Below are 57,671 nucleotides of genomic sequence, written 5' to 3'. Positions count from 1 at the left end.
ACGTATTCAAAACAGATAAAGACATAATTTCGTTTTTTTGATTTTTAATAATTTTCTACACTTAGATGATTGCAATAATGGTTTATAAATAACCAACAACTGTCAACCATCAACCGTTACGCCCACTCCTTTGGCATTTTTTGTTCTCTTAAAGACACAAATTCAATATTGTTATCCGTTTCTTCAGAATTTACAAAGTGTGTATAGCGCTCTCTTATTTCTGGAGTTTCTACCGCTTCTTTCCATTCACATACATAAGAATCTACCAAGGCTTGCATTTCAGCATCCAATTCATCAACAATGCCCAAAGAGTCGTTGACAACAACGTTTTGTAAATAGGTAATACCACCTTCTAATTTCTCTAACCAAGGTGCGGTTCTTTGTAAAGGTTGTGCTGTTTTTATGTAGAACATTATAAAACGATCTACGTATTTGATGGCGGTTTCCTTGTCAACTTTTTCAGCAAGTAAAAGGGCATGTTTAGGCGTAGCACCACCATTACCACCTACATAAACGTTCCAACCACCTTCAACGGCAATGAATCCGAAGTCTTTGCCCCTTGCTTCTGCACATTCACGAATACAACCCGAAACGCCACCTTTAAATTTATGAGGAGATCGTATGCCTTTGTACCGGTGTTCTATTTCAATAGCGAAACTTACGCTTTCATCCATACCATAGCGGCACCATGTAGATCCCACACAACTTTTCACCGTACGTAAAGATTTTCCATAAGCTTGGCCCGTTTCAAATCCTTCGGCAATCAATTCTTCCCAAATAGGAGGTAATTCGTGTAGTTTTGCTCCAAACATATCTATGCGCTGGCCACCGGTAATTTTGGTGTAGAGGTCATATTTTTGAGCTATTCTTCCAATTGCCATTAATTGTTTAGGTGTAATCTCTCCGCCAGCAACCCTTGGTACAACAGAGTAGGTACCGTTACGTTGTATATTGGCCAAATAACGGTCATTACTATCCTGTATGGTTTCTTGCCTGTTGGCGGTTTCATTATATAGACTAGCAAATATTGCGGCAACTGCCGGCTTACATACCTCGCAACCATGCCCGGTACCTACTTCATCTAATAGGGTATCATAATCAGTAATTCCCTTTAATTTGGCAAGATCAAAAAGCTCTTGGCGGGAATAATCAAAATGTTCGCACAAGCGCTCTTTTACCGTTTTCCCTAAAGTCTTTAAGCTCTCCTTGATTAAATCTGCCACCATAGGTTTACACCCGCCACAACCTGTTGTTGCCTTTGTGGCTTTGGCTACATCTTTCATGGTTTCATTGCTATCTTCTAATACAGAACAGCAAACTTGGCCTTTGGTAACCGCTTCACAAGAACAAATAACTGCGGTATCGGGCAGGTCCATGGCACTACCAAAAGCAGAGCCGCCTTCACCTCTAGAACCAACGATTAGTTCTTCAGCGTTATCGGGCAGTGGCATATTGTTCAAGTACATTTGGTGTAAAATGCTATAATCTTCGGCATCACCCACCATAATTCCCCCTAAAAGGGTTTTACCGTCATGGCTTACGTTTATTCTTTTATAGATACCCTTTGTTTTGTTCTCGTAGATAATGGAAAGTCCCTTTTCCGCAGGCATGTAAGGAATACCGAAACTGGCAACATCAACACCTATTAATTTCAGTTTGGTAGACATATCTATTTCCGGTTTCATGACAACCTCGTTTTGATCAAGAATTTGATTTACGGCCACCTCGGCCATTTCATAGCCCGGTGCCACTAAACCGTAGATCATTTGGTTGTATAGCGCTACTTCACCAATGGCAAATATAGTTGGGTCAGAGGTTTGCATTTTATCGTTGACCACAATACCGCCTCGCACGCCCATTTCTAGATTACAGGTTTTGCCCAATTCATCTCTTGGACGTATACCGGCGGAAATGACCAACATATCTACATCTAGTTTATCATCTTCGCCAAAGTCCATACCTGTAATGGCGCCGTTGCCCATAATACTATTGGTAGCTTTTCCTGTATGTATGGCAATACCTATGGATTCCAATGTTAATTGTAGTACGTTACTACTTCTGGAATCTAGTTGTCTAGGCATTAATTTTGGAGCAAATTCAACCACATGCGGTTCTAGCCCCATGTCCATGACAGCTTTTCCTGCCTCTAGACCAAGTAGTCCGCCACCAAGAATAGCCGCTTTACTGTTAGGTTTAGTTTTTTTAATTTCTTCGGCATATGCTAGCATTGCCTCTAGGTCTTCTATGGTTCTATAAACAAAGACACCTTTTTTCTCTACGCCTTGTATTGGAGGAACAAATGGAGCAGAACCCGTAGCCAATACCAGGTAGTCATATTTAAATTCTTTTTCACTGGCGGTAGTAATGGTCTTTTTACTTCTGTGAATATCGGTGACCCTTTCATTGACCACTAATTCTATATCATTATCCGCGTACCATTCCAAGGGCGCCATTTCTAGAGCTTTGGCATCTCTATTTTCAAAGAATTCGCTTAAGTGAACCCTATCATAGGCTGCGCGTGGTTCTTCACCAAAAACAATTAGTTTAAAATGTTTACTTTCTTCCCTTGCGGCAAATTTTTCACAGAATTTGTATCCTACCATTCCGTTACCGACAACAATTATTGTTTTCATACCCATATTGTTTAGCTACTTAGCAATATTACGTATAAATACGTATATAAATACTGATTTTATGAAAATAATTACGTATTCTTGTTGAAGAATCGATAATTAATAATGCTAAATACTATGAAGATGGAATTAGAAAAAACGGCAAAAGTAAGTTTAGTAGGTGCGGGTCCAGGAGCTAAAGACCTAATAACTATAAGGGGTTTGAGGGTTTTGAACCAAGCCGATATTATTTTGTACGATGCATTGATCAGTGATGATCTATTATCTGAAATACGTACTGATATACCTAAGATATTTACGGGTAAAAGATGTGGTCAACATTCGCATTCCCAAGATGAAATCAATGAATTAATAGTAAAATATGCCTTTGAATACGGTCATGTGGTACGTTTAAAAGGTGGTGATCCTTTTGTGTTTGGCAGGGCAAATGAAGAAATAGAATATGTAGAGTCATTTGGCATACCTGTTAGTGTAGTTCCTGGAATTTCCAGTGCTATAGCTGTACCATCTAGTCAAGGTATACCGATGACCAAAAGAGGAATAAGTAGTAGTTTTTGGGTGATGACGGCAACAAAAAGAGATGGTACGTTTTCGCAAGATTTGCAATATGCAGCAAAATCTTCTGCCACTATGGTTGTTTTAATGGGCATTAGAAAACTTAATGAAATAGTGAAAGAAGTTAGTAAATATAGGGGTTCAATGACGCCTATTGCGGTAATTCAAAACGGAACTACCCAACATGAAAAATGTTATGTAGCTACTTTAGATACATTGAACAATAGTATAGGGGAGGTTGATGTTACCAAACCGGGCATTATTGTCATTGGAGACGTGGTAGCTGATCATCCATCATTTTTTGAAGAAGAAGTACAGCGTATTCTACACCATGCTATTTAATCAAATAAAGGAGATTTCACCTTTATAGTAGTCTAATAAAAGGTAAACGGCAAGGCATTTTAGTGGTAGAAATTACACTATTTCAATTTTTTTGAGCATTTAATTTAGAATCGAATAATTGTAACAGGCTCATTTCCTTAATTCCTCAAAAATACGTAGTAATTTAAAATTATATTAAAAACTACGTATAATTACGTATTATTTATAGTAGGTTTGTATGCATTCAATAACGCAATCTGCTATATTATGGAAAATCAATCTAAAAAGTCCACCACCTTAAATTTAACGAATATAAAGAGTTTACCCATTCGTACTTTTTGGATAACTTCAATTGCATTTTTCATTTGCTTTTTTGCATGGTTCGGTATTGTACCCTTCATGCCAGATGTTGTTAAAGATTTAGGGTTGACTCCAGATCAAAAATGGAACTCAATAATATTGGCGGTTACAGGAACCGTTTTCGCTAGACTATTAATAGGAAAGCTTTGTGATAAATATGGTCCTAGGTTATGTTATACCTATTTATTGATACTAGGTGCCATTCCCGTAATTCTTATCGGTTTTGTGCAAACGCCGCTTCAATTTTTAATTTGCAGATTGTTTATTGGTTTTATAGGTGCTTCATTCGTAATCACCCAGTTTCATACATCTATCATGTTTGCACCCAATATTGTTGGTACCGCAAATGCAACTTCTGCCGGATGGGGTAATTTGGGTGGTGGTGCCAACCGTTTAGGTATGCCATTAATCGCTGCTGCAGTGGTAAGCTTTGGGGTTGCCGATGAAATTGCATGGAGATATTCAATGATCATTGCAGGTATCATTGCTATGCTAATGGGACTTGTATATTATTTCTTTACCCAAGACACACCAGAAGGTAATTTTAAGGAATTAAAGGAGGCAGGTAAAATGCCGAAGCTAAAAAAAGATGAGGAATCGTTTTTAAGTGTTTTAAAAGATTATAGGGTGTGGATTCTTTTCATTGTATACGCAGCATCTTTTGGAATGGAACTTACGGTGTATGGTACCATGGATGATTATTTGCAAAACACGTTTGGGTTAACACGGTCCACTGCGGGTAACTTGGTACTTTCTTTTGCCCTGATGAATATATTTGCCCGAACCTTGGGCGGCTTTTTCGGAGATCGTTTCGGTAGATTAAAAGGCTTGCGCGGTAGGGTACTTTTCTTAACGGTCATATTGGCTTTAGAAGGAGTTATGCTCTCCGTTTTTTCAATGGCAACAAGCTTTGCCATGGGAATTGTATTTTTAATTGCCTTTAGTTTAACGGTACAAATGGCAGAAGGGGCAACGTTTTCGGTAGTGCCTTTTATAAATAAAAAAGCTATTGGTTCTATCTCTGGTATTGTTGGTGCAGGTGGTAATGTAGGTGCTTTTTTGGCGGCATTATTATTAAAATCAAAATCCGCTTTGGCAGAAACCAATGCCTTGGCTGCTAACGCTAATTTAGGTGAAGAAGCAATGAAGGCCGCTCAATCTGCTGCGGCATCGGGGGCTGTTTCAAGTGGGTATTTACTTATAGGTGGCTTTGTTATAGTCACGGCACTTGTTACGCTGGCCATTAAATTCTCCGTCGAAGATGAAAAACTAGTTAAGGAAGAATTACAAAAGGCAGATAAGTCCGTTATCAATTTATCGCCAAGTAGTATCTAAATTCATGTAGCTATGCGAGCAGGTGCTAATCATATATCAACGCGTATTTCCGATTCATCGGAGCTGCTAGATAGTGCCTGTGGATTATGCTCCAATGAAAATTGTCTTATTCAAAAGAACATTCATACTTCTAGTATTGGCAAACTTGTAAAGGCAAGAAAAGAAATAAAGTGTAAAAAAGGACAGCAATTTATTATGGAAGGAGCTTCGGTAACCGGACTCTTCTTTCTTTTAAGTGGTAAGGTCAAAGTTTTAAGGACCGGTCTACATGGTAAAGAACAAATTGTTCGTTTTGCATCTCCAGGTGAAATCATTGGGCATAGAGGTTTTGGCACAGAAGAGACTTATCCAATTAGTGCCATTGCTTTGGTAGATTGCACCTTATGTTATTTCTCAAAAGAGTTACTTCAAGAATCATTAAGGGAAACACCTGGTCTTACGTATGATTTTATGTTGTTTTATGCCAATGAACTTAATCGTAGTGAAATAAGGGTAAAATCCTTATCTCAAATGACGGTTCGTGAACGGGTTATAGACACACTATTATATATTGACCGCAAATTTGGACAGGTAAATGGGTATTCTTCACTTTTATTAAGCAGGAGAGAATATGCAGATTATGCGGGTACTACCGAGGAGCAGGTCATAAGAATGTTATCTATTCTTAAAAAAGAGGGCTTATTGATTACCAAAGGCAAAAGAATTGGTATTGCTGATATAGCATTGCTTAAAAAAGAAATCTCAGAGCACAATTTCTATTTGGATAGTTAATAGTACGTACTATCTAATCACACATACTTACGTAGTTATTCTCAATGTTCTCAGTATTTATATACTGCTGATAAAGAGGTTTTTATTTGATAAAAACTGCTTTTTCGCAGTAAATGATATGTGTTTTACAGGGTTAATTATATGGTGTAAAAAGAGGTTTAAACATACCTAATAGCATTAACAAAAGTATAGGATACGTATATATTTGCTTCAATAAGTATTAATACGTAGAAAACTAAATGATATGATTATGAAAAACATTTTTACTTCATCTATTTTAACCCTTTCCCTCGCTTTGGTGTTTACCGCTTGTGGAGATACAAAAAGTAAGAAAACCGAAGCGGTTACTGAAGAAGCTGTAACCTCAAAAACAAAAATGCTGGATATTGAAAAGCCACAGTTAACTTTTGGTTTTATAAAATTGACCGATATGGCACCATTGGCAATTGCAAAAGAAAAGGGCTTTTTTGAAGAGGAAGGACTTTTTGTTTCTGTCGAGGCACAATCTAACTGGAAAAATGTATTGGACCGTGTTATTGACGGTCAGTTAGACGGATCACATATGTTGGCAGGCCAACCAATTGCTGCAGGAGCAGGTTTTGGTAGACAAGCAGAATTGGTTACTCCGTTCTCTATGGATTTAAATGGAAATGGAATTACGGTATCTAATGATGTTTGGTCAAAAATGAAACCAAATGTACCGGCAGATTCAGATGGTAAGCCAATTCATCCTATTAAGGCAGATGCATTAAAACCTGTAATTACCTCTTATAAAAATGAAGGGAAACCTTTTAAAATGGGAATGGTTTTCCCGGTATCTACCCATAATTACGAATTGCGTTATTGGTTGGCTGCAGCAGGTATTCACCCAGGTATGTATACTGCGGATAATGTACAAGGGCAAATAGATGCCGAGGTTTTACTTTCTGTTACACCTCCGCCGCAAATGCCTGCTACATTGGAGTCCGGTACTATTTACGGATACTGTGTAGGTGAGCCTTGGAACCAACAAGCGGTATTTAAAGGAATAGGTGTTCCGGTTACTACCAACTATGACATTTGGAAGAATAATCCTGAGAAAGTATTTGTAATGACCAAGCAGTTTGTAGAGCAGAACCCTAACACGGCAATTGCGGTTACAAAAGCATTGATCAGAGCCGGTAAATGGTTAGATGAGCCTTCTAATAGAGCAGAAGCGGTTGAGATTCTTTCTATGTCTCAATATGTAGGCGCGCCAAAAGAAGTATTGGCAAATTCTATGACCGGTACTTTTGAATTCGAAAAAGGAGACAAACGAGAAATGCCAGATTTCAATGTATTCTATAAGTACAACGCAACATATCCTTTCTATTCTGACGGAATTTGGTTCTTAACTCAAATGCGTAGATGGGGACAAATTCCAGAAGCTAAAACTACAGACTGGTATGCTAGAACCATTAAGGATATCTACAGACCTGATATTTGGAAAAAGGCTGCGGATCTTTTGGTTGCCGAAGGTCAAATACCTGCAACGGATATACCTGCAACAGATGGCTACAAAGCACCTACGGCAGATTTTATAGACGGTACCACCTATGATGCCAAAGATCCAATTGGGTATATCAATAGTTTTTCTATAGGTAACAAAGACAAAAAGTAAGCACATTTATTCATTGACTTTAAACAAATTATTATGGAGCAAGAAATGGTCTTAAAAAACGAAAAAAGCATGTCTGCAAGTTTTAAGCAGGTACTTTTAAAACTTACACCAAGTGTAAAAAAGGATGGCATTATAAAATCTATGAAGAATGCTGGGATAACACTTCTATCCATCTTATTGTTTATAGGTTTATGGCATATGGGATCTAAAGCCCTTTACAACAAAGAGGCAGATTACAAGGTAGAAAAAGCGTTGCAAGAACGGGGTGAAGAAGCTGCAGCGGCAGAACGAGCTTGTATAGAGTCTGGTGACAGTAGTTGCCAGCCCAACACCCTACCATCACCTACACAGGTTTGGGCATCTTTAAAATCTTTGGTCGCAGATCACCAAGTTATAAAAGCGGACAAGGCTGCCTTTGCGGAAAAATTGTCGGCTACCAATGAAAAATTAATTGCTCAGGGCAAAGATCCTATTGTTTATACGGGTAGGGCGTCATTTATAGATATAGTACTTACAAGTATTAAAACGGTATTTGCAGGTTTTCTATTGGCATTGTTGATTGCTGTGCCCATAGGTATCATAATAGGTCTTAGTCCGTCTTTACGTAGTGCGTTCAACTGGTTTATCCAAGTTTTTAAACCAGTATCGCCCGTGGTATGGTACTTATTGGTTTTTATGATCGTAAAAACGTTGTACATAGGCGATAGTTCAGATAATGCCTTTGTTATTTCTTTTATCAGTGTTGGGTTATGTGCCATGTGGGCAACTTTGGTCAATACGGCAATGGGGGTATCATCGGTAGATAAAGATTATATCAATGTAGCCAAAGTATTGAAGTTAGGCACGTTTCAAAAAGTATTCAAAGTAATACTGCCATCTTCGTTACCCTTAATTTTTACAGGTCTAAGAATAACGCTTTCTGTTGCTTGGATGGTTTTGATCGCTATTGAATTGCTTGCACAAAGTCAAGGTTTAGGTCTTTTCGTTTGGGAGGAATTCCAGAATGGTGCCAACGACTCCAATTCAAAAATCATTGTGGCCATGTTTGTCATAGGTATCATTGGGTTTTTATTGGATAGGTTGATGTTGACCGTACAGAACATGGTTTCTTTCAACAAAAACGAGATGGCATAATTTATAAAAAGAAGAGCATGGCATACTTAGAACTAAATAATATATACAAAACCTATGGTGAAGGAGATGGAAGTACAGAAGTTCTGTCAAACATTAACCTTACCATGGATGAAGGAGAATTTGTTGCCATTGTAGGGTTTACGGGTAGCGGTAAGACCACCTTGGTAAATTTGATCAACGGTTTATTGCAGCCAACAAGCGGCGAAGTACTTTTTAAAGGAAAACCCGTAACCGATACCAGCCATGAACGTGGAGTTATTTTTCAAAACTATTCGCTATTGCCATGGTTAACTGTTGGGCAAAATATTTACATGGCGGTAAAAGAAGCTTTTCCAAAAGAAAGTAAAGCAGATTTAATGAAAAGGGTAAAGGAGTATGTGGCAATGGTAAGTCTTAGTCCCGCAATCAATAAAAGACCCAAAGAACTTTCTGGAGGAATGCGCCAAAGGGTGGCGGTTGCACGTGCCTTGGCCATGAACCCTGAGATGATCATTATGGATGAACCCTTAGGAGCTTTAGATGCTTTGACCAGAGGTAATCTGCAAGATGAAATCTTGAATATTTGGAGCCAGGACAAGCGTACTGCATTATTGATTACCAATGATGTTGATGAAGGTATTTACATGGCAGATAGAATAATACCTCTTAAGCCGGGACCAAACGCAACTTTGGGTCCGGAGTTTAAAATAGATATAGAAAGGCCAAGGGATAAAACGGCCATGAATGACAATCCTGTTTACAAGAAAACCAGAAATGCCATTATAGAATATCTAATGGATATAGGCGAAGAGAGAAAAACGGTATCTAATGTAGAATATAAATTGCCAGAGCTTACACCAAAAAGTTTTGTCGCTTAAAGAATTGGAAAATGAATACAATAGAACAATCTAACGAAGTATATTCAGAGAACGGCATTATCTACCCATCCAAGGTAATGCTAGATTTGGCCGACTTAAAAAAAGTATACCCTACGCCAAAAGGGGACTACGTAGTTCTTGAAGATTTGAATTTACAGATCTTAAAAGAAGAATTCGTAACCATTATTGGGCATTCAGGATGTGGTAAAACAACCATGCTTTCCATGATAGCAGGTCTTAATCCTATCTCTGGCGGTAATATTTCAGTTCTGGGAAATCCGGTAAAAGGTCCAGGTCCAGATAGGGGGGTTATTTTTCAATCTCCAAGCTTAATGCCTTGGATGACCGCACTTCAGAATGTCTTGTTAGGGGTAAACCAGGTTTTTCCTCAAGCCACTAAAGGACAGCGAGAAGATATTGCTAAATACTATTTGCACAAAGTAGGTCTTGAGAATGCCTTTCATAAAAAAGCATCAGAACTTTCTCAAGGAATGCAACAACGTGTAGGTATTGCAAGAGCCTTTGCCATTAAACCAAAAGTATTGTTGTTAGATGAACCTTTTGGAATGCTAGACTCGTTGACCAGGGGAGAGTTGCAAGATATTCTCATAGAAATTTGGAACAAGGAGAAAATTACGGCGGTCATGATTACCCATGATGTGGATGAGGCCATTTTTTTAGCAGATCGTGTTATTATGATGACCAGTGGGCCTAGGGCAAAAATTGGGGATATACTCTCCATTGACTTTGAAAGGCCACGAACTCGCAAATCTGTCTTGGAAAGCGACGATTATTATACCTACAGAAAACACTTAATAGATTTTCTTGAACACTAACCATTAACTAACTCAAAATTTTAATTATAAAGATTATGAAAAAACAATACCTAATCATCACCCTATTGTTTCTAACGGCTAATGCCATATATGCACAATTTACTTTAGACGGTCAGTTTAGGCCAAGAACGGAATACAGACATGGCTTTGGTAGTTTAATACCAGATGCGGCAGATGCCGGATTCGCCATTTCTACACGTGCACGTTTAAATGCTAAGTATGAATCTGAGTCGTATCAGTTTTATCTTAGCCTACAAGATGTAATGGTTTGGGGTGAGAACAGACAAATTCTACCAGATGATCAAAACGATTCTTTTGCCGTATTTGAAGCATGGGCAAATATTAATTTAGGAAAAGGGTGGTCCACTAAATTGGGCCGTCAAGTGATATCTTATGATGACCAACGAATATTTGGCGGGTTGGATTGGGCACAGCAAGGAAGAAACCATGATGCCGGACTATTAAAGTACAAGAAAGATAAATTTATCTTGGACATAGGTTTGGCCTTTAGTCAAGATTTTGACAACCCAACAGGTTTTCAGTCTGTAGGTACGGCATATAATACAGCAGGATTTTTTACCTATAAGACCATGCAATATGTATATGCAAAACAACAATGGGATGGTTTTTCTGCAAGTTTGTTAGCCCTGAACAATGGCTTTCAAAATTTTGATGATACAGACGCTGCAGACGGTGTAAGCAATTTGCAAACAATAGGTACACACTTAAATTTTAAGCAAGGAAAGTTCAATGCTAATGCCAACTTGTTTTTACAGACGGGAGAAAGACAAAATGAAGTAAAATCTAGTGCCTATTTATTAGGTTTGGAATTGGGTTATAAAGCAAGTGATAAAGTAGCTTTGGGTATTGGTACAGAAATAATCAGTGGTAATAAAGCGGATACTACGGACAAAACGGAAGCATTTTTTCCATTGTACGGTACCAACCATAAGTTCAACGGATTCATGGATTATTTCTACGTAGGCAACCATGCCAATTCTGTAGGTCTTTTTGATATTCACGCAAGTGCAAAATTCGATTTAGGCAAGCAGTCTAGCCTATTGGTAAAGGTGTTGAACTTTAGTGGCGAGCAAGAATTACCAAGTGGCGAGAAATCATTGGGTACTGAAATTGATTTGGTATTTGCGAAAAAATTCAAAGGCTACGGTTTAGCAATCGGGTACTCTCAAATGTTCGCTGCAGATGGTATGTATGAACTTAAGGGAATTACAGAAGATCTAGCTACCAGTAGCCAAAATTGGGCATGGGTACAGTTAACCATCAAGCCTCAATTTTTGAATACCAAAAAAGAATAATATTAGAACTTAAATTAGTTTGGTTTTACGGTCTATACAGCACTTTTTGTATAGACCGTATTTTTTTAAAATTATATGTAATTTAGCGGCATACGTATAATTACCTATATTTTGAGTGAAATAACAAGAATAGTATTGGCAGATGATCACGCTTTGGTAAGGGACGGTATACGTTCTTTATTGGAAACAGAGTCTGATCTACAAGTAATCGGTGAAGCGTCTAACGGTAAAGAGGCCATTGATTTGGTAGGGGAAGTAAATCCCGATATTTTGATCATTGATATTAGAATGCCCGTTATGAACGGTATTGATGCCGTTGCCGAATTGACGCAAAGCAAATCTTCGGTGAAAACTATAATCTTGTCAATGCATGATTCTGAAGAGTATATCTTGAAATCCATTAGCTCCGGCGCCAATGGTTATTTATTGAAAGATACTGATAAATCAGAGTTCATTAAAGCTATACATACCGTTAGGGAAGGTGGTAAATATTTTAGTGGAGATATTAGTAATGTGTTGGTAAACAATCTTTTGGGTGGTAAAAATGAAATTGTAAAAAAAGAAGAAACACCAAAAAAGACAGGTGAAAATGTTTTTGATCTTACCAATAAAGAATTAAAAGTGTTAGAGTTGGTACTCTCTGGCTTAACCAATCAGCAAATTTCCGAAAAGCTTCAGAATAGTAAGCGTACTATTGAAACGCATCGTTTTAATTTAATGCGTAAGATGGATGTAAAAAACCTCATTGATCTTTCTAAAAAATCGCAGAAGTATAATTTAATTTAATATCGTTTGTATTTGAGGTTGTTGTGCTACAAAAGAGAGCTGTAGCCTAAAACGGATATGATAAACAACTCTTTTTCAAATAGAGCTGAGGTTTAATACTTTAACGGGTATTAGCTCTAGAATGCTATTCTTTGACTTATTCTCAGTATTTGTCCGTTTTAATTTTGAATCACTAGTTTTTAGGCAAAACATTTATCATAAAAAAGTACGTATTTATACGTACTTTTTATAATTTGCAGTATACTTCTAAACCATTCTTTATCTCTGGTAAAATGAATAGTACTAAAACTCATAAAACAATATGTTCTTATTGCGGTGTAGGCTGTGGTATGTTGGTAGATGTTGATGCAAAAGGAACAATAAGCGTAGATGGTAACCCTGATTATCCTTCAAATAAGGGCATGCTCTGTACCAAAGGGCGTAATCTAAATTACGTAGCGCAAGATACTACAGATAGAATTTTATATCCAGAGATGAAGTGGAGCCGCAATCACCAATTACAGCGGGTTTCATGGGATACCGCCTTTGAACGTGCTGCGGCGGTTTTTAAGAGTATCATTGCAAAACACGGACCAGATAGTGTAGGATTTTATGTGTCAGGCCAATGCCTAACAGAAGAATACTATCTAATAAACAAATTGACCAAAGGTTTTATAGGCACAAATAATATAGATACCAATTCTAGACTGTGCATGAGTTCTGCCGTAGTAGGATATAAGAAAACTTTAGGGGAAGACTCCGTTCCAATTTGTTATGAGGATATAGAATTGGCAGATTGTTTTTTAATAGCAGGAGCAAATCCGGCTTGGTGCCATCCTATTTTATATAGAAGATTGGAAAAGCATAAAGAAGAAAATCCGCAGGTTAAAGTAATTGTCGTAGATCCTAGAAAAACCCAAACCTGTGCTGGGGCAGATTTACATTTGCAGATTTTACCGGGTACCGATGTAATTTTATTTAATGCCATTGCGCGTAGATTAATAGATAAAAGAAAAATAGATGTTGCCTTTATTAAAAAACACACAGCAAATTTTGAAGCGTGTAAAGAAATGGCTTATACATTAACGCTCAAAGAAGCGGCTAAAAAATGCGGTATTCCTGTTGCTGATATTCGTAAGGCAGCAGAGTATATAGGCAATGCCAAAAAGTTCATTAGTATGTGGACCATGGGGCTGAACCAAAGTGTTATAGGTGTTGCTAAAAATGTCTCGCTATTAAACCTATCGTTATTAACAGGTCAAATAGGAAAACCTGGTTCTGGTCCGTTTTCATTGACAGGGCAACCAAATGCCATGGGGGGTAGAGAAGTTGGTGGTATGGCCAGTTTATTGGCAGCCCATAAAAACTTGGGCAACCCTAAGCATAGAAAAGAAGTGTCCGACTTTTGGGGAGGTGGAGAAATACAGGCAGAACCAGGGTATACCGCTACAGAAATGTTCGATGCCTTGGATGAAGGAAAACTAAAGGCCATTTGGATCATCTGTACCAATCCTGCAGTTAGTATGCCCAATGTAAAAAAGGTAGAAAGAGCATTGAAAAAGGCAAAATTCGTGGTGGTACAAGACATATCACATAACTCGGAGACGACTAAATTTGCCGATCTTTTGCTACCTGCGGCGGGTTGGTTAGAAAAAGAAGGTACCATGACAAATTCTGAAAGAAGAATTAGTTATCTGCCAAAAGTTATAGATGCCCCTGGCGAGGCCTTGCCAGATGCAGAGATTATTTGGCGTTTTGCACAAGCAATGGGCTATACAGGTTTTGATTATGCAAATAGTAGTGAGGTCTATGATGAGCACTGTTTGCTTACCAAGGGCACCGAAATAGATATATCTGGTCTGTCTTATGAAAGGTTGATTAATGAGGGTAGCTTTCAATGGCCCGTACCGCACAAAACACATAAGGGGACACCTAGATTATTTACAGATCGTAAGTTCTTTACCAATGATAAAAAGGCACATTTTAATGCCCCATCAACGCTTTATAACAAGTCAGAGGAAACGGATAACGAATATCCTTTAATATTAAATTCAGGTAGGGTTCGCGATCAATGGCATACCCGTACCAAGACCGGTAAGGTTAAGAGGTTATTGACCCATATTCCACAACCTTATTTAGAAATGAATGCTGTTGATGCCTACTTAAGAAAAATTAAGGATGGAGATATTGCAGTGGTCAAAAGCAGACGTGGGCAGGTACAGGTGAAGGTACAGCTCAACTATGATATTAGAGAATCGGTAGTTTTTTTACCAATGCATTGGGGTAAAGTATTGAACAATGATTTTGGTAGGGCAAATAACCTGACCAACGATTTGGTAGACCCAATATCTAAAGAACCGGATTTTAAATACTGTGCGGTTGAGGTCTCCAAATTTGTCAAAGAGAAGCAGAAGGTAGTAGTCGTAGGTGCCGGTGCCGCTGCATATCGTTTCATACAATCTTACAGAGAAAAAAATACAGAAGATGAACTTCATGTGTTTTCAAAGGAAAAAGATCCTTTTTACAATAGGGTTCTACTACCGGAATATGTTAGTGATGAACTTTCTTGGGAAGCTTTGGAAAAATTGAAGGAAGGTGAGTTGCAAAAGTTAGATGTCACCTTGCATTCCGGTATTTGTATAGACAATATCAATGCAGATGAAAAGACGATTTTAGATTCTTTGGGTAATGTGCATTCTTATGATTTGCTTATTATGGCAACGGGTAGTAGGGCATTTATCCCTAGTGATGTTCAAATAAAATTACCTGGTCGCTTCACCATGCGTGAAAGAGGCGATGCCGATAAACTTAGAAAATATTTAGCGGAAACCGGTCTAAAGGCAAAAGATCAGAATGTGGTCATTGTAGGTGGCGGACTTTTAGGTTTGGAGCTTGCAGCGGCATTGAAAAAGATCAACATCAACATTAGCATTATTCAAAGGGCACCGCGTTTAATGGAACGTCAATTGGATAGTGTTGCAAGTAGGCTGTTAGCGGAAGATGTCATGGAGCGCGGCATAAACCTCTATTTTGATAATGAGGTAAGTACCGTTTTTGAGGATAAGGGCCAAAAACATAGTCTTTTGGTGAATTTAAAAACTGGTAGAACCATTCAATGTAATGCCATTGTGTATGCCATTGGTACTAGGCCCAATATAGAATTGGCAAAACAGACTGGGGTTCATACCCGTAGGGGAGTCGTTGTAAATTCATACTTACAAAGTAGCGACCCTTCTATTTTTGCACTCGGGGAAATAGCGGAATACAAAAATTCGTTATTCGGAATTACGTCGGCAGCTGAACAACAAGCTGATATTGCGGCAAATTTTATTCTTGGCGATTTCAGCAGTATTTACAACGGCTCTGTTTTAATGAATATTTTAAAGTTCGAAAATTTAGATCTCTGCAGCATTGGCATGGTCAACTCACCGTTAGGGGATCCATCGTATGAAGAAATTATTCTAATGGATGTCAGCAAGCGCTTCTATAAGAAATGTATCGTAAAAGACGACACGCTTAAAGGTGCCATTTTAATGGGCGATAAAAATGAATTTGCAGAATTTAAAAGGCTCATAGAAGAAGAAATTGAACTCTCTGAAAAGCGGGATGAGCTATTACGTGGCGCTTCTACCTCTGTTCCGTTAAAGGGTAAATTGGTCTGTTCCTGTAGTCAAGTAGGTGAAGGTAATGTTATTGATGCTATTAATGGCGGATGCTCTGAGTTCAACAAATTATGCTCAGAAACAGGTGCAGGTTTAGGCTGTGGTAGCTGTAAGCCAGAGATTAAGGAGTTATTACAAAAACAGCTGGTATTGGCTAATTAAAAATAGGACATTATGAACGATGATCTGCATAGAATATTGATCAAGGGAGGGGTTACTTCCCCGGGTGAATTAAAGGATATAATTACCATGCTGGAGTCTGCCGGACTTACCAGTGTAAATTTTGGTTCTAGACAAGATATTTTGTTTCCGTTGAAAGATGCCAAAGAAGAGCAATTGGAAAGTATTTCAAAATTCAATACTGATATTATTGCCAATAGATCGTATCAGAATATTGTAAGCTCTTACGTATCTGCAGATATTTTTGACATGACCCACTGGTTAAAGGGGTCTACGTATTTATATATTTTAGAAGGTTTTGATTTTTTGCCAAAACTCAAAATCAATATTACCGATCCTAAACAAAGGCTAGTGCCTATTTTTAGTGGCAATCTCAATTTTATAGCATCTGATCAAGAAGATTATTGGTATTTAAACATTAAACTTCCACACTGGAAATCATCTGCTTTTTATCCGGTTTTGATCTATAGCTGGGATATAAACTCCATTTCAAAGCAAATAGAGGAAATTCATGAAGACATTTCAGATATAGATGAGTTGTTCTTTATAATGAACAAAAACTTGGAGACGAACAATAAAACCATGGAAAAGGAATTAAAGGTTCCTTTTCAGACCTTCCCGTACTATGAGGGTATGAACCGGTTGGGTACCGATCTTTATTGGTTGGGACTGTACTGGAGAAATAATAAATATGACCTATCGTTTTTAAAGGCGTTCTGTGGTTTTTGTTTAGATAATAGTATTGGTAAAATCTGTATTACACCTTGGAAATCTTTCGTGGTAAAAGGAATTAAAAAATCAAGTAGACCAGAACTTGAAAGGTTTTTGGGCAAAAGGGGAATTAATGTTAGGCACTCTCAGTTAGAGATGAACTGGCACGTACCAATTGATGACGGTGAAGCCCTTGAGCTTAAAAAATATTTGGTCAGAAGTTTTGATCAAAATGATATTAGTACCTACGGTCTTACTTTTGGTATAAGCAATGAAGTGGGTAAGCGTTCGCACTTTGCCTCGGTGATTATTGAAAAGAACAGCTTGCCCACCATTGTTAAAGAGTTTGAAGTTCGCCCAACGTACAATGTGCTACATTTTGAACATTTTGATCCCAATAGTCAAAAGTATATTACTTACGCCCAGGATATTGATAAAATAGAACTGCCCGGTCTGTTAATGGAGTTGAGTAAGATGTATTTTGACCAACTAGGGCAAGTTGACGATTTGGAAAAAACTACAGATGTTGAGGTGGTTGAAACTAAACAGCAGTTATATCAATGTCAAGATTGCTTTACGGTATATGATGAATCTTTTGGAGATGAAGATTTCAATATAGTTGCAGGCACAAAATTTCAAGATATAAGTGAGGCATATGAGTGCCCGGTCTGCTCCGCTCCTAAATCAAAGTTTAAGGAAGCCATGATACAAATGGGCTAATAACACTATATGGTTTTCTAGTTGCCCTATATTCAATAAGTTAGTGTATATTTAATGGAGGTAATAAATTCGCTTTTGGAGTTAAAACTTAAAAACGTGAAGCCATAATTTTGTGGTATTATTCTAAATAAACCAACACTCATGACCAGGGTAAATGTAAATGAAAGCCGTAAAGAACCGGTATTGGCCAAAGCATTAAAGTTCACTATTGTAATTGCCGTTATCGGTATTATGTTATGTGTACTGTTTATGGCTTTTGGTATTTAAACTTTACAGTTATTGAAAAAACACCGTAATCAGCCTTACCAGTTTTCTACTATGGTTGCATTACAGGAAGTTCAAGTATGCGGTCTGGTCCGTAGAATTTTAAAGCAATACCGAACACGATTACCGATAATACCATACCTATCATAAAAATGGTATATGTCCATCTTAGAATGCGATACTTTCTTTCCAGGACCACACCCAGAAAATATAGGTCTTTTGTTAGAGAACTATATATATAATCCTTGTCCTTTATAAGTTCTTTCATAGCCCAATTGTACTGCTCTAGTTTCATTTTGTGAAAATTACCGAAGAACAATAAATTGACTTTTTTGGTGGTAACCTCTTCTTCTGTAAACTGCCCAGTGGTTACGTTAGGTTTTGTGGCAATAATGGACATTACCATAGAAACTACACTAAAAACGATGAACAAAAAGGTAGGGTAAAATAAATAATCGTTTGTGGGGTTGTCTAATTTGGGTACCAAATTAGCGAGCGCCATAGATATGATAATGGCATTTACGGACAATAGAATGTTTGCTTTGGTGTCTGCAATATCACTAAGTTTTAAATGATTTTGTAACGTAACTCTATACAATGTCTGTATTCCCCTATCTGGCAGTTCTCCTTTGAACTTAGCTTTTAAACTTTCTTTTTTTACGAGCTCTTTGTGCTTTTTTCTTGCTTTAATGAGTCTCTTAATATTTTTGTCTTTGCCCTCTTGCCAATTATTTATGGCATAATCTGTATAAAAGCGATGATTGGTACGTAAGAGTTTTATATTCTCTTCTCGCCAATCTGCCGTTGTAAAGCTTTGTTGGCCAATTAGGGCGAGTTCTTCACGTAAAAGCTCTGTAGTTGCAACAAAATTTTTAATATGAAAGTGTGATGAGTCTGCATCGCGAATTATTTTCTCTAATTCGTTTACTGGCTCGTAATTTTTTTTAGTGGCCATAATAAGGCTACAAACAACTTCTGAGAAGGAAACGGACATTTTATGTTCTGCCAAGAAATCTTTTACCAATAGGCAACTTTGCTCTTCGTGATCGGTGTAAGATTTTGTGTAGCCCAGATCATGAAACCAGGCGGTAACCAATAATTGTTCACTTTCTTCGTCTGAAATATTTTCTCCTTCGATCAATTCTTTAGTACTCTCTACAACACGTTGGGTGTGCCTAAGATTATGATATAAAAATCTTGGGTCAATATTGCCGGTCAAAAGATCTGTGGCAAATACTTTGGCTTTTGAAACTATTGTAGACATAAGTTTAATGAAAAAGGTAATACTTTAGAAATGTACAAAAATTATCTGCTTATGTTAAATTGATAGACCAAAACCAACCTGAATAAGATTACTTTCCTTAGAATTAAAATATCCAATATTAAACGTAAGAGCCTTTAAGCTGCTGATCCAAAAACCGCCGCCTTGGGAAGTATGCCAAACATTTGAACTTTCATTGGGCATCCATACCCTACCATAATCAAACCCACCATACATACCAATGGTCACAGGAGATACAGCGGTGATGTAACGCTTTAGTTTTAGTTTAAGATCTGAAGATTGGTAGAAATAAGACTTGCCGGTAAAACGTTCATCCCTAAATCCTCTAAGTCCGTTACCACCACCAATAGAGGGTGTATGGTAAAAATATACATCATTGTAATCAAAAAGTCCTTTGTATTCCGCAATAGTACTAAATACAAGGTTTCCCTTATGTTCTAATTTATGGTCAAAACCTACTTTCAAAGAAGCATAACCAAACTTGTTGTCATTATTGGCGATATTCATTTTATAACCAGCGGAGAAGCCAAAGTAAATAGCTTTTGATGGAAAATCACCTGCATCATCACGATCATATTCCCCCGTCAATTCTAGTCCTCCGTAGTTTTGGGTTTCAAATATTTCATTATTAAGATTGTTGCTATTGAACAATCTGTTTGGGTTGTCTTCTACCTTAAACGACTCAAATAACCCTCTGATACGAAGGCTGTAATATGCTAAACCGGCACTTGCCTTGAACATTCTAATTCTGCCTCTATAATAATCTCTATCAAGGGCATCTTCATTGTTTACAGTTTCGTTACCAAAGCCAAAAAAGTTCTTTACATAACGATCATTGGCAAAGTAGGCACTTGTTTCAAAATTCCATCCGGGGAAAACACTTCCGTAAATACCGGAGTAAGACAGTTCGGCAGCCTTAAAATTAAAGTAGTAATTGGCACTAATGCTATGCTGTTGTCTAAATGAATTACCGTCTATTCCTTTTTGGGTATAGGTGTTTGATGCTCCTAGAAAAAAACCATCGTCCGTTCTAAACCCTAATGTGGGCACCAATACATTGGTATTAGGCTCAAAATATCTAAAATGAAAAGTGTTCGTCTTATAATTATCAGTTAATAGGGTTTTAGGTTTTTGATCTTGAATATCAATCTTTTCATGTTCCCAATCGTACAATTTTACTTTTTTCTTATTGCCTATGGTGTAAGTATCGTCACCATAACCTCCAATTATTCTTAATTTAGTTTTAGGGTTTTCTTCACCTTCAACAACAAAAACATCATCATCACCTAAACCATATATCCAGACTTCTTTCGTTAAACTATCATTGAATGTTCTTGAGTAGACCAATTCATTTTTTTCATCACTTAGAATACGTTTTACCACAACCTTGGTCTCACCATTTTTCATTCTGGTCATGGTAAAGATGTCGTCTTTTTCGGTACCGAGAACGGCTACAATTTTATTAAGGTAATTTGCATACGCTTCAGCGGTTTTGTGCAATGTTTCTAGTCGTTGTTTTAAACTTTGCTTAATATATTCTGAAGTTTCATCTTGCACCGCCAGGGGCAAACGTTTAAAGGCTTTTTCTATAACCTCTGCCGTCATGCCATCTTGTATGGCTCTTGCCTCTTCTACCCATGCCTCTGGTCCGTAGCTAGTGGCCAATGTTCTATCTAGTCTATTACCGGAAAGGTTCAGCCATTTTACATTGTCTACATCCTCATCATAGGTTTCCCAATTTCTTGTACCGGGAACAAACCACTGTACAAAAGGGATTACTTTACCATCGAACCTTGGGAATGCATTGTCCCTATCTCTTGGAACGGGCATAAACTCTTTTTCACCATCCGGACTTTCATATTCGATCCACCTCCATTGATCTTGGTGGCGGTCCCAATCGCCAATAAGCATATCGAAAATTCTAGCTCTAATAAAGCTCTTTTTATCTACCCCATAAGACTCATCGCTCTTTATTTTTTCTAACATATCCGTAGTACTTTCATAGTCTACCACTTCACCGGAATTTTCATTGATCGTTCTTCTATAGCCCTTATAATGTGCTTGTTCTTCAGACGGTCTACGCTCTATATAATATAACTCATCACCATAATTTTCATTGAACTGTTTAAGGCTGTCTTGCTTTGGAACATAAAACAAATCTGTATCAGAATGGTTTATTCCTACGGATTTGGCTAAAGGATTAATGACCAGCTGCATGTATGGGTGGGCAGTGGTAAAGAAATCTGAAATTGCTTTTTCTGCCCAAGTATCTTGATAATCTTGCGTATTATACGATATGCCCGGAAGTTTGAATTTTAAAAACTTAAGCGCGCTTTTCTTTAATGATCGCATGGCATATTGTTTGCCGTTTGCATCTTCTAAACGAAGGGAGAAAGATTGGTGTCCGCCTCCTTCTTTAACAACCGAGAGACCTCCGTAAAGGGTGTCTAATTGAACTATGGGGGCTTCTACAGGCTGACCATAATAGTTACGATAACGCTCTCCCCACAAAAATTTATAAAATCCACTTTTATTGTAATCCTTTGGGTCGTCTAAGATATTGGTTTCTTCTATTTCCTTACCATTTGCCGTAAATTGATCAAATTCTTTTTCAGGTTCTTTTTTAGAAAGGACATTAAAGGTCTTGCTAGATGAAAGATCGTTTTCAGAAACAAACGTTACTTTAGAACTACCATCTTTAAAATAGTCTAGCCTTGCAAAGCCACGTTCGCCATAAACATATTCACCATGATAATCAATAGAACCACCTATGGCGGTAATTCTACCAGCTGTTAGTTTGGCCGCACTTTTTTCTCCTAAAGAGCCACTTACTATTTGGTGAATGCCACCACCTTCCAATAATTGCAGACTTTCTTCATGACCGGAAATCAAGGTAATTCTATCATTGGCCTGTGCCAAGGCACTTACTGCAATACGTAGATAATTATATCTTCTGGAATTTACATGTTCAGGATCAAACGCACCCAAGTCCATCACGGCATTTTTAATAGTACCCACTAACGGTAGCGGTGTAGCGTGATCTTTAACCGTTGTTTTACCAGCGTAGGTACCGTTGGTAAATACGGGGTGATGCATAGCTATGACAATATTCTTGCCTTGGCCATCGCCTATGTACCCTTCCAGCTCCTCCATAAATCGTCTACGGGTAATAATATCAGAGCACTTTTTGTTGATATCTTCAATTCTGGACCAGTTGGATACAAACCATTTAGAATCCACTAAAATAAGATCAAGATCGTCATTTATGACCTTGTGTTCTATAGGGCAGCCATTATTTGGAAGTACTGCAGTGTTTTGTCTTTCAACATCTTTTAGATAGTTTTCTACTTTTTCTATCTTGTTTAGCTTATAACTTTTCCATTCGTTATTACCTGGCAAGAATATGGTTTCTCCCTTAAAATTAGAAGAAAGATCTAACTGTTGTTGAATAAAAAGGCTATCGATCAGCCAATTATTGGTCTCGGGAGATATATTATCACCCGTAAAGACCAACGTACTATTTTCTGTAGCTAGGTCTAGTTCTTCTTTAAAGCGCTGTAAAAGTGCATTGTTAGGTACCGAAGATGCATTGCCCAGACCGCCTGCAATGTAGAAGGTATGGGTGATATCATTGGTGTTTTCCACAGTTGAGTCACTGTGTATGTTGCTTTGTTCTTGGTATGTTGCGCAAGAAGATACAAACAGTAAAGCAATTAGAATACTAAAAGGTTTTACGGTCAAATAATTTGCCCAAGAATTGTATGGCGGGTTGGTCATATAAATGTTTAAGTTGATACTGGTCTAAGAGGCGTTTTTTAATTGGTAAAAAACACGTTTGATACAATGATGCCAATTATGAGAATAACCAAAAATGAAATTAAAATGGTTACGCCCAGTTTTGTTTTTTTGTTTTTCTGAAGGATAAATTCCCTGGTTTCTTCTTCGGGTTCTTTTACGAACTTTGTCTCTTTTGTATTCTCTTTCATGTTTTTATTTTTTAATGTATACTGTTTTTTTGTTAACGAATTCCAATATGCCTTCCCTAGACAGTTCTCTACCATAACCAGAAGCTTTTGTACCTCCAAATGGTAATCTAGGGTCAGATTTCACCATGTCATTGATAAAGAATGCTCCATCTGGAATTTGTGATATCATATCCATGGCGCTATCTATATCTTGGGTAAATAACATACTACCCAGTCCAAATCTAGAATTGGTCGCTAATTGTATTGCCTCTTCTCTATTTGCCACTTTGGTAATAGCAGCTACAGGACCAAAAGTTTCTTCTTTGAACACTGGCATTTGTTTGGTGACATTGGTAAGTATGGTAGGTGAAAAATAAGCGCCATTTCTTTCATTGCCCAGAATAACTTCTGCACCCATATCAATGGAATCCTGTACTTGTTTTTGAAGTTCTTCAGCCAAATCTGTCCGCGCCATAACACCGATAAAAGTATCTTTATCCATTGGGTCACCTACTTTAAAAGATTTAATTTCTGCGGTGAACTTTTCTATGAAGTCATCATAAATATCAGCACATACAATGAACCTTTTTGCGGCAATACAACTTTGTCCCGTATTCTGCATACGAGCAGTGGCCATTGTTGATATGTATTGGTCCAGATCAGCGTCTTCCCATATAATACATGCATTGTTCCCACCAAGTTCCAGGACAGATTTTTTAAGATTTTCACCTGCTGTACGGGCAATAGACCTACCTGCTTTCTCACTTCCAGTGAGGGTTACGGCCTTAATACCTTCGTGGGCAATAAGTTTTTCTATTTCTTCATGACCGGATTTTATACTTTGAAAACACCCTTCTGGATATCCGGCATCTAAAAACAATTGCTCTATGGCCAGAGAACATCCCGTAACGTTTTTTGCATGTTTCAATAAAGCGGTGTTACCAGCGGTCAATGTAGGTGCTGCAAACCTTAACACTTGCCAAAATGGATAATTCCAGGGCATAACCGCTAAAATGCATCCTAAGGGATCATGACTAATAAAACTTTCATCTGCATCTGTATCAATAAGTTCATCGGCTAAAAGGTCCTCGGCATTTAAAGCATAAAAATCACAGACCCAAGCGCATTTTTCAATTTCGGCAATGCCTTGTGATATCGGCTTGCCCATTTCTTGGGTCATTAGCTTGGCGTATTCCTCTTTACGTTCTATAAGCAACTCGGCGACATTGGTCAACAATTGACATCTATCTTCAATTTCCATGTTGGCCCATGAAGTTTGGATTTCTAATGCTTTCTTCAACTTAGTATGTATAGACTTACTATCATCTAAAGTATAAGTAGCTATAGTATCGCCAGTGTATGGGTTTTTTAAATCGTAATCTTTCATAACGGCAAATTTAGGTGTAAGGGGTTATGTGTATTAATTCGTTCCATATTATTCTTAACCCTTTAAGTTAGGTATTGTTACGGTCAATATTATAAGGTTTTGAGTTAAGTAATTGTATAGGTATTAAAGATCTTTGTTGAAGATGATAGCTAGACCGCTATTATTGAATAAAAGAAACGTTTAATCTAAAATTTAAAATATGAACAATAGTGGAAATACATTATTAGCAATTATTGCAGGTTCTGCCATTGGTGCAGCCTTAGGAATTCTTTATGCACCGGATAAGGGTGAGAATACAAGAAGATTAATTGCAGATCAAGCAGCATCTACAAGAGATAATTTTACAGAAAGTGCTTTAGATCTAAAGAACAGAGTAGTATCAAAAATGTCTGATGAAAGAGAGACTTTAGATACCAGGGTAGAATCTTTGGTTTCTGATATAAGTTATAAAACCGAAGATGTTATTTCAACATTGGAGAAAAAATTGGCCGAGTTGAAGACCAAAAATAAGAAACTGCAGAAAACAGTATAAATGGGAGTAATTGATTCACTTAACGAAACGTCTAATAAAGCTATTGATGTAGGAGAGGTTTATTATAAAAAAACCCAAGAATACTACAGGCTAAAAGTGTTTCAACAATTAACTATGACCACTGGTATGCTGCTGAAAACAGCTGTATTTGGTGGTCTTGGTTTTATGGCACTTGTTTTTATTACGGTTGCCGGTGTTGTGTATTTGGCAAAAATCATTGATAGTATGGTAGGCGCATGTCTAATTGCCGGTGCTTTCTTTATTCTTTTATTGATATTGGCCTATTTATTTAGGAGCAAAATTGATAATCTATTGGTGAAAAAGCTGTCGGTCAAATTCTTTAATTAAATAGAGCTATGTATAAAAATTTTGAGGAAGTAGAGTTTCATTTAAAGCGCTTGAAGTTAGAGCGTGAAATTGCTTTAGAAGAACTTAAGGGCATAAAGAATGACGTAAAACAAGATTTGAGTCCGTACAACTGGGTTTCCACTGCAATCTCCGCTGCCAAAAAATTTGGAATGCTTTATTTGGTACGTAAAGTGGTCAAATAAAATATATAACCATTTGAAAAGCATAAAAAAAGCACCTCGTTTAATGAGGTGCTTTTTTTATGTGTAATGTATGTTGATATTATTCTTTGGTCCAAGCATCTAACATCCAACTTACTTTTTCAATTTCGCCAATGTATCCACCGATCATATCAATGGTTCCTTCATCGCCACCAGCTTCTGCAACTTTAACAACCTTGCTCATTTGCTTTAATAAGGTCTCATGCTGATCAAGTATATTTTTTACCATTTCGGTATCAGAGATCAGGGAAGACGTTTCTTTGATGGACGACATTTCAAAATATTTTGAAAATTCACTGGTTGGGTTATCTCTTAACGTTAAAATACGTTCAGCTATTTCATCAATTTTTATTCTAGCGTCTGTATACAGCTCTTCAAACTTAATGTGTAGGTCAAAAAAGTTTTTACCGGACACATTCCAGTGATAGCCTCTTAAGTTTTGATAGTAGAGATTGTAATCTGCCAACAGCGTATTTAATTCATTGACAATTGGCTTAATATCCTTTGATTTTATATCTAAGTAGCTCATAAAAATTTGTTTAATTGTTTAGTACAAAATTAATAATGTTAACGGTAGGGTGTTGATCCAGAAAGCTTAATGATCAACACTTTAACCTTTTTTAACGTTAGTAGTGTTATTAGGGTTTTACAAGGGGCTTTAGGTTAATGTATGAATAGTTTATTTCACCAACATGTTCATACTCGGTAGAGTTTTGTTTTAAGGAACCCCAATCAAATTGATCATCCAAATTGTTCTCTTTGTAGAAATTGGTTAAGCCTTCGGTAAATAACAAATACTCGTTCATTCTTACCTTATTCTTTAAAAGCTTGTGGGCAATGATAAGGTCTTCGCCAAACAGCTTAATGCTATTGCCAACCTTGGTCAATGCTATTTCTTTTCCATAATGCAGGATTATTTTAAGACCTAATATTTCAGGTATGGAAGCGGCATCTTTGTTTTTCTTATATTTTTCTCTCAACGCATCCAATTCCTTGTAGAATTCAGTGTAGAATATTCTACACTGTTCAATGAGTGCTTGTAATGACGGCATTTCTCCAGTCTTAAAAAAGAGTACGGCATCGCCTTCAATTTCAGAAACTTTTAATCCGATTTTATTCGTGTAGATGATCTGATTTAAAAGCGCAGGAATAATTTTTGAACTTAGCTCAAAATCCGTTTCGCTCATAAATTCAGTAAAGCCACTAATGTCTGGTATACAAATTAACATGGGTGATCCTTTCATATGCGGCAGTATAAAGATATTGGGGCAAGGTAGAGAACTTCTATTATCAAAACGACCTCGTTTCATAAAAATGATATCACAATCCAACTAGCAAATGAAAAGTCATTTAGGCTATAAAACAGTTTTTTTGGGCACTAAAAAGATGACTACATTATTTATTTTTGTTTCATGATATATTAAAAAGAATAAACAAAAAAACAAATGCGTTTCACTTTACTTCTCTAAAAATGAATTATTCAGAACTATTGGCTAGTGAGCCCCATGATATTGCTGCCCATATGCAGTTAAAATATGTAGATAGAGAAGCCTTGACCATTCAAAGGGTGAAAGAAAAAGACAAGTTTCTGTATTTGCTGAAGAATAAACCTTTGCAAAAAGAAACTGAACTAAAAAGGATAAAAAAGTTAGTAATTCCACCTGCCTGGCAAGAAGTTAAAATAGCATCGATAGCCAACGCACATTTACAAGCAGTGGGCTATGACTTAAAACATAGATTGCAATATAGATATCATGAACTTTGGCTAAGGGTAAGAAACCGTACCAAGTTTTTGAGAATGCACCATTTTGGGCAGGCATTGCCCAGTATACGCAAACAGGTAGATGAAGATCTACAATTACAAGGTTGGCCAAAAGATAAAGTGCTTGCACTTATAGTTAGGTTAATGGAAGAAACGCATATTCGTATAGGCAATCAACAATATGCTAAAAGAAACAAGACCTATGGGCTATCTACGCTTAGAAATAAGCATTTAAAAACCAGTAAGAACAAATTAAAGTTTGAGTTTACAGGTAAAAAGGGTAAAAAACATAGCATAACTCTTAACAATAAACGTTTGCGTAGGTTGGTACTTCAATGCGAGGAGATACCGGGTTGGAATCTTTTTCAATTTTTTGACGAGGACGGAATTAAAACCAATGTAGATAGTGGTATGGTCAATGAGTATCTACAAGAAATAAGCGGAGACCTATTTACTGCAAAGGACTTTAGAACCTGGTCCGGCACCATTATCTTTTTTGAGTCATTGCTAGAGAATGCACCAACCAATGATGAAACCCAAATTAAAAAGAATGTAATCAAGGCTTTTGACGCCACGGCCAAAGCTCTTGGTAATACCAGAAATGTTTGTAAAAAGTATTATGTGCACCCATATGTGGTAAGCACCTATGAAAATGGAGGGTTAAAAAAGGTATTTCAGAATTTGGAGAAACAGTCCTCGTCAGCATATCAAACAGCGGCAGAGAAAGCATTGATAAAATTAATTTCGGATTTTAATCCGTTATTGAATTTGTCCAAAAAGAATTAGGTTGTTTTCAATTTAATTGGCGCGGTCAACCTCGCTCTCACTTTTTAGAACGTAATCACCATCATCTTGTTTTATATATAGTGCTTTATCGTCACTACTGCCATTTCTAGTAACCTCATTTCCTTTTATGGTCTTTGTGGTTTTAGATGTATACGTTTCCTCAACAGTACCTTCTGCAGTACCATTACCCCATGACCATTTTACTACTGTACCTTTTCTTATCATACCTATTTATTGTTGTTTGTGCATTTCCATCACTTCTAGTTTTTGGAGAACCAGTGATGGAAATTACCTTTTTCAGGGGCACAAACACGAGAACTAAAATTTGATACTGCAATTTCTATATTATTTGAAATTATTGTGTGAAATGCTGCATTTATTTTTTGCTCTAAACACCTGAATATTAACCCAATTCAAAGGAGTCAATGCTTCTTTTTTTAAGGATAAAAAGAACCAATGAGCACGTATATATTTGATATCAAAACAATACGATGATAGATTTTGTTATAGGGATATCGATAATGATAGGTCTAGGTTATCTAGGTTTTTTGGTAAACGAATATTTGATAGATAATACTGTTGATGATTTGGGCAAAACCCAAAGAGATGAGTTTTGCGAAATTGATTTAGATCATATGTTGATGTATTCCGATCAAAGCAAAGCGAAAGATTTGAACGAGCTAAAAAGAAAATTACAAGATTTTAAAAACAGAAATAAATTTTACAAGATGTAATAGTGATCAACATCTTTAAAAAAGAGGTCACGTAATTAAAACTATATAAAATGAGTACATATACAGAAGAAGTTGGAAATAAATTAAATGAGTTGTTGGAGAAAACCTATGATGCCGAGAAAGGCTTTAAAAAAGCGGCCGAAAACATTGAGAACCCTCAATTAAAGGCGTTTTTTGAATCAAAGGCAAAACAACGTTATGATTTTGGTCATGAGTTAAAGACAGAAATTATGTCATTTGGTCAGAAAGTTGATAAAGGTGATAGCATTACCGGTAAAGCACACAGAGCTTGGATGGACGTTAAAGCCTTATTTTCACTTGATAATGCAGAATCTATGTTAGAAGAAGCTATTAGAGGTGAAAAAGCAGCTATTGAAGAGTATGAAGATGTATTGGAAGATACCTCCTTACCGTCTACCACAGCTACAATTTTAAGAAGTCAAAAAGAGGCGATCAAAAATGGTTTGTCCAATATTAAGATTTTAGAAGACGCACGATAAACAATAGTATTTAAACTAATGAAAGAGGCTTATTTAAGCCTCTTTTTTTTGGATTGTATGCAAGAATTTAAGGAGTACATAAACTTATTTTTAATGCGTCATCATTTTTAGTTTCTGCAATAAGAGATGCTTGCTAAATAACTGAACTTTACGTCTAAAGCAAAAGATTGATATGTATTTTAAAATTTCGAATACAGCAAAGATGAAGGAGATAGAGCGAGACGTAAATGCTTTGTTCAAATATCCCAATTTATATACCCCCCAAGTTGTTATCAGCGGTTTAACCGAAGTGTCTATACCCATAGTAACCATGGATGAGCCAAACACAATATCTTTAGCTATTTGGGGTCTATTGCCCAGTAGTTTTAATGAGGATTGGGAGCTTTTTCAAAAACTGACCAATACTCTCAATATACCCACCCATAAGATGGATACAGAAATCTGGTATCATGATTCTTTTCTGAACAGAAGGTGTATAGTGCCCGTTACGGGTTTCTTTACATCAGTACTAAGAAATGGAGAAATTTATCCTTATCACGTTAGTAGAACAAACGGTGAAATATTATACCTGGCAGGTATTTATACCATCTTGGACGATGGGTTTTTAACATGTTCGTTACTTACAGGACCACTGGAAGAAGTGGTTATAGACTATCAGAATTTAGTGGATTACATGCCTAGCATTATAGACCATGAAGATAAACAAGAATGGCTATCTGGTGATATTTCAGTAGAACAAGCTAAAGCACTATTAAGACCACCGCATAGAACAGATCTTGCGGTAAGACCGATCGCTAAAAGTCTTTTCAATCAAGACATATCATACGATAGCATGCTCAACTCTTGCGAGTATCCTGAAAATTAACGTATAGATGAGTTTTTGTTCTTTATATGCTTTCTATACTCGGTTGGTAGTATATCATATGCTTCAAAGAAAATTTTAGAGAAATAACTTCTACTTTTAATACCTATGGCATAGACTATTTCTGAAACGGAGAGATCGGAATTTTTTAGATAATTCTTAGAAATTTCAAGCTTTAAAGATCGTACATACTCATTGACCGTTTTTGAATATAAAATTTTAAAACCTAATTGTAATTTTTTAGGGCTTAGTCCAGACTCTTCACTTAAGGTGGTAATTGATATATTCTCGGATATATTTTCAATAATATAGGTGGTCAATTTGTGAATTTTTAGAATATCCTCTTTAGAAATAGCTTCAGGTAAATTCATATTTTCTTCAAAATTTTTATGTTCTAATAATTGTAGAGATAGTATAAGATAGACCCTACCCTCTAGTGATAAGGATCTTAGCATGCCGTTGTCAATATCTATGTTGTTGAGCAATTTTATTTCTTCCGCAATTCTTAGACTATAACTACCACCGTGCTGAAAAGCGGTGTTGCATTCATTGTCATTGAAAATTGAAACCAATAATTGATTTAATTGCGAAATGTCATTGTTCTTCTTTTGTAGATATTCTTGACGTTCTACCCGTATAAAATTGATTTTTAAATGCTCACCTTTTGGAAATAGAAATGTTTTTTTGGCATTTCTTTTATGGGAGATAATCGTATTTTGAAACTGCTTAAGCCTATTGAAAGCATCGGTGTAGTTTTCGCTATACTCAAAATAGCCTTTTGTAATAAAAATGAATTCAATTGGAGATAGTTCATCGGTATCAAACACAATTTTTACATCTTCGTTGAGCTTAATATCACAATCAATTAGAGATAGGCCCCAATTAAAATCAATGGTTCTCAGCGTACCTTTTCCTGTGCTATTATTGAAGGTTATGATTTTTTCGCCCCAGTCACCTTTAAGTTTACCCTGCAAACACGTTTGTATCTGGGTAAAAATGTTTTCTGACTTAGTACTATTTATAATCAACTCCCTCATTGTTTTATCATTGGTATACACTGGTAATTGTATACTACAAAACAACTGTAAAAAGCAGAATTAGGTTAACACTTTTGAAATGTTAATTGACACAAATGGGTACTTTTAATTTTGTATGAAATGTTAAAAAATGAATGAAAGCAACTTTGATTAAATTTAAAAAGCATACCTAAATAGCAGTGGTATCATCTTTTTCCTTGGTAGCTTCTAATTTTTGCATATACTGTTTTGGCGACATTGAATATCGTTCTTTAAACAATTTAGAGAAGTAACTTCTAGAGGTAATACCAATTCTATAAGTAATTTCAGTGATGTTCAAATGAGTACTTTCCATTAAATGCCTGGCTTTTTCCATGCGTTTGTTTTGCAAATATTCTTTGACCGAAAGTCCAAATAAGCTTTGAAAACCGTTTTGTAGTGTATTTTGATTTAAGCCTACTTTTTTTGAAAGTGTTAAAACATCTGGTGCCTGGTCTAAACTCTCATCTATAATATTTGCGGCATGTTCTATTTTAACAACGGTAGACTGTCTAAGAATTGTTCTTTTTTCGCTTGGGGAGGCGTCATCTACATATTGCCTTAGATGGTGCGCCAATATTTCATAGCATTTGCCTTCAATAAATACACTTTTTGTAAAACCTTGATCTTCCGTTTGGTTGATTTCCTCAATACATTTTGCAATATCAAGGCTATAATGAGCTTTGTGAAAAAAAAGGTTAATACCGTTAACATCTCTAAACAGACCCTCTAGGTCTTCGTTTATTTCCGGTAAAAAAGACTCAATTTTTTCTTCGAACAATTTTCTGTTGATCTCTAAGCTAAAGAAGCAAACAGGTTCTTCGGCTTTAAGTGTAAGTACATTTCCGTATTTACTGTTACAAGAAAAAATGGCACTTTCTAAATGCTTTATTTCTGTTTGTTTTTCTTGGCCTTCAAACTCATGCCAAATACTCTTTTCCCTATTAAATACAATTTCCAATGGCTGCACTAAAGATTGATTAAGCACAAACCGGGTGTCTTTCTTTAGGGTAATATCAACATCTAAAATACCCACACCATGAGAAAAACTTATTGCTTTTATATGACCGGTACCAGCCTCTTTAGGGATATCCATACAAATTTCATTGTTCTCTTCCCTATAATCAACATCTAATCTGTGGGCAATATCCTTTACGACATCAACCACGTTCAACTCCTTAAACTCTTTTTTTGTACCCATACTAATTGGATTATGTGTACAAGATAAGTCAATTTACGAAAGGATATTTGGCTTATTAAGGTTTTAGATTAACACAAAAATGTAGGTAAAGAATTATATGTTAGCCAATTAACCATATTGTTTGGATGAGTTAAGATTTAATTTTTTACAACCAAGCAAAACAGGGTATTAGTGTCATTTTTGTACCAACAATAATGAGATACTATTTAGAGCATTTCATTATGAACAATCAAAATATTAACCTAATTATTAAAATCTATATTATGAGAAAGTCACTATTAATGTTCTTATTTGCTATTATGACTGTGGGCATAGCAACCAGTTGTAGGGAAGAAAAATCAGCAGGAGAAAAAATGGAAGAAGGTATTGAAGATGTTGGTGATGGTATTGAAGACGGTGCAGAAGAAGTTGAAGATGCAGTAGAAGATGCTACTGACGACAACTAGTATAAAAATTGCTATGAAATTTAAAGCCAGATAGATTTTCTATCTGGCTTTTTTATGTTTGGCCTATAGGCTATTCTTTTTTGCCATTGCTGGTAAGTACATCTACCAGGCCATCTTGTAGGTTTATCCACAAATAATTGAAAAACGATTTATGTTGTGTGCGTTCAACGGAAATTGTACCATACCTAAAACCGTTTTCATCAGCTTTTGAGCCATCGTTAACAAATAAATTACCAATAAAGGAAAGCACCTTTTTTACACCGTTTCTTTCTTTGTTCAACAATTGAAATTTAAAATCTTCATATCGCATTTTGATGTCCCCGCTAGAGGTGTATTCATCACCCGATATGGTAAAATAGAGTTGTTCAATGGTTCCGGTAGTTTGGGTTCTTAAGTTGGGTACAAGAAAATCGTTTAGCTTTTCAGTATAAAAATTTGAAAGCTTGCCAGATATTAAAAAAGAATCATGTGGATCGTTCACTTTGAACTTCCAATCTAAGTGCAGTGCACCGGCATCCATTAAATGAGCGTTTAGCTTAATGTTTACTGTATTGTTAACTGTTGTCAAATTGGATAGATTATTAATATCTGCATTTAAATTGGTAAAACGTAAAGCACCCGCTTTTACATTATTGGGCGCATCTTCTTTATAAACAATTGTTCCTTGTTGAATTAAAATGGCATCTATTGCTATTATAAAAGGTAGTCTTCTTAACAGTGTACCGTAAAGAGGCTTTGTACTAAAATCTTCCAATGGAGACTTATCCCTATAAATTTCTAGGTTGGGCTCTATGAATTTTACTTCTTTGAAATTAATTTGAAGTGAATCTTTGTTGGCCACATAATTGTGATCGTTGATAGAAATAGCCGGAATTGTTAAGCTTACATGATCTCTCTCATAGGTAATTTGCTTACTGAGTTCTGCTTTAGAATATTTGGTTAAAAGAGAAATATCAGTCATGTCTATAGAAGAATTGTTCATCACTAAAGAGGCCATTTGCAGATTTTCGTATTCCCCAAGGGGAGCTTTAAATTGCGCTATTTCTATTTGATAATTAGAAAATGTAAACGGAACATATTTGGTAATTGTCTCGGGGTCGGTAGCTACATCTTTTAAATGAAGACCTAAAGATGCTACTGAAATGAGTTCAACTTCTTCATCAGCGTCCCAAATTTCCACAACACCAGATTCGAACTTTAATTCTTCAACAAAGATTTCTTTCAGGAGATTAATGGGATTGCTTTTGTTGGCAACTACGTTGTTAGGGTCTTTTGGGCAAGTTTTAAAATGAAGATGAGGTGTTGACAGTGTCAAGGTTTTTATATGAACAGACTTTTGAAAAAGTATTTTCCAGTAACTAAATCCTTCAATGGAAAGCTCGTTGGCATTTACTCTTATTTCACACGAAGAGGTTTGCTTGCCTAAACTGACTACGGCAACGTCGGTAAAAGCAATGTTGCCCTCTAATAGGTTTATTGCAAGTTCATCATATGAAAAATTAATGTGATCGGGTACTTTTCGCTCTAAAAAACTGATGATTTCATGCTTCATTTTCCATTCGGCAAGCATATAACTACCTATGGAGAAAATGAGAATAACAACTAGCCACTTTAAAATCTTTGACATAAGGTAAAAGTTAGAGCGTAACAAAAGGTAAAGCACCTATTTGTTGAGAAGTAGATTCTAAAATGGGATTTAGGACCTTGTTACTTATAAGGCTTTTCTATACCCGCGCTGTCAGGGTCCATATATTGCTTAAAATCCGATGCGCTGGTAAGTTCTATGAAATCTTTTCCTTTAATGACAATGGCATTTTTTAAAAGACTAGGTTTTTTATCTAAAATTTTCAACCAACCATCATCATCTAAATTAACGGTTTTATCGCCATACTCATCCTTAAAATCCGGGTGGTCGGTATTTACCAATTCAGAGATGGTCTTGCCTAGGCCATCTGCCAGCTCTGCCCATTGGGTGCCGGTGACATTTGTCTTAGAGATATCTATTGTTAAATGTTCTTTACCAGAAGATTCCACATAAGCGTTTAATTGCTTACCAATTGAATTTTCTGAACTGTAATAAAGGGTTATCTGTTTTTTATCCATAGCAATTACTCCCATCACTTTTTTTTAAAAGTACTCACAACCACAGGGAGTAATTAACTCGTTTAAAACTAAAAATATCTTGAAAGGATAATTAGGGGTAACACCGCGCGATTTTATAGTATATTGTTGATAAACAATTTATAAGGTGGTGAATACTTTTTTTTGGGTTGCATATATAGCGGTAACGCTGTGGAGTATCGTCAATATTATTTTCAATGGATCAAGGGCAACTAAGATGATTAGTTGGTCTCTTTCTGTTATAATATTTCCTTTTTTGGGTCCGCTGTTATACTATCTGTTCGGTATTAACAGAAGAAAATTCAAGCTGTTTAAATTAAAACAAACAGAGAAAAGAAGGTTATATTCTGAAACCTATAAAGAGTTGGAGGGCGGCGAACAAAGCGTTCATGATTTTGATGACTACAAGAGAGATAAATTAGCATCACTAATAAGAAAGAACAGTTATTTTGCTCCTTATGAAGGTAATGAGGTAACCTTGCTCAATAGTGGAGAAGAAGCCTTTGGTGCCATATTCAAAGCCATTAAAGGGGCTAAGAAATTCATACACATCCAATACTATATTTTAGAAGATGGAGTGTTGTTAGACAAGTTTTATGAACTGTTCAAAGAGAAGGTAAAAGAAGGTGTAGAAATTAGAATGTTGTATGATTCTTTTGGTAGCAATTCAATGCGGGGTAAAAGAGTACAGCGATTTAAGGATATTGGGGTAAAAGCATTTTCTACGATGCCCATTCGTTTTGGAAACCTCTTGTTTACCCTTAACTATAGAAATCACAGAAAAATTGTAATCATAGACGGTAACGTTGGTTTTACCGGTGGTTTCAATGTGTCCGATAAGTATATGAAGCCAGTGTCAGAGCTGGGAATATGGCAAGATTTGCATGTACAGATCAAAGGACCGGCAGTAAATAGCTTGCAGCGTGTTTTTGTAAAGGATTATCATTTTGCAGGTAAAGAGGAATTATTGCTACAGGATAAATATTTTCCCAAAGTAGACTCTTCTGGCAAAACGGTTGCGCAGATTATTTCAAGCGGACCAGATTCTAGATACCCTGCAATTATGCAGCAATATTTGGCAATGATCAATATAGCCACCAAGAGTATTTGCATTGCCAACCCTTATTTTATCCCTGGTGAGCCGGTCTTGGAAGCCATAAGAATTGCGGCATTGAGCGGAATACAGGTCACATTGTTGACCCCAAAGATTTCAGATTCATTATTGGCACAATACAGTATGTTCTCCACTTTTGAAGCATTGCTTGAAGTGGGCGCCAATATATATTTAAGACCGGATTTTTCTCATAGCAAGGTCATTATTATTGATGGGGAAATAGTATCGGTAGGCTCAGGTAATTTTGATTACAGAAGTTTTGAGCACAATTTTGAGACCAATGCTATTTTATACGATAAAGAAAAAGCTTCTGAAATAGAGAAGTTGTTTGAGTCGCATTGCACCGATGAGGTTAAAGTTGACCTTGAGGAGTTTAAAAAAAGATCCCCATTTAGTAAGTTTTTAGAAGGGCTTGCCAAATTCTTTAGTCCACTATTATGATTACATCAGAATCCGTTAAAAAATTAAACTATTTAATCTTATTTATATTCAGTTTCCCTATGGTTGCATCTGCACAACATATAATTCCAGAAGTAATAACCCAAGAAGCAAAAATTGCGCTTTCCCATTATCCGGAACTTACAGATGTTGCTATTGAATTTAAGTTCAAGAAGAACATTAAAAAGTCTACCATGCAGGCACAACCTTCTTTTTGGAGTGTTTTTAAATCAAAGAAAAAAAGGTCATATAAAATATTGATAAGCGAAAGAATAAAAATAGCCGATTCTGTGTACTATACCAAAGACATTCCGTCAGAAATTATGATCGGATGGTTGGGTCACGAACTTGGGCATGTGATGGATTATCAACAGCGCAGTGGGTTGAATTTAATCGCATTTGGGTTTAAATATATAACCTCTAAAAATTATATACGTGAAGCAGAACGCCGTGCAGATTCTTATGCGGTAAACTACGGTATGGAAACCTATATACTCGCTACAAAAGAGTTCATTTTAAAGAAAGCCGGCTTAACCCAAAAATATGTGGATAGAATTAAGAATTTCTATCTATCTCCAGAAGAAATAATGGTATTGGTAGAAGAGAGAGACGCCGCGCTTAAAGAATAAGATAATAGGCTTTATTGATGTTTTTTAACGAAAGCTTCCCACTCGGCAAACTTTTCCTCTTTCATAACTCGCTCCATTTTTACTTGTCCGCCTTTCTTTTTGTTACTATCGTTCCAACCGTAAAAAACTTCTGGATTTACCGTGAATACTTTCACTCCTTTCAAAGCTTTAGATCTGGCAACCTTGTAATTTTTATTGGCAGCTTTTAATGATTCGTCAAGTTTTTCCGCAATCTTTTCAGGGTTTTGAGTAGCGGTAGTGCCTAGGTACCATGTATGGTAAAAACCATCTTCGTAATTTTTTGCACAAAGGGTGTATTCCGGCACTTCAATGTCAAAAGTTTCCATGATATCTTGTAGCGCATCATCCAATTTATTGACAGATAACTGTGAACCCACGGTGTTTAAGAAAAATTTGGTGCGCCCCGTAATTTTTATTTCGGCACGTTCCACATCTGTAAATTCTATGGTATCTCCAATTAGGTAACGCCAAGCACCGCTGACCGTACTGATAATGAGCACGTAGTTCTGTCCTTTTTCAACTTCAGAAAGAGTTAATGATGGTGCATCTTGAGCAAGAGAACCATCTTCAAGAATATAATCTGGATCAAAAGGAACAAACTCAAAGTAAATACCATTGTCGGTCACCAACTTCATGGCATCGGTTTCTGGTCTTGCTTGAAAGGCGATAAACCCTTCAGATGCCAAATAGGTATCAATTACCGTAACGGGTTTGCCCATTAAGGCGTTAAAACTCTTTTCGTAGGGACCAAAAGCCACTCCACCAGATGTGTAGACCTGTAGATTGGGCCATATTTCGTGAATGTTGTTAAGGTTGTGTTTTTTAATGACCTCCTTCAGCATTAGTTCTATCCAAGAAGGAATTCCGCTTAACGCTCCAATGTCCCAGTCCGCAGCCTTTTCTGCAATCTTTGCAACACGTTCGTCCCAATCATCAATTTGGGCAATTTCCTTTCCAGGTTTATAATAACCACTAAACCATGACGGAATGTTACTGGCACTAATACCACTGATTTCACCTTCTAAATGATCATCGTTTTCAACCAAATCCGTAGAACTGCCCAGCATTAAAATGCCGGTTTCAAAGAAATCTGCCGGAAGATCGAAGTTTGAAATGGCCAGCACCTGCTTTATACCTGCCTGTCTTATGGCATCTATCATGGCATCTGTTACGGGAATACGTTTACTTGTTTTTCCAGTAGTACCGGAACTCAGTGCAAAATAATCGGGACTACCCGGCCATGTGACATCGGTTTGTCCCTCATGTAATTTATGCCACCAAGCATCATTGATCTGATTATAATCAAAATAAGGAACAGCATTACGAAATGCCTGTTGAGGGTTGTTACTCTCTAGAATATCTTCAAACGCATACGCTTTACCAAAAGAAGTGTCTTTTGCCGTTTCCAATAGGTTTTGAAGCACAGCCTTTTGATCTTCAATAGGGTTGTCTTCACCGGCAATTTTATCGGTAACATTGATAACCCCTTTAATAAAGTTTCCTATGATATTCATGAGCCAAAAGTGTTTCTAGATTAATGACTATAAAGGTAGGTCTGGGTAGAGATAAAGATTGACCCTAATCTGAAATATGTGGACTTTATTGGGTTGAGGTGTTTAAAGGCAATATTAAAACTTAACATTTCATTTGCAAGTATGTTGAGAATAATTAAACTATTTCTAAAAAATCAATCCTTAATTAAGCATGATAAGCACAGTAGCCTCAGGGGCCAACACCAAAAAAAGCTATTAGTTGAATTTGTTTCTTTCATAATTTAATTAGTTCCTATTATTTGAATATTACCACATTTTGCATGCGATGTCCAAATCTTAGTTGACACAAAATTGTATCTCAATAGCATTTCCCAAGTTTCATTGTGGTATCTATAAAGTACGGTGTAACCTTCACCTTTACAACGTTGGTTTTCAAAAATAGAAATTTTAGCATATTTATGGTCTTTTGAAAAAATAGGTTTAGAAATTTGAAAGTATATATTCTCTTCTGCATTAATTTCCTCGTCAATTTCCCAAGCTTTTACAAGTTCTTCGTTAAGTTTTTTATTTTCCCAAATTTTAGTTTTATTCCAAAGTAGTTTTTTCTTTACTACTATTGTATGGTGTTTTTTATACCTTAAAATACTATCGTATTTCCCGCGTTTGATATTAAATCTTACAAAAATGATACTCTTTCCTAGAGGTGGAGAAAAGCTTTTATACTCATCACTAGATAGATATTTTATATTCTTTAAAGAGTAGTTTGTCCAGTCTATTGTTTCCTCATTTGATCTATAAATCAAGTCTAAAGGAAAATTATTATCTAGCAATTTTAATTCCCGTATTTGAAATTTTTGAAGCGAATCGTTAATAATAGGTTCTTTTAAACCTTCTTTAAATAATAAATAATGCCCAAAGTCTTTCGGAAAATCATTATCAATAATACTTTCAACTAAACTTGTAGTCATTGAATCTTGACCGAATATATTTAAGACAGAAAAAATCGAAAGTAATAAAATGTAATTTTTCATCTTCAAACCAAAAAATCTCAAACCTAAATATACACCACTAACTAAGCATAATAAGCACCGCACCTACAGCGGTCAACACCAAAATCATTTTTCTGAAAAATGCTTCTTTAATGTATTTAATAAATTTGACCCCTACGAAGAAACCTAATAGAATGCCAGGCAAGAGCATTAAGTTTAATTGTAACGACTCTACGGAAATGGTTTTCCAAACAAAAAAGTGAAAGGGTAGTTTAATAATGTTTATGATCAAGAACAACCAAGCCGCAGTACCAATAAAATGGTTTTTAGGTAGGCGCATGGCTAAAAAATAAATATTGGAAAAAGCTCCCGCCAAGTTTCCCACCATGGTGGTAATACCTGCAATGGTACCAATAGATCCTGCAAACGACCAATGTGATGGTACGTTCTTGTCTTTTTTACGGTCCCAATAGAACATCATACCTACGGTAATGATGATGATGATGGCCATACCTATTTTAAAAAATTTCTCAGGCAATTCATTGCCAATAAAAACCCCTACTAAAAGTCCTACCAACATCCATGGAAGTACTTTAAAAACATATTTCCATTGTGTGTAACGGTTATAGTAAATTACTGCAAAAATATCGGCGAGAACCAGTAACGGTACTACCATACCCGTAGACTGTCTTGCGCCAAATGCCAACGCCATGATCGTAACGTTTAAAACGGCAATGCCTTTTATTCCCGCTTTGGATAATCCTATGATAAAGGTGGCTATAGAAGCAAGAATCCAGGCCGTTGGGGTAATTTCAGAAGTTATTGATAGTAGCACGTAGTACGTTTAGCGTATTAGATATAAAAATGTCCTAAAATAATATATCTTTAACAATCAACCTAAAACCAACTTATGGAACTCAGTACATTGGACTATGCATTTATTATAGTTTTCTTCTCTCTTGTCTTAGGAATAGGGGTATATGTGTCAAAGAAATCAGGCAAAAACTCTTCAGAATTTTTTCTATCGGGCCGTACTATGCCGTGGTGGCTATTAGGTCTTTCAATGGTAGCGACGACATTTTCAACGGATACCCCCAATTTGGTGACAGATATTGTTCGTACTAACGGAGTTTCGGGGAACTGGGTATGGTGGTGTTTTTTGATTACCGGTATGTTGACCGTTTTCGTTTATGCCAAACTTTGGCGTAAATCTAACGTAAATACAGATTTAGAGTTTTATGAAATGCGCTATGGTGGTAAGCCGGCAAGTTTTTTAAGAAAGTTCAGGGCGGTTTATTTGGGCGTTATCTTTAACGTTATTACTATGTCTGCGGTAACCTTGGCAGCAATTAAAATAGGTAGTATAATGCTGGGACTAGAACCATGGCAAACCGTAGTCAGTGCAGGTCTTATAACGGTTACCTTTAGTGCCTTAGGCGGATTCAAAGGTGTGGTATATACAGATTTCCTTTTGTTTTTTGTTGCCATGGCCGGTGCCATAGGAGCAGCATATTATTTAGTGAATATTCCTGAAGTTGGAGGAATTGAAGCTTTAATGGCGAATGAAAATGTAACAGAGAAACTGAATATATTGCCAGATTTCAGTAACAAGAAAGCATTGATAACTTTATTCATAATACCGCTGGCCGTACAGTGGTGGAGTTCTTGGTATCCAGGTGCTGAGCCAGGCGGTGGTGGTTATATTGCACAACGTATGTTGGCGGCAAAAGATGAGAACCATGCTATTGGGGCAACCTTCTTTTTTAATATTATGCACTACGCATTAAGACCTTGGCCATGGATTTTAGTGGCATTGGCTTCTATAGTAGTGTACCCAGATTTGGCGAGCATACAAGAAGCTTTCCCTAATGTAACGGCAGATAAATTAGGTCATGATTTAGCATATTCGGCCATGTTGACCAAACTACCAAGCGGATTGTTAGGAGTTGTTTTAGCATCTTTGGTGGCGGCATACATGAGTACCATTAGTACCCAATTGAACTGGGGCTCTTCATACATCGTTTATGATTTTTATAAACAACAGATTAATCCTGATGCATCTGAAAAGCGATTGGTGGCGGTAGGTAGAATTTCAACCGTAGTATTAATGATATTCAGTGCGGCACTGGCATTATTGCTACAAAACGCATTACAGCTGTTCGATGTGCTATTGGCATTCGGTGCGGGTACAGGGCTGATTTTTATACTTAGATGGTTCTGGTGGAGGATTAATGCATGGAGTGAGATTACGGCAATGTTTGCATCGGGTATTATTTCTATCATCTTAAAATTAACTCCCGTAGGTGCATATTTATTTGCTACCGAAACAGGTTTGTTGCCAGATTGGTCAGAGTATATATTTATAGTAGTAGTAACAACCATTATTTGGTTGATTGCCACATTTATGACGCAGCCAGAGTCTAATGAAACGTTGAGAAGCTTCTACAGAAAAATACAACCAGGTGGACCGGGTTGGTCCAAAGTAGTTGATGAAGCAAAAACCGATGCAGTGGAAATTGTAAAGGATAAAGAAAAATGGAGCGTGCCTGCAGGGGTAACCGCAATGTTATTAGGTGTATTATTGATTTATTCGATCATGTTCGCTACTGGATATTGGATCTATGGTAGAACTACCCAAGCAATCGTATTAACGGTTATTTCAATAATAGCAGGTATATTGCTGGTAAAAGCATGGAATCGCTTAAAAGGCAATATTTTATAAGATCAACATGAAGAAGGACAGAATTGTTTCGGTAGACATCTTTAGAGGAGCCACCATATTATTAATGGTATTGGTGAATACACCAGGAACATGGTCAAATGTGTACGGGCCCTTTTTACATGCAGATTGGCACGGTTATACACCAACAGATTTGGTTTTTCCGTTCTTCTTGTTCATTGTTGGTACATCAATAGCCTTTTCCTATAAGAACAGAACGGTTGATGCAAAAGCATATAGAAAAATTGCAATCCGGGCATTGAAGTTAATTGCTTTGGGTCTTTTCTTAGGGGCATTTTTAATTCATTACCCATTCTTTAAAAATTTCAAGTACATTAGATTTCCTGGGGTATTACAACGTATAGGAATGGTATTCTTTTTAACCGCTATTTTGTTTATTAACCTAAGTTGGAAAAAACTAATTTGGGTAACGGCGGTATTACTAATAGGATATTGGTTGTTAATGACGTTCGTTCCTGTAGAAGGAGTGGCATCCACCTTGGAAAGAGCACCCAATAATTTGGCAAACTGGATAGATGTAAAAGTTTTTGGTACGCATAACTATAAGGCAGATTACGATCCAGAAGGCTTGTTAAGTACAGTACCAGCTATTGCCAGTTCTTTATTAGGGGTATTTACAGGATTGATACTAACCGCTAAGCAAGAAAAGAAAGCCACTATTCTAATGGGCATAGGCGGTAGTTTCTTGATCATAGGGCATATGTGGGATCTAGTGTTTCCCATTAACAAAGCACTATGGACAAGCAGTTTTGTATTGGTCACTGCAGGTTGGGCAAACCTTATTTTGGCACTTATATATTACCTGACAGATGTAAAGAAAATTGAATTTGGATCTATATTCAGATATGCAGGAGCAAATGCTATTGTAATATATTTTCTTTCTAGCTTCATTAGCAAGGTGATGGGTCAAATACAAGTGGGCGACACCTCATTACACGGTTGGTTGTTTCAAAAAGTATATGTCCATGACTTTCTTGCGCTAGAAACTTCATCCTTATTATACGGGCTAAGTGTAGTACTGTTCTATAGTCTTGTGGGCTATATCCTATATCAGAAAAAGATATTTATAAAGGTGTAGCAATAGGCTTACTTAATCATCAATTTTGCTACGTACTTGCCAATAACATCAAATTCCAAGTTTACAATGGTGCCCGGTTTATAGGTGTTAAACCTAGTGTGATCGTAGGTGTAAGGTATAATGGCAACTTCAAAGGTATTCTTGCCAGAATTAACTACGGTTAAGCTTGTACCATCTATAGTAATAGAACCTTTTTCAATAGTGGGGTTACCAGTTGCCGCATCATAGGTGAAAGAGAAAATCCAGCTTCCATTATCTTCTCGAACACTTGTACATTCCCCGGTCTGATCTACATGGCCTTGAACAATATGCCCATCTAACCTAGAGCCCAAGATCATAGCACGTTCAAGGTTGACCGTATCATTTATCTTAAGTGTATCAAGGTTGGTTTTATTCAACGTTTCGGCAATTGCGGTAACCGTATAAGTAGTATCCGTAAGGCTAACGACCGTTAAACAAACACCGTTATGAGCTACGCTTTGATCAATTTTAAGCTCTGGAGTTAAACTAGATGCTATCGTAATGTCCAAGTTGCCACCTTTAGGTTCCAGAGCGGTGACCTTACCTAATGTTTCAATAATTCCCGTAAACATGTGTCGTTTAATTTAAGTAATTTTGAAAATTCAAAATTGAGTACAAAGGTACAGATTATCATGGACGAAAATAGGAAAATAAGGTTAGGTATCTCTATAGGAGACTTAAATGGTATAGGTTGTGAGGTCGCTTTAAAAACATTCGAGGACAGTAGAATGTTAGATTTTTGCACACCGGTTATTTTTGCCTCAAATAAGACCGTTTCCTTTCAAATGAAACAATTAAAATTAAATATTGCTTTCAATGGTATACCTCATGCTTCAAAAGCAATAGATAATAAAATCAATATTGTAAATGTTTGGAAAGAAGTGCCTAGGGTTGATTTTGGTCAAGCGACCAAAGCAGGTGGCGAGTATGCTATTAAATCATTAAAAGCAGCAGTGGAAGCTTTAAAGAATGGAGATATAGATGTATTGGTAACGGCACCCATCAATAAGAACAATATACAATCTGAGGAGTTTAATTTTCCAGGGCATACAGATTTTTTAGCGCAAGAACTAGAAGGTGAAAGTTTAATGTTTATGGTTACAGATACGTTAAAGGTTGGTTTGCTTACAGATCATGTGGCCGTAAAGGATGTATGTGCCGCTATAGTGCCTAGGTTAATACGTGATAAGATCAACACCATAGAGAAATCATTGAAAATGGATTTCGGTATTCGCAAGCCAAAAATAGCTTTGCTGGGTATTAATCCGCATAGTGGTGATAATGGAGTAATAGGCAAAGAAGATGATGAAGTTTTAAAACCTGTCATAAAAGAAATGGCCGAAAAGGGACATTTGGTCTTTGGTCCATATTCTGCCGATAGTTTTTTTGGTTCTGACGCCTATAAAAAATTCGATGCCATTTTAGCGGCATATCACGATCAAGGTCTTATACCTTTTAAAACAATATCGTTTGGGCAAGGAGTCAATTTTACCGCCGGATTGAATAAAGTAAGAACTTCACCCGATCACGGTACCGCATTTGAGATAGCTGGTAAAGGTGTTGCAGATGAAAGTTCTTTTAAAGAAGCTGTGTTCATGGCATTGAACATTTTTAAGAACAGAACAGAATATCAAGAGCTAACACAAGATGTATTAAAAAAGCAGCGTTTAAAGAGAGAACGTTAAATTTTGGTACAATAAAAAAGTTATAAAGATAAATAGTTGATAACTATTGTCTTTTATTAAAATAATAGTATCTTTGCACCCGCCTTTTATGGGCGATTAGTGTTAATTTAAGTGTGTACGTGATGAAGCAAAAGGAGTTCAATATTCCTTTCTCAGGTTTGAAGCAAGGAAAACACAACTTTAATTACCAGATTGACAATACGTTCTTTGATTCTTTTGGATACGATGAATTTAACGCAGCCAGCATCAGTTTAGATGTAGTACTTCATAAAACAAGTACAATGATGGAGGTCGATATGAACGCATCGGGAACAGTTAATGTAGCTTGTGATATTACCAGTGAACCATACGATCAGTCCATAAGTGGAGATTTACATTTGGTGGTAAAATTCGGTGAGGAGTATAACGATGAAGATGATGAAATTTTGATTCTTCCTCATGGTGAACATCAATTGAACATTGCACAGTATGTGTATGAAATGTTGGTGTTGGCGGTTCCGCAAAAAAGAATACACCCTGGTATTGAAGATGGCACTTTACAATCTGAAGTGTTGGACAAATTGAACGAGCTTCAACCAAAAGAGAAAAGATCAAACAAAGAAGAAAACGATCCCAGATGGGATGAATTAAAGAAACTATTAACGGATAAATAAGGTTTAAATGGCACATCCTAAAAGAAAAATTTCCAAAACAAGAAGAGACAAGAGAAGAACTCATTATAAAGCGGTAGCACCTACTTTAGCAAAAGATTCTACTACAGGTGAAACACACCTTTACCATAGGGCACATTGGCACGAAGGTAAATTACATTATAGAGGTCAAGTTTTGGTTGATAAAACCGAAGAAGCAGAAGCTTAAGACTTTTTTACAATATACTAAGCTCCCACTTCATTAGAAGTAGGGAGTTTTTTTTAGTCCAATTTGTATTTTATCACCTTGTAACTCAGATAATTTAAAAGGTTATAGCCTTAGTGCTATCAATTGCAATTTTTCAAAAACCCGATAACTTTAGGCGAAAAGTCGTTGAAAATCACTAATTTTCATGACTTTTGACTCGTTTTTTAAGTTTTTTACAAGAAAGCAAATAAAGTATGACCAAAATTACAGCAGCTATTACCGCAGTAGGAGGCTATGTTCCCCAGTTTGTAATGACGAACAAAATGCTTGAGGAAATGGTTGACACCAATGATGAATGGATTACTACCAGGACAGGTATTAAGGAAAGAAGGGTGTTAAAAAAGGAAGAAGGGGAAGGTACTTCGTATTTAGCCATTAAGGCGGCCCAAGACCTTATGGAAAAGAAAGGGCTTGATGCTGCCGAAATAGATTTGGTCATTGTAGCTACCGCTACACCAGATAGTATGGTAGCTTCTACGGCAGCTTTCGTAGCTTCTGAAATTGGGGCTGTAAACGCCTTTGCTTATGATCTATTGGCGGCATGTTCCAGTTTTCTTTTTGGAATGTCAACGGTTGCCGGGCATATTGAGACAGGTAGATATAAAAAGGTATTACTTATAGGTGCAGATAAAATGTCATCTATAATAGATTATACAGATAGGACAACCTGTATAATTTTCGGTGATGGTGCCGGAGCAGTACTTTTTGAACCTAATACCGAAGGCTTGGGTCTACAAGATGAATACCTTAGGGCAGATGGTACAGGAAGACAATTTTTAGGCATGGAAGGCGGTGGATCTTTAATGCCGGCCACAATTGAAAGTGTAACCAATAAAAAACACTATATTTTTCAGGAAGGAAAAACAGTGTTCAAATTTGCGGTTTCCAATATGGCAGATGTAGCGGCCAAAATCATGGATAGAAATGATCTTACCGAGTCAGACGTTGACTGGTTGGTGCCACATCAAGCTAATAAGAGAATCATTGATGCCACAGCAAAAAGAATGGGTGTAGATGATTCAAAAGTGTTGATGAATATTCAGCGCTACGGTAATACCACATCCGGTACATTGCCACTTTTACTTTTCGACTACGAAAAACAGCTTAAAAAAGGGGATAACTTGGTTTTCGCAGCCTTTGGTGGCGGCTTTACCTGGGGTTCTATCTACCTTAAATGGGCGTATAACTAACATCAACTACCAATTATAACTTAGAGAAATATGGATATTAAAGAAATTCAAAGCCTTATCAAGTTTGTTGCCAAGTCTGGCGCTAGCGAGGTAAAACTCGAGACGGATGATATAAAGATTACCATCCGTACCGGAAGCTTAACTGGTAATTCTGAGCCAACCTATGTGCATACAATGCCTATGGCTCAACCTGCCGTACCTGCTCCTGTAGCAGCTGCACCGGCAGAAGTAGCTGCACCTGCAGCGGCTGCATCTGAAGCTGAGCAGAAAAAAGCGGATGATGATAAATACATCACGATCAAATCTCCGATCATTGGTACTTTTTACAGAAAGCCTTCTCCTGACAAACCAGTATTTGTTGAGGTAGGAGATACTATAGGGACCGGCGATGTACTTTGTGTTATTGAGGCAATGAAATTGTTCAATGATATAGAATCTGAAGTTTCTGGTAAAATTGTCAAGATTTTGGTAGATGACTCTTCTCCAGTTGAGTTTGATCAGCCATTATTTTTGGTAGACCCTTCTTAACTAAATTTTGAGTAGTCATTGTTAGATGCCGTTATTGAACGGTGTGTAAGAATCATGTAGAACCAAGAACTTAAAATTTAAAAGATGTTTAAAAAAATACTGATTGCCAATAGGGGAGAAATCGCTTTGCGTGTTATCCGTACCTGTAAAGAAATGGGTATTAAAACGGTAGCCGTTTATAGCAAGGCCGATGAAGAAAGTTTGCATGTTCGTTTTGCAGATGAAGCTGTATGTATTGGTCCTGCCGCTAGTAGCGAATCTTATTTAAAGATCCCTAACATTATTGCTGCTGCTGAAATAACCAATGCAGATGCAATACACCCAGGGTACGGTTTTCTATCTGAAAACTCAAAGTTCTCACGTATCTGTGCAGAACACGATATAAAATTTATTGGAGCATCTGGCGATCAAATTGATCGTATGGGTGATAAGGCTACGGCCAAGCAAACCATGAAAGAGGCAGGTGTACCTTGTGTACCTGGTTCAGATGGTCTTTTAAAAGATGTTGCCGATGCCAAGAAAGTAGCCAAAAAAATGGGCTACCCGGTAATGGTCAAAGCAACTGCCGGTGGTGGTGGTAAAGGTATGCGTGCCGTAATGTCTGAAGACAAAATGGAAGAGCTTTTTGATAGTGCCGTAAATGAGGCTACCGCTGCCTTTGGTAACGGTGGTATGTATATGGAAAAGCTGATCGAAGAACCTCGTCATATTGAAATTCAAATTGTCGGTGATCAATTCGGTAAGGCATGTCACTTATCAGAAAGAGACTGTTCAGTACAACGTCGTCACCAAAAGTTAACGGAAGAGACTCCTTCACCTTTCATGACAGACAAGTTAAGGGAGCAAATGGGTGAGGCTGCGGTTAAAGCTGCAGAGTACATAAAATATGAAGGTGCAGGTACCATTGAATTTTTGGTAGACAAGCACCGTAAGTTCTATTTTATGGAGATGAATACACGTATTCAGGTAGAACACCCAATTACGGAGCAGGTTATAGATTACGATTTAATTCGTGAGCAAATATTGGTAGCCGCAGGTGTGCCAATTTCTGGTAAAAATTATCTTCCAAAACTACACTCCATAGAATGTAGAATTAATGCAGAAGATCCTTATAATAATTTTAGACCATCGCCGGGTAAGATTACGACCTTGCATACACCAGGTGGTCATGGAGTTCGTATGGACACCCACGTGTATAGTGGGTACAGTATTCCTCCAAATTACGATTCAATGATCGCTAAGTTGATTACCACCGCCCAAACTAGGGAAGAGGCAATCAATAAAATGAAACGCGCCTTAGATGAGTTCGTAATTGAAGGGATTAAAACCACCATACCTTTTCATAGGCAATTAATGGATCACCCAGATTATTTGGCGGGTAATTATACTACGGCCTTTATGGATGATTTTAAAATGGATCCTCCAAAAGAACATTAATAAAAACTCCAACAGCAATGTTGGAGTTTTTTTGTTCTATTTTGTGATGGAATTTCTATCTTATATCACAATCAAAATAGTACTATGGATCTAAGCTACTGGGAACGTACATCATGGTTTTCTAATATCGATTTTGCAATCGTGGGTAGTGGTATAGTAGGTTTAAATTGTGCTTTAGAATTGCGTAGGCAACATCCAAAAGCACATATTCTAGTATTGGAAAAAGGAAAACTGCCGCAAGGCGCTAGTACAAAGAATGCTGGTTTTGCCTGTTTTGGCAGTATTTCGGAAATCTTATCGGACCTTAAAACACATACAGAACTAGAAGTCGTGCAATTGGTACAAGATAGGTTCAATGGCATACAATCGCTTCGTACTATTTTGGGTGATGCTCCCATAGGATATCAAAATAATGGTGGACATGAATTATTTCTGGAAAAAGATTTAGCCTTGTATGAGAGATGTATACAGAAGATGGAAACCATCAATGAGTTACTACACCCTGTGTTTAAGAAGAATGCTTTCAAAATAGCTCCAAATGATTTTGGTTTTAAAGGGCTTCATAAAAACTACATTTCACAAGTTTTTGAAGGACAAATAAATACGGGTAAAATGATGTGTTCTTTGGTACAATTGGCACATCAAAAAGGCATCAGAATCCTAAATTCAACACAGGTAAAAACTTTTGAAGATTCTGGCACGTCCGTAACGGTTAAAACAGACGACATAGAATTTGTGACCAAGAAATTGTTAATAGCTACAAATGGTTTTGCCGCCCAATTACTATCAGAAAATGTAAAACCGGCAAGAGCACAAGTGTTAATTACAAAACCGATAAATAATTTGGCCGTTAAAGGCACGTTCCACTTAGAAGAAGGGTATTATTATTTTAGAAATATTGATGACCGTATTTTATTGGGCGGCGGAAGAAACCTAGATTTTAAAACAGAGGAGACTACTGAGTTTGGAACTACAAGTTTGGTAGAAAATAAACTTAAAGAGCTGCTTTCCAATATCATTTTACCAGAAACGGCTTTTGAAATAGATTACAGTTGGAGCGGTATTATGGGTGTTGGTCAACAAAAGAAACCCATTGTAAAACAAGTATCTGCTAATGTATTTTGTGGTGTGCGTTTAGGTGGTATGGGCATTGCCATTGGTACTACAATTGGTAAAAAATTAGCACGTTTGGTCAACTAATAAATGCACCATTTAACCTGTTTTTTTAAATCTTGTCCAAAAGAGAGGTGTACTCTTGTTTTTATTTATAAATTGTATGCCCCCTCAGATTATCTATTACCCTAAATGCGCTTATAAGTTTGCCCTAGAACAGTGAACTTTTAAGAAGGTTGTAATAGCATGTATACTATATGAGAACATTATTTAATAGAATTGCTACAGCTGTGCTAACAGTTGTATTGGGTATTACTTGTTTAACAAGTTGTGGATTGACAAAAACCAATTATCAGCGAGAATATGCCAGGGTATGGAAAGAGCATATTAAGAGCGAAGCATGGAAACAATCTCTCATTTCAAATAATGAGTATGCCAAAGATGATTTATATGCCAGTACAGGCACTGAAGTGACTTTAGCAGAAGAGGAAACAAAGGTTTCCGGATTCAATGCCACATATGAGTCTTTAGTTTCAAAAGCCTATTTTAAAATTATTACCGAAGCGGAAAAAGCAGATGCTAAAATTACAGCAGACTACAAGATGCTAAAGGATAATGAAACAGCACTAAAAGTAGACAAGAAGAGGGCACAAGCGATTACAAATCGCTATGAAGCACATAAAGCAATGCTTAGCGGGTTAAAATCTTGGAATATTTTTAGCGAAGACCGCTCTGGTGATTTGGAATATTTTAAGGCAGAAAATGAAATTGAGATTCAAAAGATGCTCAGTGCTGGTGAAAGTGATAATCAAATTGTAAATTACTTGATCTATAAACTGGCAGATCTGTATCACATTGAAGGAAATTGATTCACTTAAAAATCTAAAAAAAGACGCTTACAACTTTTGTGTTCTTTTCGTTAACGAGAGGTTGGCGAGAATTCAAGGTCAGATCAAGGAACTTGAAACGGCTTTAACCTCAGAGACCAAAAGTAGTGCTGGTGACAAGCATGAAACCGGTCGTGCCATGATTCAGTTAGAACGGGAAAAACTAGGGCAGCAGCTGGCTGAACTTGAAAAAACCCAGCAACTATTATCTAAGGTCCCAAAGGAAGGAAATGCAGAAACTGTAGGTTTGGGAAGTCTGGTCAATACAGACTCGTTCATATATTTCATTGCTATATCAGCAGGCGAATTTAACGGTACGGGTAAGTCCGTCTACTGTATTTCTGCGGCAACGCCTATTGGTAAGCTTGTCTTTGGTAAAAAGGTAGGGGATGTTTTTAGTTTTAATGGTAAAGAACTAAGTATCATTGATGTTCATTGATGTTCATTGATGAACCTTTGTGCTTAAATTTTAGCTAACTTATAGTGCTATATTAAATAGCTTTTTTTAATCACAGGTAACATTTGATTCAAGTAAATTTTTAGTCAGTAAATCATGGAAATATTCTACTTACTTATTGCGGTCATTGCCATAATTATATTGACGACTAAGCTTAAGATCCATGCTTTTTTAGCCTTGTTTATCATATCTATTTTATATGGGATTTTTGCTGGTATGCCTTATGGCGATATCATTACATCTATAAATGATGGTTTTGGGGGTACACTTGGTAAAATAGGGCTGATTATTGTACTGGGAGTAATTATTGGTGCATTTTTGGAGCATACCGGTGGTGCATTTGCAATTGCAGAAAAAGTCTTGGGGTGGATAGGTAGAAAACGGGTACCCACGGCAATGGGTATTATTGGTTATATCGTATCTATTCCCGTATTTGCAGATAGTGGTTTTATGTTGCTACATCCTCTGAATAAAAGTCTTTCCAAGAAAGCCAAAATCTCCATTGCCGGTCCGGCAATAGCATTGGGTTTGGGTTTAATGGCGTCGCACACTATGGTGCCGCCAACACCCGGTCCTATAGCGGCGGCAGGTATTTTGGGTGCAGATTTAGGTTTGGTCATCGCATTTGGATTTCCCACCAGTTTAATCGCTTTGGTTGTCGGTATCATATTTGCTAAAAAGTATGCTTCAAAAACAATGATAACGCCCAATGTTGAAGATGCGCTAGAAGCAGAATCAGAAATTAAAGATTCGCCAAGCGCTTTAAAGGCCTCTATTCCTATATTGGTCCCTATTTTATTAATTGTCTTAAAATCCGTCTTGAATTCCATGAACATTGGGCAAGAAAATGGACTTGTAGATTTCATCAATTTTGTGGGTGAGCCGGTTATTTCTTTATTGATCGGCGTATTCTTATGCCTGCTCTTGCCCAAAAAATTAAATTACGATATGCTTTCTTCTGCGGGGTGGGTAGGTAAGGCTATTAAAGACGCTGCCTCTATACTTTTAATTACTGGAGCTGGAGGAATTTTCGGTAAAATTTTACAGAACTCTGGCATAGCCGATATTCTAGGGCAAACCTTGACCGATTATAATATGGGTATCTTTCTTCCTTTTGTTTTAGCTGCGGCCTTAAAAACTGCACAAGGTTCATCTACCGTAGCATTGGTAACTACGGCATCTATCATAATGCCTATGATGTCCTCTTTGGGTTTTGATACAGAAATACAAAAAGCTTTGGTCGTAGTGGTTATTGGGGCGGGTTCTGCGGTAATTTCCCATGCGAACGACAGCTTTTTTTGGGTAGTAACACAAATGAGTGGTATGAACGTAAAAACAGGATATCGACTTTTTGGATTAGGTACGGGCGTTCTTGGTCTTACAGGAGCAATAACTGTATTTGTATTCTACACTATATTCGTTTAAAAATACAGTGTTTAATAATCTGGTTTACTTCGGTTAACTTTTTTGAGCGAAGCAATTTTCTTGCTTTTCAATCTTTTTTCTATAGAAGAACGGGTGGGCTTACTTTTCTTTCGTGCTTTGGGTACGATCAATGACTTTTCCAAAAGCTTAAAAAATCTTTTAATGACCAAGTCTTTATTCTTGTGTTGGCTACGGGATTCATCGCACTGTAAAATCAAAATGCCCTCTTTGCTGAGTTTGTTGCCTAATTTTAAAAGAAGCCTTTTTTTCTGTCGTTCTGTGAGTCCGTCAGAAGCTGCTATCTGAAACGACAATTCTACTTTAGAAGAGACTTTATTTGCATGCTGACCACCGGGACCACTACTTCTAATAGCTTTAAACTGGAGTTCATTAAGAATTTGTTCTTGGTTCACAATATGCTTTTTGTAAATGTAGTCAAAAAGTAAAGCGTTCTATGTAGTGGCGTAATAGATACTATTCTACGAATTTGAAAACAAAGCTATTACATTATAGATTAGATGCAGCTTCTTGTATACGCTGATTGATGGTTTCAATGGCTACATTTAAAAATACCTCTTTCCCCTTAGGGTATAGTTTGTCCGCATTGAAATAGATAGTTTCATTGTCATCACTCTTGCTTTCGGTTAAATAATGACTTCCCATAGGATAAGCCTTTTCTACGGTAACATGAAAACCAGAGGAGGGTGAAACCCTAAACTCATGTGCATAAACAATTATTTTTCTTTTGGTATTGGCATACGTTTTAAGCACATCTATAGAGATCATACTGGCTTCGCCAAAGAGCGATGCTACATATAAGCTTTTAGGGTTTTTATATAACTCCATAGGTCTTGCCCTTGCAATGATCTTGTTATCACGTAGTACAACAGCTCTGTCTGCAAACGGTAGTACATCGTTAACATCATGCGTGGCCACAATAGTCGTAATTCTATGTTCTTTTAAGTAATTAAAGATGTTACGGCGTAAACTGTTCTTTAAAAAATTGTCAATATGGCTAAAAGGTTCATCTAAAAGCAATACCTCTGGTTTTTGAGCCAGAACCCTTGCCAGTGCTACACGTTGCTGTTGACCGCCACTAAGTGTCTTTACTTTTTTATCTGCAAATGCTGTGAGCTCTATCATCTCTAAAAGCTCTTGAGTTCTTTCCTTTAATTCATCTGGATAAAAAACAGAAAGGTATTGGCTAATATTTTCTGCCACAGAAATAAAAGGCATTAAATCAAAATCTTGAGAAAGATATTTCATAAAAGGCATACCTGGAACCAAGTTGAATGCAGGACCTAAAATTGGCTCATCTTCCCAAAAAATCTCACCTTGTTCCAGATCCATTAGCCCATACATTAACTTTAACAAGGTGCTTTTTCCGCAACCGCTTTCTCCAATGATAGCCACATGTTCACCACGTTGAATACGCAGATCGATAGACGCTAATACTGGAAGTTTGTCATAAGAAAATGATAGGTTCTCTACTCGTAACATGCTTTTGTGCTTAGAACTGTAAAATTGAAAAATCCGTTCCAATTTGAAACGGATTTTTCGATAATTTATTGATTTAAAAAAATATTTACTCTTTAAATTCCTTTAAAACACTTTTATTGGGTAGCTCTGAGTATCCCATATTAAATAGGGTGAACCCAAAAATATCGGCATATTGTTCAATGGTTTTGCTAACTGGTGTACCTGCTCCATGACCTGCATTGGTTTCTATACGGATTAAAGTTGGGTTAGACCCTGCTTGTTTTTCCTGTAGTTCTGCCGCAAACTTAAAACTATGTGCAGGCACTACCCTATCGTCATGATCGCCGGTAGTTACCAAGGTTGCAGGGTATGCAGTACCTGCTTTTACATTATGTACAGGGGAGTAGCCTTTTAAATACTGGAACATTTCGTCACTATCTTCTGCGGTACCATAGTCATAGGCCCAACCGGCACCAGCTGTAAATGTATGATAACGAAGCATATCCATTACGCCCACTGCAGGTAGCGCTACCTGCATTAAATCTGGTCTTTGGGTCATTGTGGCGCCAACAAGTAAACCACCGTTAGAGCCGCCACGAATTGCTAAATACTCCTTTGAAGTATAGTTGTTGTCCACTAAATATTCTGCAGCTGCGATAAAGTCATCAAAAACATTTTGCTTTTTAGTTTTTATTCCCGCATCATGCCATTTTTTACCATATTCACCACCACCACGTAAATTGGGTACAGCGTAAATTCCACCCTGTTCCATCCAAACGGCATTACCGATGCTAAAAGACGGAGTTACACTAACATTGAATCCGCCGTAGGCGTACAGAATAGTCGGATTTTTACCATTAAGTTCGGTTCCTTTTTTATAGGTAATGATCATTGGTACTTTAGTGCCATCTTTAGAACTATAGAAAACCTGTTCAGAAGTGTAGTTCTCAGGATTGAAATCTATATTCGGTTTCCAATACAGCTCATATATACCACTTTCTACATCATATTTAAAAGTTGATCCCGGGGTATTGTAATTGGTAAATGAGAAATACAATTCCTTATCTTCCTTTTCACCGCCAAAACCACCAACAGAACCAAGACCTGGTAAATCTACTTCACGTATAAGTTTGCCTTCATAATCATACTGAAAAACCTTTGAGATAGCATCAACCATGTATTCTGCAAAGAAATAGCCACCACCTGTATTGGGGTTCAATACATTTTCGGTTTCTGGAATAAAATCTACCCAATTTTTAGCTTCGGGGTTACTGGCATCTACCGTTACTATTTTTTTATTGGGAGCATTTCTATTGGTTACAATGTATAGTTTTGAACCAACATTGTCAATTACATAGTTGTCAGATTCTGTGTCTTCAACCATAGGTATCAACAAGCCATTTGGGTCTTCAAGGTTTCTTATAAACAATTTGTTTCCAGAAGTAGAAACCGATGCACTGATCAATAAGTACTTGTTGTCCTCAGTAACACTGGCACCAATATAACGATGCTTTTCTGTAGGTGTACCGCCAAAAATTAGTTCATCATTTTTTTGTGGAGTACCCAGTTTATGATAGTATACTTTATGTTGATCTGTTTTGGCAGAGAGTTCGCTACCTTGTGGTTGGTCATAACTAGAATAGTAAAGACCATCATTTCCTTTCCAAGAAAGTCCGCTGAATTTAATATCAACTAAGGTATCTTCCACAACCTCTTTGGTTTCGGCATTGAGAATAATAGCTTTTCGCCAATCGCTACCACCTTCAGAAATGAGATAGGCAGCCAAAGATCCATCTTTGGTAAAACTTAATCCTGCTAAAGATGTGGTGCCATCTTCAGAAAAGGTGTTGGGGTCTAAAAAAACCTCAGGTTCTTCATCTCCTTTAGCCCTATATACAACATATTGATTTTGTAGGCCGTCATTCTTATAGAAATAGGTGTAATCTCCCTTTTTGAACGGAGACCCTAATTTCTCATAGTTCCATAATTTTTCCAATCGGTTTTTAAGGTCGTCTCTAAATGGAATTTTTTCTAGGTAGCCAAATGTAGTTTTGTTTTGATCCTTTACCCAAGCTTCTGTCTCTGGGCTTCTATCATCTTCAAGCCAGCGGTATGGATCTTTGACCTCGGTGCCAAAATAAGTGTCTACGGTATCTACTTTTGCGGTAACAGGGTAATTCACGATAATGGGTTCTGGTTTAGATTCGTTTTTACAAGAAGAAATTAGCGCAACAGCAAAGAGCGCCGGTATAACATTTTTCATGTGTAGTTCAGTTTGTACTAAAATACCATAAAAAAACCTTCAAAACTGTGAAGTTTTGAAGGTTTTAACGTTCTAAGGGTATAAATTAAACTAAGCCTTTTTCTACTAAATATTCAGAAATTTGAACAGCGTTTGTTGCGGCACCTTTTCTAAGATTATCTGCTACGATCCACATATTCAAAGTGTTTCTTTGAGTTTCATCTCTACGTAAACGCCCAACGAATACCTCATCTTTGTCATGAGCATAAATTGGCATTGGGTAGGTATTGGTATCTGGGTTGTCTTGTACCGTAACACCTGGCATTTCGTTCAATAATTGGCGCACCTCGTTTAATTCAAAATCATTTTCAAATTCCACGTTTACAGATTCTGAGTGCCCACCTGCCGTAGGAATACGAACAGCGGTTGCACTAACTGAGAATGTACGGTCATCAAGAATCTTCTGTGGCTCGCGGGCCAGTTTCATTTCTTCTTTTGTATAACCATTTTCTAAGAACACATCGCAATGGGGCAGGGCATTTCTACC

55 protein-coding genes (2 of these 55 cut by a window edge) are annotated in these 57,671 nt (G+C 36.8%); 34 read left to right on the top strand and 21 right to left on the bottom strand.

Translation table 11 applies throughout. The features are described from left to right. Together nirD and nirB are read right to left on the bottom strand one after the other, a co-directional pair. A protein-coding gene (gene nirD, locus VBZ51_RS08170; protein ID WP_058104632.1) for a nitrite reductase small subunit NirD crosses the window boundary here: on the bottom strand, positions 1 to 25 show its start. Its footprint begins 356 nt before the window's first position; 25 of the gene's 381 nt are visible here — the first part of the coding sequence; it begins with the start codon at positions 23 to 25; its stop codon lies beyond the left edge, outside the window. Between the two features lie 91 nt (positions 26 to 116). Beyond that, entirely contained in the window at positions 117 to 2,633 is a 2,517-nt protein-coding gene (gene nirB, locus VBZ51_RS08165; RefSeq protein ID WP_416576599.1) for a nitrite reductase large subunit NirB, read from the bottom strand. A 123-nt stretch (positions 2,634 to 2,756) separates the two neighbouring features. Here nirB and cobA point away from each other — a divergent pair, with 123 nt between their 5' ends. From cobA to VBZ51_RS08105, 12 genes are all read left to right on the top strand, one after another. Then, positions 2,757 to 3,530 carry a uroporphyrinogen-III C-methyltransferase gene (gene cobA, locus VBZ51_RS08160; protein ID WP_416576598.1) on the top strand — a complete coding sequence of 258 codons (774 nt, stop codon included), beginning with the start codon at positions 2,757 to 2,759 and terminating at the stop codon, positions 3,528 to 3,530. A gap of 246 nt (positions 3,531 to 3,776) precedes the next feature. Beyond that, positions 3,777 to 5,204: a NarK family nitrate/nitrite MFS transporter gene (locus VBZ51_RS08155; protein WP_286814549.1), complete on the top strand. Its 1,428-nt coding sequence runs from the start codon at positions 3,777 to 3,779 to the stop codon at positions 5,202 to 5,204. A 12-nt stretch (positions 5,205 to 5,216) separates the two neighbouring features. Further along, on the top strand, positions 5,217 to 5,975 hold the full coding sequence (locus tag VBZ51_RS08150; RefSeq protein ID WP_091608086.1) for a Crp/Fnr family transcriptional regulator: 759 nt from the start codon (positions 5,217 to 5,219) through the stop codon (positions 5,973 to 5,975). Between the two features lie 250 nt (positions 5,976 to 6,225). Further along, positions 6,226 to 7,614: a CmpA/NrtA family ABC transporter substrate-binding protein gene (locus VBZ51_RS08145; RefSeq protein WP_416576597.1), complete on the top strand. Its 1,389-nt coding sequence runs from the start codon at positions 6,226 to 6,228 to the stop codon at positions 7,612 to 7,614. 33 nt (positions 7,615 to 7,647) lie between these two features. Continuing rightward, the gene (locus tag VBZ51_RS08140) at positions 7,648 to 8,748 is read left to right on the top strand and encodes an ABC transporter permease (RefSeq protein WP_058104636.1); all 1,101 of its coding nucleotides are present in this window, start codon (positions 7,648 to 7,650) and stop codon (positions 8,746 to 8,748) included. Positions 8,749 to 8,765: 17 nt separating this feature from the next. Beyond that, on the top strand, positions 8,766 to 9,605 hold the full coding sequence (locus tag VBZ51_RS08135) for an ABC transporter ATP-binding protein (protein WP_058104637.1): 840 nt from the start codon (positions 8,766 to 8,768) through the stop codon (positions 9,603 to 9,605). Positions 9,606 to 9,616: 11 nt separating this feature from the next. Beyond that, on the top strand, positions 9,617 to 10,441 hold the full coding sequence (locus VBZ51_RS08130; RefSeq protein ID WP_058104638.1) for an ABC transporter ATP-binding protein: 825 nt from the start codon (positions 9,617 to 9,619) through the stop codon (positions 10,439 to 10,441). Positions 10,442 to 10,476: 35 nt separating this feature from the next. Continuing rightward, positions 10,477 to 11,757 carry an alginate export family protein gene (locus VBZ51_RS08125; protein WP_416576596.1) on the top strand — a complete coding sequence of 427 codons (1,281 nt, stop codon included), beginning with the start codon at positions 10,477 to 10,479 and terminating at the stop codon, positions 11,755 to 11,757. Between the two features lie 111 nt (positions 11,758 to 11,868). Then, positions 11,869 to 12,543: a response regulator transcription factor gene (locus tag VBZ51_RS08120; protein WP_348361786.1), complete on the top strand. Its 675-nt coding sequence runs from the start codon at positions 11,869 to 11,871 to the stop codon at positions 12,541 to 12,543. A 272-nt stretch (positions 12,544 to 12,815) separates the two neighbouring features. After that, positions 12,816 to 16,346, top strand: a complete 3,531-nt coding sequence (locus VBZ51_RS08115) for a molybdopterin-dependent oxidoreductase (protein WP_416576595.1) — start codon at positions 12,816 to 12,818, stop codon at positions 16,344 to 16,346. A gap of 12 nt (positions 16,347 to 16,358) precedes the next feature. Continuing rightward, positions 16,359 to 17,795, top strand: a complete 1,437-nt coding sequence (locus VBZ51_RS08110) for a rubredoxin (protein WP_416576594.1) — start codon at positions 16,359 to 16,361, stop codon at positions 17,793 to 17,795. 141 nt (positions 17,796 to 17,936) lie between these two features. After that, complete coding sequence (locus tag VBZ51_RS08105) at positions 17,937 to 18,062, top strand: hypothetical protein (protein WP_257786213.1); 126 nt, start codon at positions 17,937 to 17,939, stop codon at positions 18,060 to 18,062. A gap of 49 nt (positions 18,063 to 18,111) precedes the next feature. Here the strand turns inward: VBZ51_RS08105 and VBZ51_RS08100 are convergent, their stop codons facing one another. The 4 genes from VBZ51_RS08100 to VBZ51_RS08085 are packed head-to-tail and all read right to left on the bottom strand — an operon-like array spanning position 18,112 to position 24,693. Further along, positions 18,112 to 19,323 carry a Pycsar system effector family protein gene (locus VBZ51_RS08100; RefSeq protein WP_416576593.1) on the bottom strand — a complete coding sequence of 404 codons (1,212 nt, stop codon included), beginning with the start codon at positions 19,321 to 19,323 and terminating at the stop codon, positions 18,112 to 18,114. 54 nt (positions 19,324 to 19,377) lie between these two features. After that, complete coding sequence (locus tag VBZ51_RS08095) at positions 19,378 to 23,118, bottom strand: hypothetical protein (RefSeq protein WP_416576592.1); 3,741 nt, start codon at positions 23,116 to 23,118, stop codon at positions 19,378 to 19,380. 38 nt (positions 23,119 to 23,156) lie between these two features. Then, the gene (locus VBZ51_RS08090; protein ID WP_156894544.1) at positions 23,157 to 23,327 is read right to left on the bottom strand and encodes a hypothetical protein; all 171 of its coding nucleotides are present in this window, start codon (positions 23,325 to 23,327) and stop codon (positions 23,157 to 23,159) included. Between the two features lie 4 nt (positions 23,328 to 23,331). Next, on the bottom strand, positions 23,332 to 24,693 hold the full coding sequence (locus VBZ51_RS08085; RefSeq protein ID WP_416576591.1) for an NAD-dependent succinate-semialdehyde dehydrogenase: 1,362 nt from the start codon (positions 24,691 to 24,693) through the stop codon (positions 23,332 to 23,334). A 199-nt stretch (positions 24,694 to 24,892) separates the two neighbouring features. On the opposite strand from VBZ51_RS08085, the gene VBZ51_RS08080 reads away from it, so the two are divergent. Genes VBZ51_RS08080 through VBZ51_RS08070 form a run of 3 tightly spaced genes read left to right on the top strand, consistent with a single transcriptional unit; the run spans position 24,893 to position 25,776 of the window. Continuing rightward, complete coding sequence (locus VBZ51_RS08080; RefSeq protein ID WP_058104646.1) at positions 24,893 to 25,225, top strand: YtxH domain-containing protein; 333 nt, start codon at positions 24,893 to 24,895, stop codon at positions 25,223 to 25,225. Then, a complete protein-coding gene (locus VBZ51_RS08075) occupies positions 25,226 to 25,573 on the top strand; it encodes a hypothetical protein (RefSeq protein WP_058104647.1) in 348 nt (115 codons plus the stop codon). It abuts the gene before it with no gap. 8 nt (positions 25,574 to 25,581) lie between these two features. Further along, on the top strand, positions 25,582 to 25,776 hold the full coding sequence (locus VBZ51_RS08070) for a hypothetical protein (protein ID WP_036150676.1): 195 nt from the start codon (positions 25,582 to 25,584) through the stop codon (positions 25,774 to 25,776). Between the two features lie 79 nt (positions 25,777 to 25,855). Here the strand turns inward: VBZ51_RS08070 and VBZ51_RS08065 are convergent, their stop codons facing one another. Continuing rightward, the gene (locus tag VBZ51_RS08065; protein ID WP_058104648.1) at positions 25,856 to 26,323 is read right to left on the bottom strand and encodes a Dps family protein; all 468 of its coding nucleotides are present in this window, start codon (positions 26,321 to 26,323) and stop codon (positions 25,856 to 25,858) included. 109 nt (positions 26,324 to 26,432) lie between these two features. After that, positions 26,433 to 27,038 carry a DUF2652 domain-containing protein gene (locus VBZ51_RS08060; RefSeq protein WP_058104649.1) on the bottom strand — a complete coding sequence of 202 codons (606 nt, stop codon included), beginning with the start codon at positions 27,036 to 27,038 and terminating at the stop codon, positions 26,433 to 26,435. A 227-nt stretch (positions 27,039 to 27,265) separates the two neighbouring features. Between VBZ51_RS08060 and VBZ51_RS08055 the strand changes: the two genes are divergently transcribed. After that, on the top strand, positions 27,266 to 28,342 hold the full coding sequence (locus tag VBZ51_RS08055) for a DNA topoisomerase IB (protein WP_416576590.1): 1,077 nt from the start codon (positions 27,266 to 27,268) through the stop codon (positions 28,340 to 28,342). 12 nt (positions 28,343 to 28,354) lie between these two features. On the opposite strand, the gene VBZ51_RS08050 is transcribed toward VBZ51_RS08055, so the two are convergent. Continuing rightward, positions 28,355 to 28,567 carry a DUF2945 domain-containing protein gene (locus VBZ51_RS08050; protein ID WP_416576589.1) on the bottom strand — a complete coding sequence of 71 codons (213 nt, stop codon included), beginning with the start codon at positions 28,565 to 28,567 and terminating at the stop codon, positions 28,355 to 28,357. 266 nt (positions 28,568 to 28,833) lie between these two features. On the opposite strand from VBZ51_RS08050, the gene VBZ51_RS08045 reads away from it, so the two are divergent. The 3 genes from VBZ51_RS08045 (at position 28,834) to VBZ51_RS08035 (ending at position 30,441) form a co-directional block, all read left to right on the top strand. Beyond that, positions 28,834 to 29,076, top strand: a complete 243-nt coding sequence (locus VBZ51_RS08045; protein WP_157681224.1) for a hypothetical protein — start codon at positions 28,834 to 28,836, stop codon at positions 29,074 to 29,076. 50 nt (positions 29,077 to 29,126) lie between these two features. Beyond that, positions 29,127 to 29,576, top strand: a complete 450-nt coding sequence (locus VBZ51_RS08040; RefSeq protein WP_099190657.1) for a ferritin-like domain-containing protein — start codon at positions 29,127 to 29,129, stop codon at positions 29,574 to 29,576. Positions 29,577 to 29,778: 202 nt separating this feature from the next. Further along, positions 29,779 to 30,441 carry an SOS response-associated peptidase gene (locus tag VBZ51_RS08035; protein WP_198033523.1) on the top strand — a complete coding sequence of 221 codons (663 nt, stop codon included), beginning with the start codon at positions 29,779 to 29,781 and terminating at the stop codon, positions 30,439 to 30,441. Here VBZ51_RS08035 and VBZ51_RS08030 read toward each other — a convergent pair. Then, the gene (locus VBZ51_RS08030) at positions 30,438 to 31,412 is read right to left on the bottom strand and encodes an AraC family transcriptional regulator (RefSeq protein ID WP_348361807.1); all 975 of its coding nucleotides are present in this window, start codon (positions 31,410 to 31,412) and stop codon (positions 30,438 to 30,440) included. The two genes, VBZ51_RS08035 and VBZ51_RS08030, sit on opposite strands and share 4 nt — an antisense overlap. Positions 31,413 to 31,644: 232 nt before the next feature. Continuing rightward, positions 31,645 to 32,694, bottom strand: coding sequence for a helix-turn-helix domain-containing protein (locus VBZ51_RS08025; RefSeq protein ID WP_416576588.1), 1,050 nt, complete (start codon positions 32,692 to 32,694; stop codon positions 31,645 to 31,647). 263 nt (positions 32,695 to 32,957) lie between these two features. On the opposite strand from VBZ51_RS08025, the gene VBZ51_RS08020 reads away from it, so the two are divergent. Further along, positions 32,958 to 33,140, top strand: coding sequence for a hypothetical protein (locus VBZ51_RS08020; protein ID WP_305522437.1), 183 nt, complete (start codon positions 32,958 to 32,960; stop codon positions 33,138 to 33,140). A 70-nt stretch (positions 33,141 to 33,210) separates the two neighbouring features. Here VBZ51_RS08020 and VBZ51_RS08015 read toward each other — a convergent pair whose 3' ends face one another. Together VBZ51_RS08015 and VBZ51_RS08010 are read right to left on the bottom strand one after the other, a co-directional pair. Next, a complete protein-coding gene (locus tag VBZ51_RS08015; protein ID WP_416576587.1) occupies positions 33,211 to 34,767 on the bottom strand; it encodes a hypothetical protein in 1,557 nt (518 codons plus the stop codon). Positions 34,768 to 34,847: 80 nt separating this feature from the next. Beyond that, the gene (locus VBZ51_RS08010; RefSeq protein WP_071340709.1) at positions 34,848 to 35,258 is read right to left on the bottom strand and encodes an arsenate reductase family protein; all 411 of its coding nucleotides are present in this window, start codon (positions 35,256 to 35,258) and stop codon (positions 34,848 to 34,850) included. A 133-nt stretch (positions 35,259 to 35,391) separates the two neighbouring features. Between VBZ51_RS08010 and cls the strand changes: the two genes are divergently transcribed. Continuing rightward, positions 35,392 to 36,816 (top strand): cardiolipin synthase, encoded by a 1,425-nt coding sequence (gene cls, locus VBZ51_RS08005; protein WP_416576586.1) that lies wholly within the window; start codon positions 35,392 to 35,394, stop codon positions 36,814 to 36,816. After that, entirely contained in the window at positions 36,813 to 37,442 is a 630-nt protein-coding gene (locus tag VBZ51_RS08000; protein WP_416576585.1) for a hypothetical protein, read from the top strand. Before cls ends, VBZ51_RS08000 begins: the two co-directional genes overlap by 4 nt. An 11-nt stretch (positions 37,443 to 37,453) precedes the next feature. On the opposite strand, the gene VBZ51_RS07995 is transcribed toward VBZ51_RS08000, so the two are convergent. The 3 genes from VBZ51_RS07995 to VBZ51_RS07985 all read right to left on the bottom strand — a co-directional run bounded on the left by VBZ51_RS07995 (position 37,454) and on the right by VBZ51_RS07985 (position 40,780). Beyond that, positions 37,454 to 38,977: a GH3 family domain-containing protein gene (locus tag VBZ51_RS07995; RefSeq protein WP_416576584.1), complete on the bottom strand. Its 1,524-nt coding sequence runs from the start codon at positions 38,975 to 38,977 to the stop codon at positions 37,454 to 37,456. Between the two features lie 260 nt (positions 38,978 to 39,237). Continuing rightward, positions 39,238 to 39,987, bottom strand: coding sequence for a hypothetical protein (locus VBZ51_RS07990; protein ID WP_416576583.1), 750 nt, complete (start codon positions 39,985 to 39,987; stop codon positions 39,238 to 39,240). Between the two features lie 37 nt (positions 39,988 to 40,024). Then, positions 40,025 to 40,780 (bottom strand): sulfite exporter TauE/SafE family protein, encoded by a 756-nt coding sequence (locus tag VBZ51_RS07985; RefSeq protein ID WP_416576582.1) that lies wholly within the window; start codon positions 40,778 to 40,780, stop codon positions 40,025 to 40,027. A 75-nt stretch (positions 40,781 to 40,855) separates the two neighbouring features. Here VBZ51_RS07985 and VBZ51_RS07980 point away from each other — a divergent pair, with 75 nt between their 5' ends. After that, the gene (locus VBZ51_RS07980) at positions 40,856 to 42,667 is read left to right on the top strand and encodes a sodium:solute symporter family protein (protein ID WP_416576581.1); all 1,812 of its coding nucleotides are present in this window, start codon (positions 40,856 to 40,858) and stop codon (positions 42,665 to 42,667) included. 7 nt (positions 42,668 to 42,674) lie between these two features. After that, a complete protein-coding gene (locus VBZ51_RS07975) occupies positions 42,675 to 43,763 on the top strand; it encodes an acyltransferase family protein (protein WP_416576580.1) in 1,089 nt (362 codons plus the stop codon). Positions 43,764 to 43,771: 8 nt separating this feature from the next. Here VBZ51_RS07975 and VBZ51_RS07970 read toward each other — a convergent pair whose 3' ends face one another. Beyond that, positions 43,772 to 44,356: a riboflavin synthase gene (locus tag VBZ51_RS07970; RefSeq protein WP_416576579.1), complete on the bottom strand. Its 585-nt coding sequence runs from the start codon at positions 44,354 to 44,356 to the stop codon at positions 43,772 to 43,774. A 60-nt stretch (positions 44,357 to 44,416) separates the two neighbouring features. On the opposite strand from VBZ51_RS07970, the gene pdxA reads away from it, so the two are divergent. The 10 genes from pdxA (at position 44,417) to VBZ51_RS07920 (ending at position 53,403) form a co-directional block, all read left to right on the top strand. Next, positions 44,417 to 45,469: a 4-hydroxythreonine-4-phosphate dehydrogenase PdxA gene (gene pdxA / locus VBZ51_RS07965; protein WP_416576739.1), complete on the top strand. Its 1,053-nt coding sequence runs from the start codon at positions 44,417 to 44,419 to the stop codon at positions 45,467 to 45,469. Positions 45,470 to 45,591: 122 nt separating this feature from the next. Continuing rightward, complete coding sequence (locus VBZ51_RS07960; protein WP_058104664.1) at positions 45,592 to 46,122, top strand: YceD family protein; 531 nt, start codon at positions 45,592 to 45,594, stop codon at positions 46,120 to 46,122. Positions 46,123 to 46,129: 7 nt separating this feature from the next. Next, complete coding sequence (gene rpmF / locus VBZ51_RS07955; protein WP_058104665.1) at positions 46,130 to 46,327, top strand: 50S ribosomal protein L32; 198 nt, start codon at positions 46,130 to 46,132, stop codon at positions 46,325 to 46,327. A gap of 233 nt (positions 46,328 to 46,560) precedes the next feature. After that, a complete protein-coding gene (locus VBZ51_RS07950) occupies positions 46,561 to 47,556 on the top strand; it encodes a beta-ketoacyl-ACP synthase III (RefSeq protein ID WP_058104666.1) in 996 nt (331 codons plus the stop codon). 30 nt (positions 47,557 to 47,586) lie between these two features. After that, positions 47,587 to 48,084: an acetyl-CoA carboxylase biotin carboxyl carrier protein gene (gene accB, locus VBZ51_RS07945; RefSeq protein ID WP_058104667.1), complete on the top strand. Its 498-nt coding sequence runs from the start codon at positions 47,587 to 47,589 to the stop codon at positions 48,082 to 48,084. Between the two features lie 84 nt (positions 48,085 to 48,168). Beyond that, a complete protein-coding gene (accC, locus tag VBZ51_RS07940) occupies positions 48,169 to 49,521 on the top strand; it encodes an acetyl-CoA carboxylase biotin carboxylase subunit (RefSeq protein WP_416576578.1) in 1,353 nt (450 codons plus the stop codon). Between the two features lie 84 nt (positions 49,522 to 49,605). Continuing rightward, complete coding sequence (locus VBZ51_RS07935; protein WP_416576577.1) at positions 49,606 to 50,721, top strand: NAD(P)/FAD-dependent oxidoreductase; 1,116 nt, start codon at positions 49,606 to 49,608, stop codon at positions 50,719 to 50,721. A 170-nt stretch (positions 50,722 to 50,891) separates the two neighbouring features. Continuing rightward, positions 50,892 to 51,503 carry a hypothetical protein gene (locus VBZ51_RS07930; RefSeq protein WP_416576576.1) on the top strand — a complete coding sequence of 204 codons (612 nt, stop codon included), beginning with the start codon at positions 50,892 to 50,894 and terminating at the stop codon, positions 51,501 to 51,503. Continuing rightward, positions 51,490 to 51,960 carry a 3-oxoacyl-ACP synthase gene (locus tag VBZ51_RS07925; RefSeq protein WP_416576575.1) on the top strand — a complete coding sequence of 157 codons (471 nt, stop codon included), beginning with the start codon at positions 51,490 to 51,492 and terminating at the stop codon, positions 51,958 to 51,960. Before VBZ51_RS07930 ends, VBZ51_RS07925 begins: the two co-directional genes overlap by 14 nt. Before the next feature lie 114 nt (positions 51,961 to 52,074). Beyond that, on the top strand, positions 52,075 to 53,403 hold the full coding sequence (locus tag VBZ51_RS07920) for a GntP family permease (protein WP_416576574.1): 1,329 nt from the start codon (positions 52,075 to 52,077) through the stop codon (positions 53,401 to 53,403). 11 nt (positions 53,404 to 53,414) lie between these two features. On the opposite strand, the gene arfB is transcribed toward VBZ51_RS07920, so the two are convergent. The 4 genes from arfB to VBZ51_RS07900 all read right to left on the bottom strand — a co-directional run. Beyond that, positions 53,415 to 53,816 carry an alternative ribosome rescue aminoacyl-tRNA hydrolase ArfB gene (arfB, locus tag VBZ51_RS07915; protein WP_286814510.1) on the bottom strand — a complete coding sequence of 134 codons (402 nt, stop codon included), beginning with the start codon at positions 53,814 to 53,816 and terminating at the stop codon, positions 53,415 to 53,417. A 94-nt stretch (positions 53,817 to 53,910) separates the two neighbouring features. Further along, positions 53,911 to 54,903 carry an ABC transporter ATP-binding protein gene (locus VBZ51_RS07910; RefSeq protein ID WP_058104673.1) on the bottom strand — a complete coding sequence of 331 codons (993 nt, stop codon included), beginning with the start codon at positions 54,901 to 54,903 and terminating at the stop codon, positions 53,911 to 53,913. Between the two features lie 85 nt (positions 54,904 to 54,988). After that, on the bottom strand, positions 54,989 to 57,145 hold the full coding sequence (locus VBZ51_RS07905; RefSeq protein ID WP_416576573.1) for a prolyl oligopeptidase family serine peptidase: 2,157 nt from the start codon (positions 57,143 to 57,145) through the stop codon (positions 54,989 to 54,991). A gap of 85 nt (positions 57,146 to 57,230) precedes the next feature. Then, a protein-coding gene (locus VBZ51_RS07900; protein WP_071340695.1) for an aspartate-semialdehyde dehydrogenase crosses the window boundary here: on the bottom strand, positions 57,231 to 57,671 show its end. Its footprint extends 549 nt past the window's final position; only the last 441 of its 990 coding nucleotides appear in the window; its start codon lies off the right edge, out of view; the stop codon is at positions 57,231 to 57,233.

It is taken from the genome of Maribacter sp. HS (assembly GCF_048059195.1).
Lineage (GTDB): Bacteria > Bacteroidota > Bacteroidia > Flavobacteriales > Flavobacteriaceae > Maribacter > Maribacter dokdonensis.
Note: the sequence above shows the minus strand (reverse complement) of the source record. Positions and strands in the feature narration are given on the sequence as shown.

Excerpts from the sequence above, each read along its gene's own strand:
- nirB (WP_416576599.1), bottom strand. The coding sequence starts at position 2,633 with ATGAAAACAATAATTGTTGTCGGTAACGGAATGGTAGGATACAAATTC.
- cobA (WP_416576598.1), top strand. The coding sequence starts at position 2,757 with ATGGAATTAGAAAAAACGGCAAAAGTAAGTTTAGTAGGTGCGGGTCCA.
- VBZ51_RS08155 (WP_286814549.1), top strand. The coding sequence starts at position 3,777 with ATGGAAAATCAATCTAAAAAGTCCACCACCTTAAATTTAACGAATATA.
- VBZ51_RS08150 (WP_091608086.1), top strand. The coding sequence starts at position 5,217 with ATGCGAGCAGGTGCTAATCATATATCAACGCGTATTTCCGATTCATCG.
- VBZ51_RS08145 (WP_416576597.1), top strand. The coding sequence starts at position 6,226 with ATGAAAAACATTTTTACTTCATCTATTTTAACCCTTTCCCTCGCTTTG.
- VBZ51_RS08140 (WP_058104636.1), top strand. The coding sequence starts at position 7,648 with ATGGAGCAAGAAATGGTCTTAAAAAACGAAAAAAGCATGTCTGCAAGT.
- VBZ51_RS08135 (WP_058104637.1), top strand. The coding sequence starts at position 8,766 with ATGGCATACTTAGAACTAAATAATATATACAAAACCTATGGTGAAGGA.
- VBZ51_RS08130 (WP_058104638.1), top strand. The coding sequence starts at position 9,617 with ATGAATACAATAGAACAATCTAACGAAGTATATTCAGAGAACGGCATT.
- VBZ51_RS08125 (WP_416576596.1), top strand. The coding sequence starts at position 10,477 with ATGAAAAAACAATACCTAATCATCACCCTATTGTTTCTAACGGCTAAT.
- VBZ51_RS08115 (WP_416576595.1), top strand. The coding sequence starts at position 12,816 with ATGAATAGTACTAAAACTCATAAAACAATATGTTCTTATTGCGGTGTA.
- VBZ51_RS08110 (WP_416576594.1), top strand. The coding sequence starts at position 16,359 with ATGAACGATGATCTGCATAGAATATTGATCAAGGGAGGGGTTACTTCC.
- VBZ51_RS08105 (WP_257786213.1), top strand. The coding sequence starts at position 17,937 with ATGACCAGGGTAAATGTAAATGAAAGCCGTAAAGAACCGGTATTGGCC.
- VBZ51_RS08100 (WP_416576593.1), bottom strand. The coding sequence starts at position 19,323 with ATGTCTACAATAGTTTCAAAAGCCAAAGTATTTGCCACAGATCTTTTG.
- VBZ51_RS08095 (WP_416576592.1), bottom strand. The coding sequence starts at position 23,118 with ATGACCAACCCGCCATACAATTCTTGGGCAAATTATTTGACCGTAAAA.
- VBZ51_RS08090 (WP_156894544.1), bottom strand. The coding sequence starts at position 23,327 with ATGAAAGAGAATACAAAAGAGACAAAGTTCGTAAAAGAACCCGAAGAA.
- VBZ51_RS08085 (WP_416576591.1), bottom strand. The coding sequence starts at position 24,693 with ATGAAAGATTACGATTTAAAAAACCCATACACTGGCGATACTATAGCT.
- VBZ51_RS08080 (WP_058104646.1), top strand. The coding sequence starts at position 24,893 with ATGAACAATAGTGGAAATACATTATTAGCAATTATTGCAGGTTCTGCC.
- VBZ51_RS08075 (WP_058104647.1), top strand. The coding sequence starts at position 25,226 with ATGGGAGTAATTGATTCACTTAACGAAACGTCTAATAAAGCTATTGAT.
- VBZ51_RS08070 (WP_036150676.1), top strand. The coding sequence starts at position 25,582 with ATGTATAAAAATTTTGAGGAAGTAGAGTTTCATTTAAAGCGCTTGAAG.
- VBZ51_RS08065 (WP_058104648.1), bottom strand. The coding sequence starts at position 26,323 with ATGAGCTACTTAGATATAAAATCAAAGGATATTAAGCCAATTGTCAAT.
- VBZ51_RS08060 (WP_058104649.1), bottom strand. The coding sequence starts at position 27,038 with ATGAAAGGATCACCCATGTTAATTTGTATACCAGACATTAGTGGCTTT.
- VBZ51_RS08055 (WP_416576590.1), top strand. The coding sequence starts at position 27,266 with ATGAATTATTCAGAACTATTGGCTAGTGAGCCCCATGATATTGCTGCC.
- VBZ51_RS08050 (WP_416576589.1), bottom strand. The coding sequence starts at position 28,567 with ATGATAAGAAAAGGTACAGTAGTAAAATGGTCATGGGGTAATGGTACT.
- VBZ51_RS08045 (WP_157681224.1), top strand. The coding sequence starts at position 28,834 with ATGATAGATTTTGTTATAGGGATATCGATAATGATAGGTCTAGGTTAT.
- VBZ51_RS08040 (WP_099190657.1), top strand. The coding sequence starts at position 29,127 with ATGAGTACATATACAGAAGAAGTTGGAAATAAATTAAATGAGTTGTTG.
- VBZ51_RS08035 (WP_198033523.1), top strand. The coding sequence starts at position 29,779 with ATGAAGGAGATAGAGCGAGACGTAAATGCTTTGTTCAAATATCCCAAT.
- VBZ51_RS08025 (WP_416576588.1), bottom strand. The coding sequence starts at position 32,694 with ATGGGTACAAAAAAAGAGTTTAAGGAGTTGAACGTGGTTGATGTCGTA.
- VBZ51_RS08020 (WP_305522437.1), top strand. The coding sequence starts at position 32,958 with ATGAGAAAGTCACTATTAATGTTCTTATTTGCTATTATGACTGTGGGC.
- VBZ51_RS08015 (WP_416576587.1), bottom strand. The coding sequence starts at position 34,767 with ATGTCAAAGATTTTAAAGTGGCTAGTTGTTATTCTCATTTTCTCCATA.
- VBZ51_RS08010 (WP_071340709.1), bottom strand. The coding sequence starts at position 35,258 with ATGGGAGTAATTGCTATGGATAAAAAACAGATAACCCTTTATTACAGT.
- VBZ51_RS08000 (WP_416576585.1), top strand. The coding sequence starts at position 36,813 with ATGATTACATCAGAATCCGTTAAAAAATTAAACTATTTAATCTTATTT.
- VBZ51_RS07995 (WP_416576584.1), bottom strand. The coding sequence starts at position 38,977 with ATGAATATCATAGGAAACTTTATTAAAGGGGTTATCAATGTTACCGAT.
- VBZ51_RS07990 (WP_416576583.1), bottom strand. The coding sequence starts at position 39,987 with ATGAAAAATTACATTTTATTACTTTCGATTTTTTCTGTCTTAAATATA.
- VBZ51_RS07980 (WP_416576581.1), top strand. The coding sequence starts at position 40,856 with ATGGAACTCAGTACATTGGACTATGCATTTATTATAGTTTTCTTCTCT.
- VBZ51_RS07975 (WP_416576580.1), top strand. The coding sequence starts at position 42,675 with ATGAAGAAGGACAGAATTGTTTCGGTAGACATCTTTAGAGGAGCCACC.
- VBZ51_RS07970 (WP_416576579.1), bottom strand. The coding sequence starts at position 44,356 with ATGTTTACGGGAATTATTGAAACATTAGGTAAGGTCACCGCTCTGGAA.
- pdxA (WP_416576739.1), top strand. The coding sequence starts at position 44,417 with ATGGACGAAAATAGGAAAATAAGGTTAGGTATCTCTATAGGAGACTTA.
- VBZ51_RS07960 (WP_058104664.1), top strand. The coding sequence starts at position 45,592 with ATGAAGCAAAAGGAGTTCAATATTCCTTTCTCAGGTTTGAAGCAAGGA.
- rpmF (WP_058104665.1), top strand. The coding sequence starts at position 46,130 with ATGGCACATCCTAAAAGAAAAATTTCCAAAACAAGAAGAGACAAGAGA.
- VBZ51_RS07950 (WP_058104666.1), top strand. The coding sequence starts at position 46,561 with ATGACCAAAATTACAGCAGCTATTACCGCAGTAGGAGGCTATGTTCCC.
- accB (WP_058104667.1), top strand. The coding sequence starts at position 47,587 with ATGGATATTAAAGAAATTCAAAGCCTTATCAAGTTTGTTGCCAAGTCT.
- accC (WP_416576578.1), top strand. The coding sequence starts at position 48,169 with ATGTTTAAAAAAATACTGATTGCCAATAGGGGAGAAATCGCTTTGCGT.
- VBZ51_RS07935 (WP_416576577.1), top strand. The coding sequence starts at position 49,606 with ATGGATCTAAGCTACTGGGAACGTACATCATGGTTTTCTAATATCGAT.
- VBZ51_RS07930 (WP_416576576.1), top strand. The coding sequence starts at position 50,892 with ATGAGAACATTATTTAATAGAATTGCTACAGCTGTGCTAACAGTTGTA.
- VBZ51_RS07920 (WP_416576574.1), top strand. The coding sequence starts at position 52,075 with ATGGAAATATTCTACTTACTTATTGCGGTCATTGCCATAATTATATTG.
- VBZ51_RS07910 (WP_058104673.1), bottom strand. The coding sequence starts at position 54,903 with ATGTTACGAGTAGAGAACCTATCATTTTCTTATGACAAACTTCCAGTA.
- VBZ51_RS07905 (WP_416576573.1), bottom strand. The coding sequence starts at position 57,145 with ATGAAAAATGTTATACCGGCGCTCTTTGCTGTTGCGCTAATTTCTTCT.